Here is a 57,671-nt window from a genome sequence, read left to right as displayed (position 1 = left end):
GCCACATTTCTTTAAACAACAATTGATTCGTAATCACATCAGAAATTAAATGATGGCCAACTACCGTTATATCGTATATAGATTTAGACACTTTCATAATAATGACTCGTAATAACGGCCATTCTCCGATCTCAAATGTTTGAATGACTTCATCAATCAAATTTTTGAGAGATCGCTCTCGTTCATTCTCATCCATTTGTGTTCCGTCATATGTTTCTGCACTTATCGATATACCTTGCGGAAGTATACGTTGAACCCATCCACCATTCTCTTTCGTCACGACGCTTCGTAAAGCATCGTGACGGTTTACCAATATATTGAGTGCTTTGTTAAAAGTAGTAATATCAATATCTTGTTTATATAAAAACCTCGTATACCCCGTCCAGCGATACGGATGTTCAAAATAGTTCATCAACCACTGTTGTGCGGGACTTAACGGTATAACGTCATCTTTAGTAACAATTGCTGTTTCCGTCACAACAGAACTTACATCTTGTCGCATCTCCTTTTTCTTTGTTTGTAAGATACTTAACATCACTTTTCGGTCGAGTTTCCCATTATGATTTTTAGGCAAGCTTGATAAAAATTCTATACGATGAGGAATCATATAATAAGGGAGTTTTTGACCGATAAATCGTTTTAACTCTTGCTCCTCTAAACAATTTCCCACCACACAAGCAATGAGTTGTTTATGTTCCTCTGGACTATCCAGCGTCACCACTCCAACTTCTTTTACACTCGAATGACTGTGGATTACCGCTTCTATCTCTCCTAACTCTACTCGAAACCCTCTAACTTTCACTTGGTTATCAATGCGCCCATGATATTCTAAATTCCCATCAGGTCGCATTTTCACTAGGTCTCCAGTACGATATAAATAATCACCAGGAATTTCCGAAAACAAATTCATTTTAAATGCTTCTTTTGTTTTTGATGGGTTATTTAAATATCCTTTTGCCAATTGTATCCCACCAATCCAAAGTTCACCAATTATGCCTTTTGGAACTTCTCTCATATCCTCATCTAATATTTTGACGTGTACATTATTTAAAGGCTTTCCAATTAAAATACTATTTTCACTACCGTCCAAAATCTGATTGCCCTCAATAATATGGTATGTCACATCTATTGACGCTTCCGTTGGCCCATATAGATTCGCTAAGCCTGTACTTTCCCCGTATGTTTGCAGCCATTTTTTAATAACGGAAGCTGGTAATGCTTCACCGCTGAAAATGAGCCAGCGTAAATTAGGGAAATGATATGCTTTATCTTCAATAGAATGGATAAATTCTCCAAATAATGATGGTACAAAATGCATAACACTAATTCGCGTTTCTATAATCCATCTTGCCAAACGCCATGGATTTCTTACAACATCTTTATGAACAGGGCAAACTGTCCCACCAAACATAAGCGGCCAAAATAATTCCCAAATCGAAACATCAAAGCAGCATGATGTTTTTTGCGCAACTCTTTCCCCTAACTTCAACTTAAATATATCTTGATGCCAATTTAACCGATTCATGTAGCCACGATGTTGTAATACGACCCCTTTCGGATGACCTGTAGATCCCGAAGTATATAAAACTGTCATTATATCATCCGGATGATTGATACGCTCAATTTCTTGATGAGAATAACTCATCCATGTTTCTTTCTCTATTTGTTGTAAAGACATTTGTACATCTGTTTCCCAAGGATCTATATAAACAACTATATCCATCAACGTCTGTTTCTGTAGCAATTGAGAGATTTGTGTTTTGAAAGCTTGCTCACTTAACAAGATCTCGACCTTTGCATGGTTTAAAATATAATGGATGCGATTTAACGGATAAGATGGATCAAGCGGTACATATGCAGCACCAGATTTTAAAATCCCTAACATTCCAATTAACATATATGGACCAGGATTCGTCATGATTCCAATTAAGTCTCCCCGCTTGACTCCTTTCTCTCTTAAACAATGGGCCAAACGGTTCGATAGATGATCAAGCTCAGAATACGTAACTTTCTCGTCACCATACTCAATAGCAATAGCTTGTGGTGTTTGTTTACATTGTTCCATAATATGAAAATATGGAACTTCTACACTTTCTACAAGCTGACGCCCCTTTTTTTCACTAATGATTGAAACCATTTCACGTATCGTTCTGCATCCAAATATCTTTTCTTGATCACAATTTCCAAATTCTTTCTCTATCCGAGTGATGACACGAATTCGTTGTAAAGAATCCATTCCAAACACCACATCTAAATCTTTATCCATATCTCCTAACAAAATAGGTCTTGCACATACTTCTTCGACAATGTTACAAACTGCCCCCTTCACCTCAGCATCTTCATTTATAATGATCGGTTGCCGTATATTTTGATGAATGGATTGCGCATATGCAACAAGATCCTTTATGTTATAAATAAAAGCATCTATATATTCTCTTATAAATGATTCATTAAAAAAATCACCGTCGTAATTAGAAGTAATCATAATTTTCCCATGGAATAATTCCATTACATTATCAATTGCCCTGTAATTTGTACATGTATAAGCCTCATAATCATATACTTCCAAACCGCCATAGTTTTTCTTGAGATTCGTATTTCCTATAAAAGAAAAGTAAAGATTTGATTTCAACGTTGAACGAACAAACTGAGCCACTGTATCAGATAACTTTCCGTCCTGCAATTGAATATATTCCTTCGCTTCTTTGGCAGCTTTATGCGTTTGTGCTCGATCAATTCCCGATGTAACGTTTCGTTTCATTTCTGTATCTATTTTGTTGACAAATGTTTTCCAATCTGTATGTGTATAATCAAATGTCAATGCTAAATTTTGTGCAAATGCTCCTAGTACTCCCGTCGCATCAACGTTCGGGTATACTTTTCCACTTGTAGGTATATTCAAAATCAAATTCTTATTTTCCACGTCATATTGCTTAACCGTTTTTATATACGCGCTCAGCAATAAGGTAAACAGCGATGTTTCTAGCAATTTTGCACAAGTCATTAAAGAAGTTGTTAACTCTTCATCTAACCAAAATTTTTGCGTTTTCGTTGTTACTCCAGCAAACGGTTTTGTCATTGCTTCTTTACCAACTTGATACGGATTGAAAAAGTATTGCTCTCTCCCTTGATGGTTCAAAAATTGTTCAAGACGTTTTTGCTCTATTTCATCTACCCACTCATTCATTTGCGATACGATACGATTGTATTCAGATGCCGAAATAGATTCTGTTAAGCCACTAGGCGTGTGATGCACTTTAGCGCTATATAATTCTAATAGTTCTCTTATTATTTGTTGGTTTCCTATTCCATCTGAGATTGTATGATTGATTGAGAGGACTATTTCATATTCTTCATCTCTTGTTCGAATCACTTCAACGAAATGTAATGGCCATTGAAAAATATTAATCTTTTTATTTAGTGAGGTTTCAAAATGATGTTTGATTGCTTTCTTTTGCATGTCAACAGCAAGATGTCTGAGGTCTAATACTGGGATTTCAGGAAGTTCGATTTCTTTCACAATGTTTAAACAGTACTCTTTAAAACTTTCTGCACCTTGTTGTACCTGAAATACAGATTGCAATATTGGATGACGCCCTACTAATTCCTGCCAAGCTTGCTTTAAAAGATTTGTATCCAAGCTTCCTTTGACCTTTACCCCTGAAGAAATGGTAATCGTTGAGACAGCAAAGTAAGATATTAAAAATGGGTATTGCGCATGTATCATTTCAAGTGTGTCCACCTTTTCCGAGTTAGTATACCCAGAATTATGATTCAAAGGAACAGAAGTTGATAACTCACCTTTCCATTTGGTAAAAATACATGCGATATCGCCAATTGTTTGTAAATTCATAAGGAATTGTACCGGATGTTTCTCTGTGAAATCTTGTAGTTGTCCTTGTGGAATCAATTTCATCAATTCATTCATTAACGTAATCATTTTAATAGAATCTATTCCTAAATCACTTTCAAGATATAAACCCACATCTAGGTCAGCAACATTGTGTCCTGTTACATTCGATATAACCGAGAAAATAGAAGCAATCGTTTGCTCATCATATATGTTCGGTTCATCTATTTTTTTATGTTTATCATCGCTATCATTTATTTCTATTACAGAACTTATACTGCTGGACAAACCATTCGTTGCATGCTGTTCTGCTTTCCACTTCACCATAATATCTATAATGTCATGAATGGTTTGTAACGACATTAGCACTTGAATTGGATTTTTAGACATAAAATCCTCTACTTGTTCTTGTGGAATCAACTTAATTAGCTCATTCATTAATGTAATCATTTTAATAGAATCTAATCCTAAATCGCTTTCAAGATACATATCGGTATCTAAATCTTCTACACGATGCCCTGTTACATTTGCTATTAATTTATAAACCGACATTTTATCTTTCTCACTCAATCGATATACAGTCATATAAAACTCCTCCAGTTCTTCTATTTATGAATCTTTTCATATCTATACGAGTTGAAACAAATGTAGCAAATATAATATTTATATCAAAGCAAAACAACGTGCATTTTTCTTCTATCTCCTCCTTTCAAAGCCTTAGAAAATCTATGGATTTTTCTAAACAAAACGTGAAATTTCTTCATTCTTCACAAATGACACCTTTTATCATTTTATATATTTATAACGTTATATAAAATTATCGATATATTCACAAAATTATATGAACAATGCTTGTACTTATCATTTCGCCTCTCCCTCACCAATCCCGATTTATACGAGTAATATCTCCTTCGTCTTAAAATTTATGAACTCTTTACAATCTTAAGACGAAGGGAGTCTTACTATGCGTACACATAGTACATACTATTTATCATTCTTAAACGGCCACCAGTTCGCCTCTCCAAATACTTTCACCATAACAGGAACAAATAACGGCAAAAACAATAATGCATATAACATTAAGCCAGTTAAAACAATCGTTGCAATCTGTAATAAAGATAGTACACCTGATGGAATCATCGCTGCAAATGTTCCACCTAAAATAATCGCTGCTGAAACAATTACGGTTCCCATCTTTTTCATCGCAAGTACAATTGCCTCTTCAGGTTTCATATCTCGATGTTCATTAAAACGAGACATAAGGAAGATACTATAATCCACTCCTAATGCAACTAATATAACAAATGAAAAAAATGGAACAACCCAGTTAATTCCGCTATAACCTAGAAGATGAACAAACACAACTTCCGAAACGGCCATAGACGTATAATACGTAATCACAAGTGATAAAATGAGATATAATGGCATAATAATCGAACGAAGTAAGATTAGAAGAATAAATCCAACTCCCGCTAACATAAGCAAGACTGTTCGATTATAATCTTCATTTGATATATTTCTAAGATCAGCTTGCGAACTCGATACGCCACCAATTCCTAATTTCGCATTCTCAAGGGGGGAGTCTTTTACAGCTCTCTTAACAGCTGATTCGATTTCTACAATTTGATTCATCGCATCTAATGAGTATGGATTGTATTTAAATATGACATCGAACGTTACAGTTTTTTTATCGGGTGACATATATGTTTCAAATACTTCTTGAAAATCGTTACTCTTTAACACTTCATTCGGTATAAACCATCCTGCCATCTGGTTATCTGGTGCTTGTGAAAGTGCCGTAAAATATTCCCCTGCATTTTGTATCCCGCCAGAAACTTGATTTAATCCATTTACCCCCTCTTTTAAACCAGAGGATAAATCTTGTAATTGCCCAGAGAAACTCGAAAAACCAGATTGGATCTGTTTCTGACCATCTTTTAATTTTTCAAGCCCTGTACTAAATTGTGGTAATTGTTGTATTATTTTTTTCTGGCCATCTGTCACTTGATTCATCCCACGTTCAAGCTCACCTAAACTAGAAATAACCTTTTCGAGTCCATTCGTAAGTTGCTGTTGTCCTTCCTTTACTTTTCCTAATGCCGCATTTGCCTCTTTCACTCCTGCTGTTGCTTTATTAAGTTCCTTATTTAAAACTTGCATGCCTGCTGTCAGTTGCCCAACACCTTTATTCGATTCTTGAATCATCTTTCTTGCGATTTGGAACTGTTGATCTTGAGATAGTTGTGAATATCTACTTTCAACCTCAGCAAATTTTTGATCCGCACCTTGTAACGTTCCTGAAAATTTACCAAACTGCGCTCCTACCTCTTCATACTTACTAGCGAGAATCGATAAGCCCTCCTCAACTCGTTTATAATTTTCATGCAACAGTTGGCTTCCTTCCAATAACTTCTCTACATTTTTCTTTATTTCAACAACCCCATTCTTTACATCACCGGTTCCTTTTACTCCTTTTGTCATTCCCTGTTCCAACAGATTTAAATTGGTACTTAATTCACCGATACCACCTTTTAATTTCTCTGTTCCATTAATAAGGTCTGTAACCCCGCTTGCTGCCTCTTCCACTTTCGGTTTCGAATTCAAAATAGATGTACTCGCATCCTTCAATCCACCAGCAACTTTTTGAATACCTTCATTTCCTTTTTGGAGCCCTTCATCTACTATCTTCACTTGATTTTTCACATATAATTCTGAAATTTCTTCCCCGACCGGTCGAGTCGCACTACGCAAATAATCTACCCCACTCACTTTACTCACTTCTCGACTTACCTTTTCAAACAACGGAAGATACTTTTCATTATCCATCGGTTCATCATTTTTTAGTACAATTGTCGAGGAAAGCACTTTCCCTGGGCTAAAGCTATCAGAGATTACTTGAAATCCTTTTACGGAATCGTACTTTTCACCAATTTCATCCATATCATTAAATGATAACTTTCCATCGTAGAAAAAAAGAAATGGCGCGATACAAACACTTAAAAATACAATCGTTAAAAATGGACGCTTTAAGGACACTCTGCCAAAAAATTCCCACATTTTACTTTCCTTATGTTCTAGAGAGCCTTTCTGTGGCCAAAATAATTTTTGATTTAATACCGCCATAAAGAACGGCACAATGGTAAACAAAGCGATTAATAAAATAGCTACCCCAACTGCGACAGCAAGAGCAGATTGATATAACTTAAATTGAGAAAAACCGATTGTTGCAAAACCAATCATAACCGCTATACCACTATATAAAACGGTCTTTCCAGCTGTTTTATATGTCTTTACAATAGCATCTGCTACATGATCTGAAGTTGTAAGTTCCTCTTTATAACGACTTAACAGTAAAATACAATAATCCGTTCCAATTCCGAATAAAACGACAACTAAAAAGATTTGCGTAAATGTCGATAAAGGAAAGTCAATCCAGTCAATTAAAAATGCAACAATCGATTGCGATCCTAAATAGCTTAAACCAACGGTAATAAGCGGAATAAATGGGGCAACGATTGAACGAAAGACAAGGATTAAAACAACAAGAATAAATATAACCGTAATCCCTTCTGTCTTCTTTAACCCTTCTTCAGAACTCTTCAATACGTCGTCAGTGATGACCCAAGCTCCTGTATAATAATACTTCACCTTCACCCCCTGTAAAGCTTTATCTAATCCCTTTTTCACAGCATCCACAGATAACCCCTTATCCCGAAACGAAAGGGACACTAATACAGTCTTCTCATCCTTGGATAGCATTTCACTTTTCAGCTTACTATTATCAAAATAATGTAATATTTTAGAGATCCCCAACTCTTCTTTTTTCTTTTCTATGTTCGCAACAGCCTTCCGCATACTATCTTCATCTTCACCCGTTATTTTCTTATTCTTATAAAAAACGAGTGCAATTTGATGGTTTTCATCTTTACTTTTTTGCAAAGACAAATCTGCTGCTGTCTTCGATAAAGAACCATCTGGAAGTTTGAACTGTCCTTTTTCTCGTACAAGATCCATCATATTAGGAGCAGTAGAAAGTAACACCGCGAGCGCAATGATCCATCCGATTAGGATGAACCATTTCCCTTTTATAATCGCTTGCACACTCTTCCCTCCATTCAAAAATTGTTTATTCACTACTACCTCGATTCATATTTGAAATGGGTCGTGTAAAAGCATGATTACCGTGAGATGACAACTTCTGAAACAGGACGACGCGGACTCGGTAATCCTTGTAACGTCGGATAACCTAAACGAAATTGAATCACACTTTGCCAATTTGGGTCATTTATAATCCCATTTAATTTCTTACCGATTTTAGTTTCTATCCCTAAAGAAATTTCCCTATCACGGCGCTCTGACAATTGATTTAATACTTGCAACGCAAGACCTTTTGCCGTACCAAAAAGGTGGATTCTTTGCCATAATTGTCCCGCTTTAATTACTTGCTCATAATTGTTCAAATCGCGCACTGCAATAAAGCCAAAAGCTGCTGCTGTAGGAAGCTGTTTCTCCTTCACTGTTTTTAACCAAAATGCATTATTCTGTTCTACTGAAAGAGGAGGCAACATTTTGGCAACTACCCTCATAAATGGAGATAATCCTTGTGCATCTAAAGTGATACCATCTTTATGTGCTTCAATCGCATCCCAAGTTTGTCTCATCCACTTCGCATCATCATTTACTTGATCTTGATCTGCAATAAAAGCTTCTGTAGCCTCAAACATCGCTTCACTAATCATTTTCTTATCTGACGACAAATCAAATAAAAATAGTTTCACTTCTTCTTTTTCCTCGTTTAATTTGTGTAAAGATTGTAGCATATGTTTCGATACAGTTCGCTCCGTGTCATACGGAGCCCGATTCATATGCCTTTTCGGAATGGCATCATATAGTTCTGAACGAACAGTTTTTCCTTCTGAAAGATTGACCTTTGCTATATGATTTTTCTGTGAGGAATCAGGGAAATATTCAATTTCAGAAGAATACCCTTTGGCTGCGGCAGCGATAACTAAATTTTCAAGAGAACATCCTAAACTAGCATGCATTTCTCTCAAAAATGGATCGGCTGTACCGATATTTCTAGCTTTATCCGCAAAAATATGAATATATGTATCTCCAATATCAAAGCACCATGGCTGTGTATTATGTGAATTTGCAGCTAACGTTGCCGCACGCACAATTTCTTCCATCCCTTGAGCACTTGTATTCCAAGCTGAATAAGCGAGGCCTTCCCCCGAATTAAAAACCCCTGCATCAATTGCTCTCCAAAACCCACCAGCTGCTAAAAGCCCTCCTACGACAGCAGATCCCTTTAAAAAATTCCGTCTGCTAACCAACTTTATCGCCTCCATTTCATCACCTCAATCGTTATGATTTGCAATGGATTGTTCAAGAAAATAAAACATCTCCGCAATAAACTCCTTCGCTTCGACCCCATGTTCAAGCAGATAACTTTCCTTACTTAAGGCTAAATTGGACATCCCAATAATATTCGCATAGAGAACAAACGCTGTTTTCGTCACATCAATATCCGCTCGAACACTGGAATCCTTGATACCTTCTTGAAGAAGATTTACTAAATAATGAAATGTTTTTTCACCCTCTAAATCGCTCATAACTTTAAATTCATCATCCGCAGGTAACTCACTCATCGCTCCGTTATACAACACAATCATCTCAAAGTACTTCGGATGAAGTTGGATAAAACGCACATATGCCTTTCCTAATAACTTAAGCTTCATAATTCCATTTAAATCTTCCCGTTCATCTAAAGTATCACTAACAATTCTATTTAAAGCTTGATACGCTCTATAAATGATTCCATGAAGCAATTGCTCCTTACTTTGAAAATACGAATATAGAGTTCTTTTACTGTACTCCGCTACGTTTGCAATTTCATCCATCGTTGCACCTTCATAGCCTTTGGCAAAAAAAACCGCCTCTGCCGCTTTCAGAATATCCTCCCTACGAATCTTTTTTTCCCTCTCTTTTCTTTCTATAATTCCCATGTATCCTCCTTACGTAAAACTTTAAGTTATTTAAAGTACACTATTAGTTTATTTACCAAAATCATACAAAAATACAAATTATTTTTCAAGTATTTTCCATAATAATTGCATATTTTTAACTTTTAAGCATTTAAATTGTATTCTAATTACATTTAGATCGTAAAATATATACAAAATATTTATCCTTTTAAAATAACTTTATTATTTTAGATTTATTGAAATATGTGTTAGGAAAACTTTTGCATTTATGGTAGAGTAGAAAACTTGAACAAATTTCTTTAGGCTATCCAAAACATCAGTGAAACCTATTTTTTGGGGACACAACCCTTCATGGTAGTTCTCTACATGAGTTACAAAATCGACATTCTTTTCTTGACCATTCTCGGCTTAAGTGATGTAGGTTCTGTAATCAAACCGAAAGATTATGATAAAGTCGATGCTGATGATTATGTGATGCATGAGGATGGAGAAAAAACTTATTTTCTTATCAAATCAAAATCAGATGAATATTGCTTTACAAACAAAGGATGAATTCATTTAGATAGGACGAATGCTACAAGTAAAAAGCGTACGTTAAAACGATTTAGTTACAGCAAATATCCAATTAAAAACGTAATGCTTGAAACTGCTGGTACAATCGATTTAGATGTAGAAATTAAATTTCATATGGGGGATGAATATTACTCCATTGATGTTCATAAAAAACATATTTATTAATTAAAATGTTCATATAAAACATTTCTCAAAATGACGTTACCTTACAATACGCTCATAACGGTTTAAATATGGCTTCTCATACGTTTAGTCGTATTACAAACGCACAATTAAATTTAGCAGAACAATTTAAAAAAAATAAATCAAATTGCATTCAATTGGCTTGTCGATACAAAAAAAACAATACAACATAAAAGACTATGGCTTTATCTTTGAAAAATTTATCAATAATTAATCTACAAACAAAAAACCTTGTTATCAATGATAACAAGGTTTTTTATAGCGTCCCAGGAGAGATTCGAACTCCCGACCGACGGCTTAGAAGGCCGTTGCTCTATCCAGCTGAGCTACTGGGACATGGAGCGGGTGAAGAGAATCGAACTCTCGACCAGAGCTTGGAAGGCTCTTGTTTTACCACTAAACTACACCCGCATATTTTATTTTTTTGCTGACGTCTTATCGACAATGTTTATTATATTTGTACGTAAAGATAAAGTCAATACTTTTTTTCAAAGAGGATAAGAATTTTTTATCCTCTTTGAAACGTTACTTGTTCAACAACTTGTCCTTCTAAAGTTTTAAACTGAACTTCTATCTCTTGTTCATTTATTTGCAGCAACGCAAATGTTTTTTCTTTACGAGTCCGCGGCAGTAAAATGCTACCCGGATTAATAAATAACATATCCTTATAAATTTCTGCCCCTAAAACGTGCGAATGTCCAAAGCAAATAACGTTAGCTGCTACTTCTTCTGCATAGTAGGCCAATGTTTGTAATGTCATTTTCACATTATGACGATGACCATGCACAATTAAAAAGCGAACGCCTTTCACATCCATAACAATCTCATTCTCAAAATCATTATGAAAATCGCAATTTCCTTTTACAATTTGAAATCCTTGAATATCTTGATGCTCTGAAGTTAATTCAGAGTCACCGCAATGAATCATCACATCAACTTTTCCTTCATACATTTCTTTTAGTTGCTGTAATTCTTTTACTGAACCATGACTATCACTTACAATTAAAGCCTTCATCAGTCTCTCTCCCTTACTCCTCTAAAAACCATTCCGGGATTTTTTCTTCTAGCTTGCGAAGTGCACGTCCGCGATGACTAATGGTGTTTTTCTCATCTGAATTGAGCTCAGCCATCGCCTTTTTATATTCCTCTACATAAAAAATGGGATCGTATCCGAAGCCATTGTGACCACGGCGCTGTTCTAAAATTTTCCCTTCGCACGTTCCATTTACAATGACCGGTTCTTTATCGTCTTCAGGGAAAGCAACCGCTAATGCACAGTAAAAACGTGCTGTGCGCTTTTCAAGCGAAACGCCTTCTAATTCGCTTAATACTTTATCAATATTCGCTTGATCATCTTTTGGTTCACCTGCATAGCGTGCAGAGCGTACGCCAGGCTTTCCATGTAAAGCATCCACAATTAAACCGGAATCATCCGCAATGACAATTGAGTTTAATTGCTTACAAAGACTATCCGCTTTTAAAATTGCATTTTCTTCAAACGTTTCACCAGTTTCCTCTACTTCTTCAATATGAGGGAAATCATGAAGAGATTTTACTTCTAAATCAAATCTCTCAAATAGCTCAGCAAATTCGCGCACTTTCCCCATATTTTTCGTTGCAATTACAACCTGTTTCATACTTCCACCCCTATTCAATATGAGATACGATATCACCTAATGCTTCTTTTTGTTTCTCAATAAGCTGTAAAATTCCATGTTCTGCAGCATCAAGTAATTCATTTAATTGAGCGCGGCTAAATGTCGCTTCTTCGCCAGTCCCTTGCACTTCAACAAAATGTCCTTTTCCTGTCATAATTACATTCATATCAACATCTGCTTTCGAATCTTCTGCGTAATTCAAATCCAGAACAACGCCTTGTTCTTCCAAAATTCCAACTGATGTCGCAGCTAAATAATCTTTCACTGGAATTTTCGTCACTTTTTCTGCTTGTAATAACTTTTCAAATGCCAATACCATTGCGACATATGCGCCCGTAATTGATGCTGTTCGCGTTCCACCATCTGCTTGAATCACATCACAATCAATCCACACTGTTCTTTCTCCAAGCACTTCTAAATCAACAACCGCTCGCAGCGCGCGTCCAATAAGACGTTGAATTTCCATTGTACGGCCTGTTACTTTCCCTTTACTAGACTCACGAATGGTACGCTGTTCCGTTGCACGTGGAATCATCGCATATTCCGCTGTTACCCAGCCTTTTCCTTCACCGCGCATAAATGGAGGTACTCGTTCTTCAACCGTCGCCGAACAAATCACCTTCGTATCTCCAACTTCAATTAACACAGAACCTTCTGGATGTTTTAAATAATTTGTATGAATATGTACATGGCGTAATTCTCTTACTTCTCTACCATCTACTCGCATAAAATAACCCCCTCATAACTACTATTTGTTAGTATAGCCAAATTTAAATGTAGGATATGTATAACAATAGAAGAAGGGGAATTCAAAAAAGACATTCCCCTTTCTTACATAAGTATATCAAATTATTGATGATTAAAAACTACCAGTATTCACGTTTTGTGGTCGTTGAACAGGTTTTATTAATTTTTCTCCTTCTTCATTCATAAGATTGGCTTTCCCATTTACTTCAACAGATACATTCTTTACCCCTTGCTTTTCCGTTAAAGATAAAACGAGAGACTGCAACACATAGTTCGAAATCATATTTTTATCTTTATTTGCATATATATTTTCGTTAAAGTTTAACGTCACCTTTCCATCTTGTATTTTCGGTTCACTAACGAGTTTTACCCCAGGATTAAAGTCATTTAACAAGGAAGAATGCGATGGTCCTTTCACAAGTTCATTGATTATCGTTTCCACTTCATTTTCTTTCTCTTCCGCAACGCGGCGCGTTACTGGTACATAGTACTGCCTTTTATTATTTTGCGCCATAAAATAAAGTGTCACAGGCTTTGTATTCGTTACATCTGTTATTTGTTCATCATCAAAATTAATACCGTCAGCACGGCTCACACTCTCACCAAGCGGGGTTCCTCCAACAGGCATCTTTGTTAATTTCTCTCCGTTCATTTGAAACTTCACCTGTTTAATATCTTTAAATTGCGTCAACGTCCATGCAACGGATTCAACGATTTGACGTTCTTCTTCTTTTTTATAGTTTTGCATTTCCTTTGAAAAATCAATAACCGCTGTCCCATCTTTTTTCAAATCAACTGTCATAGTTGTGTCTGCTGGTAAAACTGCTCGAAATCCATTTGGTAATATATTTTCTACTGGACCATCCTTCACAAGATATTCTAACGTTTGTTTCACAACTTCACTTTGTTTTGGAATAGGCAACGCTAAAGTTTGTGGTACGACATAACCATTTTTATCAACAAGGTACAATTCTCTTTGTATAGTTTGTCCTTGCTTTTCTTTCATTGTTACTTCTTTCTTTCCTCCGTCTGTGTAGGAAACTTTCTTTGGCGGATCAATCTGTTCTATTTCGTTCTCCTTATTTAGCAAACCACACCCAGATAACAATGCTGTGCTTACCGTAACACAAGCAAGCCATTTGAAAGTGGATTTTGGCATACTAATTCCCCCTAAAATCTAAGTTTGTACTATATGTATACAAGCCTGTTATCTTTTAGAACACGCAATCACAACTTCTCTTATCATTATCGATCCAATATAAAAACTCCTGAACAAAATCAGGAGTTTTTATACGAACCTATTTATTATTTTGTTTCCAACTCAATATGTTTCACATTCTCAATCGGTTGTCCAAACCATTTAGATGCAATCTCTTTAAATAAATCTATTTTACCTGTCGTTAAAAATAGGTGGTCACTTTGTTCTTCACCCTCATTTAACATCTTACTATGATATAAAATGGTACTCACTTCACGCGCTGTTTCGTCTCCGGAACTAATTAACTGTACTTTCTCACCCATTACCCGCTTAATAACCGGACCTAAAATTGGATAATGTGTACATCCTAAAATTAATGTATCAATTTCAGTATGCTTTAATGGTTGTAATGTTTCTCTTACAACCTCATATGCCATTTCACTTTCAAAATTCCCGCTTTCTACAAGTTCGACAAACGGCGGGCAAGCTAAACTCTCTACCATCACCCGATTATTAATAGATTTTAATGCGTCTTCATACGCACCGCTTTTTACCGTTCCAATCGTGCCGATCACCCCAACATGGCACGTATTCGTCACTTTTAAAGCTGTACGTGATCCCGGATGAATTACACCAACAACTGGAATTGGTAATTGTTTTTGCATTTCTTCCAGCACAACTGCTGTAGCTGTATTACATGCAATCACTAACATTTTAATATTTAATGCTAGCAAATATTCCGTCATTTCCCATGTAAATTGACGCACTTCCTCACGCGAGCGCGGGCCATACGGACATCTCGCTGTGTCTCCTAAATATATAATACGCTCTTTCGGCAGCTGACGAATTAACTCCTTCGCTACTGTTAATCCACCAACTCCTGAATCAATGACACCAATCGCTCTATTCAACATAATCACCTATTTCTTATTCATCATCTGTTTCTCTATTTATATATTCTATATACTTTACGATTTCATTTCACAAAGTACCTCTGTTCACAATTTTTCATATGTACCTGTATAGACCAGGACCTTTTTTATTTTGCTCCTTTTTTTCGCAATTTGCAAGACAGAAAAAATAGCCGACCTTTAAAAAAGATCGGCTTCACCTATTACAACTCGAGTTCTCCCATACGAAGAAGCTCAACAACCGCTTGCGAGCGTCCTTTAACCCCTAGCTTTTGCATTGCATTTGTGATGCGTAGTGTTTGCAAAATCAAGTGGCTCCTTCTTTCTAAAAAACAAACCTTTCTAAATTGAATTATTACTTTATATTTGTTATCCACTTTCAAAAACTAAAAAGAAGACACATCCGATACTTTCATATTAAAATATTCAAAGATGAACCTTATAAATATTGCGATTATTTGATAGAATTTACATAAAAAAGTACGAAATGGTGATTTCAATGACTAAAGATACAATGTATCAGTTTTTAGGAACCAAGTTTAAAGAATACATACACTTAAACATGTTTAAGGCAGAGTGTTGAAAAACAACTCTGTCAATACGATTTTCTTCCCAAGTAAACCCATTCCGTTCCAACCAATTTCGACAGATATCTATTTGGTTTTCTACAGATGAAACTTGTTCATCCCTATCAGTTGATACCCGAACATAAATTGCATAAGACTCCATCCATAACACCTACTTTTTTTACAAATCAACATGTAGTATTAATACTTATGCAAATGTAGTGTTAATTAAAATACATTTCACATAAATAAAGACTAGCTGTAGTCAATTTAGCTTGTCCTTATTGTGACTATGGTCTTTTTGCTTATTCACTTTAGTAAATTTAATTTATATTTATGAATAAGAACTTTAAAAACCATTGTATAACTTCTAGATTCCAACTAGAAAAAGCCATGACATTAAATCATGACTTTTAGTGATGGTATAAAAAAATTAAGTTACACTCCTAAATACTCAGTTCTAATCCTTCTAGAGTATACTTCCCCTACTTCTTTAAAAATCTGTATTAACTCATCATATGTATTTTCACAATCACCAATCTTATTCCACATAGCTGCACCAATTAACACACTTGGATCCTCATCCATATTAAACAGTTTATACGGCATTTTATGTGCTTGACTATATAGGTTCCCTTCTCCTGCTGGATTAAATGGTAATGCAAAGTATGGCTCACAATCTGGATTTCCCGATTTTAAATATAACATGTCGCGTTTGGCAGTTTCTGTTTGATCCAAGTTAGGCTTAACAGTTTTAAAACTATAATATTCTTCTCTTCCATCTTGTCTTCTTATGTATAAATCACTTTTTACCGTTACTTCTTCAAAACGTTGATTTTCTAGTGCTAATATTTCTTTTACTTCTTCATCCCAATTTGGGCTTTTTTGATTCTTGCCTTTTCCACGCTGAGATTTTAAGATTTCTTCAATCTTTTCTATTCTCCATGTATTGATAGTCATAACTGTATCATACTGATTAATTGCTGTAGCACCTGTTCCTTCTGCAATTATTTTTCCTAATTGCTCTAGAATTCCTTGTCCTAAACTTGTTACAAATGAACGTTCAAATTTAGCACCTTTCCATACTTCAATTGGGACTAAGTAGTAACCAAATGGGTTATTTCTTTCAATATCAGTTTCTAAAAATGGTTCGTCAACTGTTCTTTTCTGTATGAGACGTTCCATAACTGTAGATAAATGTTCGCGTATCCGTTGCTTTGTCTGTTCATTCATTTTCTTTCTCTCCCTTTACATCCACAAATTGCATAATCCCATTATTTCATAAGATAAAATAAAAAAATAGACAAAAAAATAAAAAGCCATAATAAATTTATGACTTTTTACGTTTCTAGTGTCTCTCGAATTGCACTCCCTAAAATCTCAGCTAACCGAACAGGCACCGCATTTCCAATTTGTGTATATTGCTTCATCAATGTACCTGCTACATAATAATCTTCAGGAAATTCTTGAATAGCTAAGTACTCTTCAATGCTAAGTGGACGATCTTCAAATGGATGCCCTAAGTTGGTACTCTTTTGAGCTGGTGATGTTAACAACGTTGGAGATGGCTTATCTATATTTAATCGGCGGAAGAATCCTACTTTTCCTCCTCCACTTGTATAGGCTCCTCCCATAGCATCTTTTACTACTTCTTCTGGAAGATCACGCCAATTCCCACCACCTGTTGGAATCATCTTCATATATTTTAACCGCTCTGGAGAATATGCCTGATAGTGATGTTCCTTTATTTCAATTTCTTTTAACACTTCTCCCACTGTAACCCACGGCTTTTTTCCATCCGTTCCTTTTTCATTATGTGTCGGTTCAGGAAATACAAACGTTTTACCTAAATCTTGACGAATCCCTACAACAAATACACGCTCACGTTTTTGAGGAACTCCATAATCCGCTGCATTTAGTAGGGTAGGTTCTTGAATATTATACCCCTCAAATTGTTGTAATAAATATGCTAAAGCACTTCCTGGCTGCTCTTCCTCCGTAAGTGGTAAAGCATCTTTTCCCCTCTCACTTAATGGTCGATGCTTTAAAGCTGCAGATAATAATCCTCGCACATTCTCAATCATAAAAGCTTTCGGTCGAATATCACGAACAAGTTCAGCAAATTTCAACATTGCTTGTCCACGAGGATCGGCAAATGCTTGACGCTTTCCTGCTGTACTAAAAGACTGACATGGACTGCCACCGATCATCAAGTCCACTTCACCATCGTGTAAATTTGCTTGTGCCAATACTTGTTCTTTTGTGTATGTCATAATATCACCCTCTACTACATTCCAATCAGGGTGATTTGTTCGCAATGTTTCACAGTATATAGATTCGATTTCCACAGAAACTCGCACATCAAAACCAGCTTTGTGAATCCCCATATCTAGTCCGCCTGCACCTGCAAAAAAGCTAATACAGTTCATATGTCTTACCTCCGACTCTAAAATCCTAGAGGTAGTATAACACAGAACATAGAATCGGTCCAGTAGCAAAACTTGTAAGGTTACAGAAATAATCGTTCAAAGTTCCTAATGATTCTTCTTATTTCAGCCTACATAATTAAGTTATTTTATAAGTTTCTTCATATTACAAACGTTATAAAACACATGTGTTATTTATTTCTGTAGATTTACACGGAATAGTTTTATTTATTACCAAGAAGATTTAAATACTATCCCAGAAGATACCCAATTCGATTTATACTTTTCGGAAACAAAAGGATTCATTAAAAAACCGTCATACTTTTCCAATCCCATGCAATTTATATTACTCTTTAGAAATCGATCATTGGGATTTTTATATTGCTAAGCAATTTGTTTGGGTACATAAAATATAACATGCGGTTTCGCTCCATACCTAAAAGCCTCCTAGTTAATCAGGAGGCTCTTGATCTTTCAATCTTGTAAAATACACCTCTAAAGCTCGTAAGAATACTTTTTCGATTTTTAGTGTTCCGTATGTTTCGTTTCCAAGTTTGAGTGGGGATGCTTTTTTAGCCATTTGACCTCACCTCATCCACACTATATGCAAAAGAAAATCCTATGGACAACCCTATATTTATCTACTTCTTTTAAATCCCATTATAGCCATTGAGCTTTAGCTATTAATATGAATTGTTACTTTAAGATAATGTTTTGTTTAAATATTCTTGCCAATAATTTTCTTCATCACCTTCTATTTCATGCAGCCAACAGTACATCATCAAAATTTCAAATTCTTGCTTCTTTCCCTTAATAAATGATTTCTTTGGCATTCTTTTATAAAGATTATCCAGATTAAATAAATTGTTCTTCTGTCGTATATCGTATTCATACTCCCTATAATCACTTCGACTTTTTCGTTTATGCTTTGCTTGCCACATATCTGGATTACCATAAAAACGATGTACCCAATCAAAAGCAAATGCTACTACATTAACTTGATGTTTTGTCCACGTCTTTTCAATCCATTCGTTTATTTCTTCTGTAATGAAAATTTTATTATGTTCCATAAAACTCTGACTTTGAATTTGATGATGGTTCTTAATAAATAAAAACAACATTTCAGTTTGATCTCGTAAAAACGGGCACTTCTTCTTTAAATAAGCATAGCACTCATACGAAATACTTCTAAATTCGCTATCTGTACTACATAAGAGAAACAACTCTTCTTTTTTCAAAAGATGGCTGATGGAGCGATTGATTTGTTTATCATACTCTTCATAAAGATTAACCAGCCATTCTTGTACTTCTGGTTCATATTGGTTCAGCTGCCTTCTGTACTTTTCAAGTCTTTCATTATTTAGGCTTGTCCGTTCTTCCATCTTGGTAATATCCAAGTAATTATTAAAATACTCGAATACATAACCTACACACTTTTGCAAGTTTTCCATTCGTACTTCTTTATCAAATTCATTTATTTGATCTTCTCGTTTTCGTCGAATAATATATTCCTCTAATGTCAGCACGTTTCTTTCCCTCCAACATTTGCTGATAAATCAGTTCTCTATTCATTGCACCAAAGTACAAGTAATTCTATTCACCTCTGTTTTGTCATTTTTCATGATTATTTCTTGAATACACAAGCGTTCAAAAATAATCATGAATCATATGGTAACAAAATTGCTTATTACCTAAATTTCGAAACCTTACGCTACATAATTTTCAAACTATATTAACCTTTTTGCTTTTCTTATTAACAACTTAGTACAGTTTCTATCAGAGAGCTTTTCACTTTAAAACACAGAAAAATAAAAGACACCCAAACTGAATTAGATGTCTTCACAAAATGATTTTACTTGTTCTTGTAAAACCTTTTAGTGTCCCTCCTAAATTAGCAATCGCACCAATTTTTTCTATACTTGCTTTTATCTTATATAAAGATAATTTTTTGGTCTTTTAAATTTACCTCGTCCTCATTTCATATGTATACTAACCATGAGCCACCTATTTTTGATAAAGTGAATTTGAACGGAAATTGTATCTTTGTACGCCAAATCGAGTTTGAGCATGAAAAATATATGCATAAGGAGAATTATTTAAATCACTTCTTACTTCCGACCGCGCTTTTATATATTGATACCCTACCATCAATCCACCAGCTGCTAGTATACTACATAGCTGAGGCGTATTGTTTGTTAACAGGGTATATGCTGCTGCCCACACCAGCGGATTTCTTACTTCTAATAAAGATTTAAATCCCTCAAACATGAAACTAATACGTTTTTCCTTTAAAAGCCTTTGTATTTTAAGTGTTTCCTTTTCCATTTCTTCTTGAAAGCCCGTTACAAGCAACCTAAATTCATTTTCGTCATCACATTTACTTAAATCCTGTACGTTTTTTAATAACATCTGCCTAAAAGTCAATAACTCTTCTCTTCGCTCTCTTTTAAAAGCAATAATGTCTTCAAAAGGTGTTTGCCTTGAAGGGACAGGGAGACAATTTAACATCCTTATTTGCCCAGCCATTCTTTCTGCATATCTATCCCTTGTAGCATAAATTAAATTTTCATGCACCATTTTATCTGTTGTAGGTATATAGTCATGATATCTCCCCATATGCTTAGCTAATATTCCCATATAGCTATCAGCTACTTTTTTCGGAACCTTGTACCAATCCCCATCTTCAACAAACATTTTATGCCTTTGTAATAAGTCTGTCATTGCGTATGATAATTTGGACTGGTGGATATCAAAATACTGAGTTCTTTTTGATTTTGCGACAATATCTCGATACTCTTTAGAATTAAAATGTTCTACAACTTCATTTTCAAATTCTTCATTCCAAAGATATGGCTCAGGACTTAACATACTAAATTCTCCAAGACCCTGTAGTAGTTCAAAATCGGATCCTATCATATTTTGTAACTCGTAAGGGACAATTGAGGCTATTCCATCTGAATAAAGCAGAACTCTCTTTAACCAATCGTTGCTTGGAAAAGTCATCGTTGGATAATATAGATATCAAAAGCTCATATTATATCACTCATTTCATTTTAATAATTCAGTATATTATATATAATACAACCTTACGAATTCCCAGTACATGTATTTTTTGTAAAAACCATACATCATATTGATGTTGTAATTATATATACCTCTCTTCTTACCATACATAATAAAATACTCTTGCTTTAGCATTAGATTTAATGGCTTCTCCATAATTTCCAAATTGCATACCCTTAATTAGCAACAAACTTCATATACTCCATGTTTTACTTAACTATCCCAAACTGGATATACATGGTATAATAAATTGTATTCAATTCAAGATGAGCGGAGAAAATAAAATGCCAAATGCCTATATTATTAATACCAACCTTACTCATAATCCGAATTGTGAACAACAAATGCTTCAACAAGAAAAATGCGCAGCATACTATTCACCTTGGAAGCACTACATTAGCCTTATTCGCCCAAATGATTTAGTTTTTTTATACAGCAACGGAAAAGGAATTATCGCAAGAGGAGTTGCTACAGGCATAGTAGAAACAACAGATTATGAAAACAATATTGAAGAAGAACACTACATGGAACTAAGTTCATTTGTACAATTAGATACTCCTATGGAAGCTGCTGCTATTACACAAACTTTACAACAAATTGATCCGAAATTTTCAATCAAATTCAATCAAACTATGATTGCACTACCTGATTTATTTGCATCACATCTATGGCGTGTAATTACGAGAGAGTATATTTCTTCCCCTAGATTACCATCAGCTTCTTTATAAAAATGCATACTCTTATTTATCCATTATTACACTCCTTAGGAATAGCCATAATTATTCCTAAGGATTTTCTCTTAATAACCTTTTGCTCCTTTTTTTCGCAATTTGCAAGACAGAAAAAATAGCCGACCTTTAAAAAAGATCGGCTTCACCTATTACAACTCGAGTTCTCCCATACGAAGAAGCTCAACAACCGCTTGCGAGCGTCCTTTAACCCCTAGCTTTTGCATTGCATTTGATATATGGTTGCGTACGGTCTTTTCACTAATAAATAGTTCACTTGCAATTTCTTTTGTTGTTTTATCTTGAACTAATAATTCAAATACTTCTCTCTCTCTCTTTGTGAGTAACGGTTTAGATTGATACGCTTTATCCTTCAACTGGTATAACCCTCCTTGCTTAAGCCAGAGCTGTACATGTGTAAGTTGGGTGTTTTATTTAGTCAAGATATTGTATGAACAAAGCGCACGAGTGGTGAATGAAAATAGGCTACATTTTGTGTGCGAATACACATTTGTATGCAATTTATATTCTTCATGTAACACTATCAGTTCTCAATGCAACTTTTACATCTTTCTGATCTAACAATGGGATTGGAATGACATGCCTATAAATAGGAACTGTCAATGTAACATCCCTTCCAGTCGTATAATCAACTGAAAACGAAAACAATTTTACTTCATTTAGTATGAGATACATATATATCGCGTTTTTATTTCATATAATTGAATTGTCCCTCTATATTATATACAATAAAAGTACATAGAATCACCGATATATAAAAATAGGTGATTCACATACGAAAGGAGAGGAGCGTATAGTGGCAAAACAGTTACGTAAGTCTGAAACTGATAAAATGCTATTCGGTGTATGTGGGGGCTTAGGTGAATATTTTGATATAAGCTCTAGTATGATTCGTATCCTCTGGGTTATTGCGTTCTTATGCTTTGGAACAGGATTTTTAGCTTATCTTATCTGCTTATTACTCATGCCACGCTCTTATTAGCACCGATATTCGGTGTTAATTCCTATCATTTAACAGATACGCCAGTTAACCCGGCTCATAATATTGCATCAGCTTTATTCGCTGGTGGAGAGGCTGTATCTCAATTATGAGTGTTTATTGTTACCCTAATTATTAGTGGTATCGTTGCTGTTATTGTTGGGAGATTTGTATTAAATACTGAAAATAATATGATAAATAAACAAGCGAGCCTTATGTAGAAAGGCTCGCTTGTTTATTTTTGTATTTTCGATTGTAAGCTTGTCACAAGCTGCTGTACTGTTACATTCGCAAGTACATGCTCCATTGCTTCTTGTGCTTGTATTAAAATAATTTCTAATACCGATTGAATATTCGCTCCGACTGGACATTCGACATTTGGATTTTCATGGAAGGAAAATAAATGACCTTCTTCTACTACTTCCACCGCTTTATATACATCAAGTAATGTAATTTCATCTAAATCACGAGCAAGTGATGTACCACCTTTTCCAGCTTGAACATCAACAAGACCTGCTCTTTTCAACATTCCTGTAATTCGGCGAATCACAACTGGATTTGTATTTACACTACCAGCAATCCATTCAGAGGTACAGCGAGAGTTTCGATCGATCGCAAGTAACGTTAACATATGAACACCTACTGTAAAACGGCTACTAATTCCCATCTGCACACCCTCCTTTACGTTCATTCTATCAAAAAACATACATACTATTATATACCATTTCTTCTTTATACATAAAGAAAAAGCATGATTCTCCTTAGAAAATCATGCTTTTATCCTTATTGACGCTTCATAAACTTAGCTAAATCTTTAAATTTCACTTTATCAGAGTAGTTCATAACACCATTGACATAAATGCGACTTGCAATCCAATTAATGATTACAATCGTTAGGAATAAAATCGCTAATGTAGTACTAATCTCTATAGCCCCTGCCTCACCAGCAACAATACGAGAGAATGTAACCATCGGCGTAAAGAATGGGATATAAGAACTAATTACAACAAGTGTACTATTTGGATCTGTTAATGCTTTAATACTAATGAAAAGTGCGCCCATTGCTAAAAATATAATTGGCGTTGCAACAGTTTGCAAATCTTCCGTTTTAGATACAACTGCTCCCATAGCTGCATATAGCATTGCATACAATAAATATCCTGTCACAAAGTAGATTAAGAACATACTAATGACAAATGAATTTAACGCCTCAAAATTTAGAAACAGTCCGAACATCCCGGAATTGTCAAAATCAACCCAACCAATTGCATATGGAATGAAAAATCCACAAGCTGCAATTAATAGCTGGGATAAGGCCGTTGCAATTGTTGCTATAACCTTTGCATACATCAATATGATTGGTTTTACTTTCGGAATCATAACTTCCATAACGCGAGAAGCCTTTTCGGATGCAATACTCGTTCCAATCGCATTCCCATACATGAGAATAAACATGTATAGTATAAATGTAAAGAAATACCCGATACCAAATATGCTCGCACGATCTTTTATCGCTTCTTCTTTTAGTGGAATTTCCACCTGTAATTTCTGTGCTACATCCGGTGAAATATTATTCGTAGTAATCGTTATTTGTGTATATTGTTGTTTGAAATACTTTGTTATAACCGCAGATTCTGCTTCGTTCGGAAATCCACTATATATATATTTCACTTCTGGGATTCCATTCTTTTCTGTTATATGAAACAACCCATCTAAATCGCCTTCTTCAACTTGCTTATGTAACTTATCATACTCTTCTTTCGTACCCAATTTCACCTTCGCATCTGGTAACAATTTATTCAATTCATCTTCTTGTACTTTATAAGTAGAAGTTTCTACTACAATTGCAATCTTATCTTTATCCTTACTTTTATCTCCACCAGATGCAAAGTGATTAAAAGCAAAGACACCAAATATAAGTAAAAATAAAATACCGCTCGTAATTAATGTCTTTTTAGAAAGAAATGATTCCCTAAAATAAAATGAGAATACATGAGAAAATTTACGCATCACTATTTCGCCCTTTCTACAAATATTTCGTTTAGCGTCGGCTCTAACATTTTAAATTGTCTTAAGCTTATATCTTGTTCCTGCAATTTTTTTAAAATCATTAAAGCTTCTGCATCATCATGGACTTTCACATATAGCAATCCTTGTTGTTTTTCGTACGAAATATGTAAGGCTTGCAATGCCTGTTCATTTTCTATCACATCTTCAATTGTTAAGTTACGAAAACCGTATTCTTTTTTTATGTCGCTTAGTTTCCCTTCTACAACCGCTTCCCCTTTCTTTAAAATACAGACGTGTTGACAAAACGCTTCCACTTGTTCCATACGATGGCTTGATAAAATAATTGTTTTTCCCTTTTGTATTTGCTCTTCAATTATATTTGCGAGCATACTAGCATTAACTGGATCAAGCCCGCTAAATGGCTCATCTAAAATAAGAAGCTCTGGATCGTGAAGAAGTGCAGCAATTAATTGTATTTTTTGTTGATTTCCTTTTGAAAGCTCTCCTGCCATTTTATATTTATATTCTGGAATCGCGAGTTTTTCTAACCAGCGATCAATCGCGCGGTCTACTTCTTTTTTCGTCATTCCTTCTAATCTACCAAAATAGCGAAGTTGATCCACTACTCTACTTTTTGTATACAATCCTCTTTCTTCCGGAAGATACCCAATCGTTACACCACTTTCAGAAATGGCTTTCCCATCCCATGTAATGGATCCTTCATTCGGCGTTAATAAACCGAGAAGCATTTTGATCGTCGTTGTTTTTCCTGCACCGTTTCGGCCAAGTAATCCTAATACTTCTCCCTTCGGTAATGAAATATGTAATTGATTAACTGCTTTTGATTCGCCAAATATTTTTGTTAACTTTTGTATTTGTAAACTCAAATGATAACTCCTCCCCTTCTCTATCATGATATTTTATTCTCATATACCTAATTTATCCATCATTCATTTAAAATTGCAAATCGAAAACTACCTATTATCAATTATAATCACACAAATATATAACGTTTTATATAAATATTGTATTTTACTATATAATATAAAATCAATTATTTGCAACTTCAAAAAAACCAATACAGAGAAAGATAAAATTCGTCGAAACAGCTTACAATCATTTGATGAAAAATAAGAAAAGGATGGCTTTCACCATCCTTTTCTTTTATCTACCATATTTTAAACTGAAGACATTCTCCTACTTTATCGTTCCTTGTAAAGGTAAGATAAACACTTCTACACGTCGATTCTTTGCTTTCCCTTCCGATGTATCGTTTGAAGTAGCCGGACGATATTCCCCATATCCAGTGGCACTAAATTTCGCTGGGTCTAACTGTTTATTTTGAAGCAACACTTGCATGAAATTTACAGCTCGCTGTGTACTTAATTCCCAGTTTGACGAAAATTGAGAATTGGTTATCGGTACATTATCTGTATGACCTGATACCGTAATTTCACGTGGAGCAGCTGAAAGTAACAAATGAGACATCTCGTTCGCAATATTTAGCGATTCTGGTTTCACATCCGCTTTGCCCGAATCAAATAATACATTCTCTAATATCGTTATCATCAAGCCTTGTTCCGTTAGCTTTGTTTTAAAAGAAGATGATAATTGTCTTTCCTCAATATATTGATCAATACTTTTTTGTACAGCTTTTAATTCGTTCATTTCTCGCTGTTTTACTTCTGCTTCAGCTTTTTCTGTTGCTTGTTTTTTTATATTTTCAGCTTCCAAACTGTCTGTTGATAACTCTTCTTTCTTTTTTGGTTTCTGGTCACTTAAAAACTCTTTATTCCCAGTTCCCCCTGCTAGTTCACTTCGGAAAGAAAGAGCCATCTGTTTAAATTTCGCTGCATCAATGCTACTCATAGCAAATAAAACAATAAAAAGGGCAAATAACAACGTTAACATATCAGAATATGGAATAAGCCATGTTTCATCAATATGTTCCTCATGTTTTTTCTTTTTCCCTTTTCTACTCTTTTTACTCCTCATTTTGTTCCGCTCCTTTTTCTAGCTTTTTACGCTCAGAAGCAGAAAGTGCGCCTAAAATACGATTTTTCATAATAAATGGATATGTACCTTCTTGTAACATTAATAAACAATCGATAATTAATCGTTTCTTTTCTAATTCTGCTGCAGATTTTTGCTTTAACTTATTGGCAAATGGATGCCATAATACATACCCTGAAAAAATACCAAAAATGGTTGCGATAAATGCCCCTGAAATCGCATGCCCTAGCTTCTCAATATCGGTTAAATTACCTAGAGCAGCTACAAGGCCAATTACAGCTCCTAAAACCCCAAGCGTCGGTGCATATGTACCAGCTTGCGAAAATATAGCCGCACCTTTTGCATGACGTTCCTCCATTGCCTCCAATTCAGCTTCTAAAATTCGCTCTAAATCTTCAGCCGACACACCATCAATAACAAATTTCATACCACGTAATAGAAATTCATCTTGAATGCCATCTAATTGTTGTTCTAAAGATAAAATACCGTACTTCCGACTTTCGGATGTCCATTGAACAAATGACTCTAACAATTGTTCATAGCTTAAATCCTTTTTATTTGAACCAAAAAGAACTTTAAATAACTTCGGAACTCCTTTCAATTGATTCATTGGAAATGCAATACATACCGCTGCTATTGTTCCAACAAAAATAATAAGTGCTGCAGCAGGGTTTAATAAAGCTGCTACCTCAGCTCCCTTAAAGAACATCCCTACTATTACTGCAACCAAACCTAATATAATTCCAATAATTGTTGCAAAATCCATTCCCTTTCACTCCTAGCTTATCCAAGAAGTTATCCACTCTCAATAATCGTTACATCTTCTTATGTATATATATTACATAAAAAATCAATTTCACGAAAGATTTTAGAAATATTATTCTAAAAAAAACTACATATTCAAACATTTTCTGACATTTTCTTTGCAATTCTATTACGTTACGACTCTTATATTTCTTTTTCTACAAACTAGATTTATAATAAAAACAATATAAGTTTAAGAAGAAAGGACTGAGAATAAGCATCTTTATGAAAAAAATAGTTTTTATTTCTACCGCTACCGCTATAATCGGCATCACATCCTTCGCTTATTTCAGCTCTCACTCATTCATGCGAAATGAAGTGAAAGCAGTCGATGATCAAAAGCATGTGAAACATTCAAATGAAGAAATTCCTTCCTTTCCAAAAGCAGCTCATACAGCTCAAAAAATAGATGATACTTTTTCTCTCGTTACAAACCCAGATTCACCACTTGTCTTAGTGAATAAACATCGCAAATTACCAGATGGCCATATACCGAAAGATTTAATAAAACCAAATGTTCCCTTTACCTCTCCTAAAGATAAAGAAAAAACATTACTTCGTAAAAATGCTGCCATCGCCCTTGAGAACATGTTCCAAGCTGCAAAAGAAGATGGATTAGAACTAATAGCTGTTTCAGGATATCGCTCTTATAAACGGCAACAATCTTTACATAACACATATATTAAACGCCAAGGAAAGGCTGAAGCTGAAGCTGTTAGCGCAATTCCTGGAACAAGCGAACATCAGACTGGGCTTGCAATGGATATTAGTTCTAAATCAGCAAAATACCAATTAGAACCTATTTTCGGAGATACAAAAGAAGGGAAATGGGTTGCAGCACACGCTCATAAATTCGGCTTTGTCATTCGATACTTAGAAGATAAAACAGATATAACCGGATACGCATATGAGCCATGGCATCTACGCTATGTTGGGAATCCGTATGCTACATACTTATATAAACACCACTTAACATTAGAAGAAGCAATGGATGATAAAAAATAAAGAGAGCGAAATCGCTCTCTTTATTTTTGCAATAATTTTTGCTTCCATTCCTTAAACCATGATTCTCCTTTTCCTGTTTTCTTAGACACTTGTACCATTGCTCCACGGCCCACTAAACAAATTTCTCCAGACTCATTTTTCACCATATAGTGTAAGTCCAATGATGAATTTCCCACTGCTCCAGCTTTTACATATACTTTTAAGTGTTCATCAAAGAAAATTTGCTTCAAAAAATTACACTGAAGATCCGCAACTACAATCATTGTTTCAGATGACTTATGCGTCCACTCTTGCATAAAACCAAGCTCTTTAAAAAATTCAATCCGAGCTTCTTCAAAATACGTAAACGCTACACTGTTATTCATATGGCCAAACATATCGGTTTCACCAAAACGAACTTTCACAGGAATATAAAATGAAAAACCACATTCCCATTTCTCAAAATCTTCGATATACGAAATTTGCTTCATAATCAACTCTCCTTTTTGAATAAACAGAAAATTTTAAAGTCAGTTCAAAAAAGCATCTATATAAATATTGCCTCTTCAAATCGAAGAGGCAATATTTATTAATAGTTATTATCGCTACCAAAGAAATCCTTAAATGATTGAATTGTTGTATCACGGTTTAAAGCTGCAATGGATGTTGTCAACGGAATCCCTTTTGGACATGACTGTACACAATTTTGCGAGTTACCACAGTTAGCAAGTCCACCATCACCCATAATGGCACGTAAGCGATCTGCCTTATGCATTTCACCAGTTGGATGTGCATTGAACAAACGCACTTGTGACAATGGTGCAGGCCCGATAAAATCAGATTTGCTATTTACATTCGGACATGATTCTAAGCAAACTCCACAAGTCATACATTTTGAAAGTTCGTATGCCCATTGGCGTTTTTTCTCTGGCATTCTTGGTCCCGCTCCCAAATCATATGTACCATCAATTGGAATCCAAGCTTTTACCCGTTTTAACGCATGAAACATGCGACTACGATCAACTTGTAAGTCACGTACAACAGGGAATGTCTTCATCGGTTGTAAGCGAACTGGTTGCTCTAATTTATCAATAAGCGCTGTACATGATTGTCGTGGTCTACCATTAATCACCATAGAACAAGCGCCGCACACTTCTTCTAAACAGTTCATATCCCATGCAACTGGAGTCGTGTGATTTCCTTTTGCATCAACTGGGTTACGACGAATTTCCATAAGCGCTGAAATAATGTTCATATTAGGACGATATGGAATTTCAAATTCTTGATCATATGGCTGTGAATTCGGTCCGTCTTGTCGTGTAATGATGAGGCGGATTGTTTTCTCAGGCATGTTGTTTATCCCCCTTCTCTTCACCCTTAGAAGCTACTTCATGTTTTGAAGTGTAATCACGCTTACGCGGTTTGATTAATGAAATATCAACATCTTCATAATGGAATGCTGGTGCATTTCCTTCGCCATCAAATTTCGCCATTGTTGTTTTCAAGAAGTTCACGTCATCACGCTCTGGGAATTCTGGTTTATAATGTGCTCCCCGACTTTCATTACGGTTATATGCCCCAATTGTAATAACACGTGCTAATTGAAGCATATTTGCAAGTTGACGTGTAAATGAAGCACCTTGGTTACTCCATTTTGCTGTATCGTTAATGTTAATGCGTTTATAACGCTCCATTAACTCTTGAATTTTATCATCTGTTTCTAGTAGTTTTTTATTTTCACGAACTACCGTTACATTATCCGTCATCCATTCTCCAAGTTCTTTATGAAGAATGTAAGCATTTTCATTACCATCTAATGATAAAATATTGTTAAATTTCTCTGTTTCGATCAATTCATTTTGTTCATAGACAGCTGATGAAACAGTATCCGATGCTTTTGTTAGACCTTTTATATATTCAATTGCACTTGGACCGGCTACCATACCACCATAAATTGCAGATAGTAAAGAGTTTGCTCCAAGTCGGTTTGCTCCGTGCATAGAATAATCACACTCACCTGCTGCAAACAAACCTGGAATATTGGTCATTTGCTTATAATCTACCCATAATCCACCCATTGAGTAATGAACAGCTGGGAAGATTTTCATCGGTAGTTTACGAGGGTCATCACCTGTAAACTTCTCATAAATTTCAATAATTCCACCAAGTTTAATATCTAGTTCTTTCGGGTCTTTATGAGAAAGATCTAGATATACCATATTTTCACCATTAATACCTAGTTTTTGTTCCACACATACGTCAAAGATTTCACGTGTTGCGATATCACGAGGTACAAGGTTTCCATATGCAGGATATTTCTCTTCTAAGAAATACCACGGTTTACCGTCTTTATATGTCCAAACACGGCCACCTTCACCACGTGCAGATTCACTCATTAAGCGTAATTTATCATCACCAGGAATTGCTGTTGGATGAATTTGAATGAACTCACCATTTGCATAATATGCACCTTGTTGATAAATAACTGATGCTGCTGTACCTGTATTAATAATAGAGTTTGTAGATTTTCCGAAGATGATACCAGGGCCCCCTGTTGCCATAATCACGGCATCAGCTCGGAAACTTTTAATCTCCATAGATTGTAAATCTTGTGCAACGATTCCTCGGCATACACCTTCATCATCAATAACAGCTCGTAAGAAATCCCAACCTTCATATTTCGTTACAAGTCCTGCTACTTCATGACGACGCACTTGTTCATCTAATGCGTACAATAACTGTTGACCAGTCGTTGCACCAGCGAATGCTGTACGATGATGTTGCGTTCCACCGAAACGGCGGAAATCAAGAAGTCCCTCTTCTGTACGGTTGAACATAACACCCATGCGATCCATTAAATGAATAATACCAGGTGCTGCTTCACACATTGCTTTAACTGGTGGTTGATTCGCTAAAAAGTCCCCACCATAAATTGTATCGTCAAAGTGGATCCATGGAGAATCCCCTTCACCTTTCGTATTTACGGCACCGTTAATACCACCTTGGGCACATACAGAATGCGAACGTTTTACTGGTACTAAAGAAAACAATTCCACGTTTACTCCTGCTTCTGCCGCTTTAATCGTTGCCATTAAGCCAGCCAAGCCACCGCCGACTACTATAAGTTTCCCTTTCATGATCTCCCACTCCTTACTGATTTGCTAGCTGCGGATCAACAAACGCTAATAATGCACTCACACCTACATAAGATAAACCTAAGAAAATTGCTAAAGTTACATAAGTAGAGATACGTTGCGAACGTGGTGATACTGTAATTCCCCAGCTAATGCAGAATGTCCATAGCCCATTTGCAAAGTGGAAAATTGTTGATACAACCCCAACTAAATAGAAACCAAACATAACAGGATTTCCTAAAATATTCGCCATCATATCATAGTTCACTTGCTGTCCCATCGCAGCTTGAATACGAGTTTCCCAAACATGCCAGGAGATAAAGATAAGAGTGATAACACCTGAGATTCTTTGGAAAACGAACATCCAGTTGCGGAAATAGCTGTATGATATTGCATTATTCTTAGCTGTAAAAGCAATATATAATCCATATATTGCATGGTACAGTATCGGTAAAAAGATGACAAAAATCTCTAGCGCATACCGGAATGGAAGGAGCTCCATAAAATGAGCAGCTTTGTTAAAAGCCTCTGCTCCTCTTGTTGCAAAATTATTTACTACTAAGTGTTGCGTCAAAAAGACACCAACCGGGATGACTCCCATTAATGAGTGCCACTTACGAAACGTATACTCGCGGCCTTTCATGTCCCCATTACCCCCCTTGAATGTTTGACTGCTGCTTTCAGAATAGTTTATAACAATAATGTTTTTTCACTACTGCTATAAGAAAAACTGAAAAAATTATTCGAAATATTTCAGCATAATTTGATACCAAGTTCATTTTACTCCTATTTTTGTCGAAGCGTCAAGAAAACGTATACATAATTTGCATATAATTTGCCAATTCTTTTTTTCTTCCTATATATTCATATTTTCCCGTAGAAAGTGCTGTTTTTTATAAGCGAGAAATGTTATATAATAATCCCTATAGAAAGAGGGGAATATTGTGAGCAAAAATAAAGTCGATATAGAATCTTTACAGGATATTTCTTTGAACGCATTCGCTTATGAGCTACTTCGCGAGGAATTATTATCTGATTTAATTGGTAAAGAATTAAATGAAATTTTATACTGGGCTGGTAGAAACTTAGCTAGAAAATACCCACTAGAAACAATTGAAGAAATGATTCATTTTTTTGAAAAAGCTGGCTGGGGTACTTTAAGTATCATCGAGCATAAACGACGAGAAATGCATTTTCAGCTAACTGGCCCACTTATCATAGAACGTGAAAAACAAAAACGCCATTCTTCTTATCAATTAGAAGCTGGCTTTATTGCTGAACAAATTCAAAGGCAACGAAATGTTGTTGCCGAATCCTATGAAGAGCAAAAGAAGCGTTCGGATTCTATCACATTCCTTGTAAAATGGGATGTAAAAGACATCATTGAAGTATAATCTCTCTACTAACAGTCAGCTAGACACATATGTTTAGTTGACTGTTTTATATCTTACACGTTATTCACATATTTTAGAATATTGCGTGATTATAACAAAAAACAGAAGACATTGTAAACTACAATGTCTTGTTGTTCGTTAAATAAGAATAAATGGTTTCTGCTACATGTTGCGGTATTCCCGCTTCAACAAATTCCCCTACAGAAGCTTCCTTCATTTTTTTCAAGGAACCAAAATGCTTTAACAATACTTTTTTTCTCTTTTCTCCCACTCCTGGAATTCCATCTAAAGCAGATTGAATAACTGACTTTCCATGCAGCTGCCGATGGAATGTAATCGCAAATCGATGTACCTCATCTTGAATTCGTTGTAATAAATAAAATTCTTGACTATTTCTTTCTAGTATAACAGGATCTGGTGGATCTCCGATGATTAAATGAGATGTTCGGTGCTTCTCATCTTTTACAAGTCCAGCTATCGGAATATATAATCCAAGCTCATTTTCTAAAACATCACTTGCCGCCGCAAGATGCCCTTTCCCGCCATCAATAACAATTAAATCAGGAAGCGGTAATCCTTCTTTTAATGCTCTTGTATAGCGGCGACGCACAACTTCTCGCATCGATTCATAATCATCAGGGCCTTGAACCGTTTTGATTTTATATTTACGATATTCCTTTTTCGCAGGCTTTCCATCAATAAATACAATCATTGCCGATACAGGATTTACTCCTTGAATATTTGAGTTATCAAAGGCCTCAATCCGATACGGTGTGTCAATTCCTAACCGTTCTCCTAAATTTTCAATTGCTTTTACTGTACGCTCTTCATCACGTTCAATTAAATAAAACTTCTCTTCTAAAGCAATTTTCGCATTTTTATTTGCCAGTTCAACAAGTTCTTTTTTCTTCCCACGCTTTGGTTGCGTTACATCCACTTCTAAAAAACGCTCTACTAATTCAGGATCAATACTTCCTGGCACGGCGATTTCTTTCGGTTTAAAATGATTGTTTTGCTCATAAAATTGGCCAATAAATGTTAGGAACCCTTCCTCTGGTTCATCATAAATCGGAAACATAGAAACGTCGCGCTCAATCAACTTCCCTTTTCGAATGAAGAAGACTTGCACGCACATCCACCCTTTATCTACTGCATATCCAAATACATCACGATCTACAATATCATTCATAATCATCTTTTGCTTTTCCATAATTGCATCCATATGAGCAATTTGATCGCGCAGTTCTTTCGCCCGTTCAAATTCCAATTTCTCAGATGCCTCATACATTTTCGCTTCTAATTCTGAACGAATTTCTTTATGCCCACCATTTAAAAATTTTGTAATTTTATCAACGATTTCTTTATTTTGTTCATCTGTTACTTCGTTTACACAAGGCGCTAGACATTGCCCCATATGATAATATAAGCATACTTTGTCCGGCATTTTTGTACATTTACGAAGCGGATACATACGATCTAGTAATTTTTTCGTTTCATGTGCAGACTGTGAGTTTGGATAAGGACCAAAATACTTTCCTTTGTCTTTTTTCACCTTTCGCGTAATTAGCAAACGCGGCTGCTTCTCTCCAGTAATTTTAATAAACGGATATGTTTTATCATCTTTTAATTTCATATTATAGCGCGGATCATACTTTTTAATTAAATTTAATTCTAAAATAAGTGCTTCTAAATTGGAAGAAGTCACAATGTATTCAAAGTCAGCAATCTCTCCAACAAGACGAAGTGTCTTCCCATCATGTGAACCGGTAAAATACGAGCGCACACGATTTTTTAATACTTTCGCCTTTCCGACATATATGACCGTTCCCTGCTTATCCTTCATCAAATAACAACCTGGTTGGTCTGGTAAAATTGCTAACTTCTCTTTTAAATGTTCGTGCACTCTCATACCTCCATTCTCCATATGTATCATCGCTATTTATAAAGAGGAACATCTCTGTCACTCCCCAACATACGTTCTTTCATTGTAACGGAAAATAAGAAAAAAGGAAAATCTCTTCTATTTATAATGTTACATGCAAATGATGCTGAATTTTCCTTCTGCTTGACACACAATGGATTTAAAAAATAATTCACATATAAAGAAAAACTTTAGTGAGTGGATCTTTCTTCCTCCTCCGCTCATTATTAGATGAAGCAATTGAGCTGTAAGGCTTCTCTTTATCTTTACTTCTCTCTAAATCTTGAGATGAGAGTCTTACTGCCCTAAAATAGCGAGATAAAGTAATGAGTATATCAGAAAAAGAAAAAGAAGAAGAAGGAGAATGAAAATAAAAATGGAAAAATAGTTCATGAATGCTCACTATTTTTCCTCTCATAATAGAACTTACTTAGAAAAGGATTGCATATGTGGCTATTTTTATTGTTTAAAAAATTTCCACCCAATAGAAATTGTGGATAACAACAATACAGCTATTTGTCCTCATTGTGGCATGGACTCTATTATAGGAGAAGGGTTTGGTTTTCAAATGACCGAACTTTTTAAAACAAATGAATGGAAAATAGTTTTAATGAAAAGAAAAAAACGCTGCCAACAGGGCAACGCTTTTCTTTTTAGAAGTGTTTAGAAACTAATTCTACTAACGCTTCTTTTGGTTTGTAACCTAATGCTTGATCAACCACTTTACCATCTTTTAAGACGAAAAGAGCTGGAATGCTCATTACTTCGAATTGACGAGCAGTTTCTTGGTTTTCATCAACATCCACTTTTACTACTTTTACTTTATCGCCTAATTCTGCATCAATTTCTTCTAATACAGGAGCGATCATTTTACAAGGTCCACACCATGGTGCCCAAAAATCTAATAATACAACACCTTCGCTTATTTCGGCTGCGAAGCTTTGGTCAGTTGCGTTTACAATTGCCATTTCATTTCCTCCTTCAAGTGTATTCTACCAAGAGTATATCATTATCTTATATACGTGGCGAATATTATGTATCGTTATGTATTGTAACAAAAAAATGTGCCTTTATACTATACAAAAATATAGAAATACATATAAAAAAGTGAGAGACAAGAAATCTCCCACATTTCCTTATATATAAGGGTCATTCACTTGAAACGCAAAGATCATCGAATTAAGAATGTACTTTTAACTTTTTAAACTCCTCTGTTAAAAGTGGTACAACTTCAAATAAGTCACCAACAATGCCATAGTCAGCTACTTTAAAAATACTTGCTTCTGGATCTTTATTAATTGCAACGATTACTTTTGAGTTAGACATACCAGCTAAATGTTGAATCGCACCGGAAATACCACATGCAATGTATAAATCTGGTGTAACAACTTTACCTGTTTGCCCAATTTGCAATGAATAGTCACAATATTCTGCGTCACAAGCTCCACGAGATGCTCCAACAGCCCCTCCTAAAACATCAGCTAATTCTTGTAACGGTTTAAAACCATCTTCACTTTTCACTCCACGTCCACCGGCAACGATTACTTTCGCTTCTGAAAGATCTACACCTGTTGCTGTTTTACGAACAACATCTTGAATAATCGTACGCAAATCTTTTACATCAACTGTAATAGATGATACATCTCCCGTACGCGACTCATCTTTTTCAAGCGGCGTAATATTGTTTGGGCGCACCGTTGCAAACAATATACCATCTGTTACAATTTTCTTCTCAAATGCTTTACCAGAATAAATTGGACGAGTGAATACAACATTACCGCCAGCAATTTCTAAAGCAGTTACATCAGACACAAGTCCTGCTTCTAGTTTTGCAGCTAATTTCGGCGATAAGTCTTTTCCAAGTGCTGTATGTCCAAATACAATCCCCTCTGGTTTTTCTTCATCATGTACAGCTAAAAATGCTTGTGCATAACCATCGGATGTATATGATTTTAATGTATCACTTTCAACTGTCACAACGCGATCTGCACCGTAATGAATCAATTCGCTTGCCAAACTAGCAACACTTTCTCCAATAAGAAGGCCAACTACTTCACCACCTTCTGCAATTGTTTTTGCTGCTGCGATTGCCTCAAATGAAACGTTACGTAGTGATCCATCACGAACCTCACCCATTACTAATACTTTACGAGCCATAGATTTTCCCTCCTGTATATATAATTTCGTATTTTATTAGATTACTTTTGCTTCTGTATGGAGCAATGATACAAGTTCTTTTACTTGATCTTGCAGCTCGCCTTGTAACACTTTACCTGCATCTTTCTTAGGAGGTAAGTAGATTTCAATTGTTTTTGTTTTTGCCTCCACATCTTCTTCTTCTAAATCTAGATCATCTAATTCTATGTCTTCAAGCGGTTTCTTCTTCGCTTTCATAATACCTGGCAGTGATGGATAACGAGGTTCATTCAAACCTTGCTGCGCAGTTACTAAAAGCGGTAACGATGTTTCAATCACTTCAGTATCTCCCTCAACATCGCGCTCAATCTTCACTTTTGTACCATCAATTTCAAGCTTTGTAATTGTCGTTACATATGGCATATTTAGCGCTTCCGCTACACGAGGACCAACTTGTCCAGATGCACCATCAATCGCTACGTTTCCACCTAAAATCAAATCTGCTTCTTTATCTTTTAAATACTCCGCAAGTATTTTTGCTGTTGTAAATTGATCGCCATTTTCCACATCATCTTCAATATTAATTAATACCGCTTTGTCGCAACCCATTGCTAGCGCAGTGCGAAGTTCTTTTTCGCTCTCTTCACCACCAACTGTTACAACTGTAATTTCACCGCCATGTGCATCTCTTACTTGAATGGCTTCTTCAATCGCATATTCATCGTAAGGGTTGATGATGAATTCTGCTTCGCCATCATAAATTGCACCATTCTTAATTACAATTTTCTCTTCTGTATCAAATGTTCGTTTCATGAGTACGTAGATGTTCATTCCATTTACCCCCTTATTTTTTAGAAAGATTTCATCAATTTAAATATTCTGTTAATTTATATTAAAAAAATAATGTACTACCTACCGCTAAATGAAGGCTTGCGTTTTTCTAAAAATGCCGCTACACCTTCTCTTCCATCCTCGCTTGTAAATACTTCTCCAAAGATTTGCGCTTCGTGTTGCACACCCTCATAATATTGAGGTGATTTCGTCGTTTGCAATAACTCTAGCACAGCACGAACTGTTGCAGGACTTTTCCCTGCAATTTGTTTTGCAATTTTCATCGTCTCTTCTAACAAGGATTCTTCAGAAAACACTCCATTTACAAGACCCCATTCTAATGCTTGTGCGCCAGTAATCGGCGTGCTTGTTAACATCATTTCACAAGCTTTTGCTTTTCCAACATAACGAGGTAATCGCTGTGTTCCTGCAAATCCAGGGATTAATCCTAATGTTAACTCAGGTAAACCAAGCTTGGCACTTTCAGTTGCAAAACGCATATGACAAGACATAGCAAATTCAAGACCACCGCCAAGTGCCGCTCCATGAATTGCTGCAATAACTGGTTTTGAACACTTTTCTACGCGCTCAAATGTAACTTGTCCAAGCTGCGCCAGCTCTGTCGCTTGCTTTGCGTCCTCAACAGAAGTAAATTCCTTAATATCTGCCCCTGCAGAAAAGAAGCGACCTTCCCCATGAAGAACAACAACCCGAATATTGTCGTCTTTTTCAACTTGATCAATTAATTCAGTTACGTCATGCATGACTTGCGAAGACATTGCATTAGCTGGTGGATGATTGAACGTTACCACTGCAATATGGTCTTCAACTGTTACAGATAGGAATTTCAACTTGATCCCTCCCATTATTGACGATAGCCACAAGCTAAAACAAGTAGCTCATGTACCGTTTTTGAAAGTGCGACCAAATCATATTTATGATCGCTCATTACCCAATTGGTCACAACCTCATCTACTGTTCCAAAAATCATTTGCCTTGCTACACGAACATTCAAATTCGCTCTAAATTCTCCTTGTCCTATACCTGTTTCTAAAATTTCATCTATGACTTGTAAGTATCCTTTTAGTACTTCATTTATTTTAAGGCGTAGTTCTTGGTTGGATTGTCTAAGCTCTAGTTGTGTAACAATAGCAAGAGAATCATTTTGTGATAACAGCAAGAAGTGCATTTCTACCAACATAAATAACTTCTCTACAGCGCTTTCAATTCCTGCTGTTTTTTGACGAATTGTTTCGATAAATTCTCCCATCTTTTCTTGGAATAGGGAAATTAATATATCTTCTTTGTTTTTAAAATATAAATAAATTGTTCCATCAGCTACGCCAGCTTGCTTTGCAATTTTAGAAACTTGCGCTTGATGGTATCCATTTTCTGCAATCACAATTACTGCAGCATCAATAATTTGATTATATTTTGGTCTATTCTTTTTCACTTTACTGTCCCCTTCAAGAAGATGACTGAATGAGTAGTCATTCATATTTTAATATTACTGACTATTTGAAACATTGTCAATCCTATATTTTCAAAAAGAAAGGGCCTTAGCCCGTTTGTTCATCCTCTTTCTTTTTTTGCTCTTCTTCAATAAGAGCTCGTCGTAAAATCTTACCAACTGTTGTCTTTGGTAATTCACTTCGAAACTCATATACTTTTGGAACCTTATAAGCAGCTAAATATTTACGAGCAAATCGATCCAATTCTTCTTCGGAGCAAACTTCATCTTCTTTTAAGACAATATAAGCCTTTACAGTTTCACCGCGATATGGATCAGGAATTCCGATTACAACCGCTTCTTGTACTTTATCATGTTCATATAATACTTCTTCTACCTCGCGTGGGTACACATTAAAACCACTGGCAACGATCATATCTTTTTTACGATCTTTCACATAAAAAAAACCTTCTTCATCCATATAACCAACATCACCCGTATGCAACCAGCCATCTTGCAACACTGCTGCTGTCTCTTCAGGTTTATTCCAATACCCTTGCATAATTTGAGGCCCTTTGACCACAATCTCACCAATTTCACCTGGTGGCAATACTTCTCCTGTTTCAAGCGATACAATACGGGCATCTGTATCTGGCCACGGAACACCGATACTTCCTGGCACACGTTTTTCCCATAGAAAATTACTATGAGTAACTGGTGATGATTCTGTCAGTCCATATCCTTCTACTAATTTACCACCAGTAATCCTTTCGAACTTCTCCTGTACTTCTACAGGTAATGGAGCAGAACCACTAATACAAGCACGAATAGAAGATATATCATATTCTTTTAGAAGCGGACTATTTAAAAGGGCAATATAAATGGTCGGAGCTCCTGGAAATAGTGTAACTTTATGCTTCTTTATTGCTTCAAAAACCATTTTCATATCAAACTTTGGAATGAGTACCATTTTATACCCTTGCATAATACTTAAATTCATCACAGCAGTCATTCCGTATACATGGAAAAACGGCAGCACACCAAGAACAACTTCCTCCCCCTCTACACAATTATATAACCAATGAATTCCCATTAAAGTGTTCGATACAAGATTTTTATGCGTTAACATAACTCCTTTTGGAAATCCTGTCGTCCCCCCCGTATATTGTAAAAGGGCTAAATCATTTTCAGGATCACAAAGCATATCTACCGCTGTATCACGCTCTTTTTCGACTGAATTCCATAGGTGAATCATATGACTTTCTTCAACTTTTACGATGAGATTTGTTCGCTTTCTTTGAATGAATGGATAAATAAGGTTTTTAGGAAATGGTAAGAAATCAGCAATGCGAGTTACAATAATATGTTCAAGTTTTGTAGTGGATTGAACGCTTGCAACCTTTGGAAATACGAAATCCATACAAAGAATTACTTTCGCTCCAGAATCGTGTAATTGATACTCTAGCTCCCGTTCTGTATAAAGAGGGTTCGTTTGTACAACTATCCCCCCTGCAAGTAGCGTTCCATAATATCCAATGACAGCTTGCGGGCAATTGGGTAACATAATCGCTACTCGATCACCTTTTTTCACTCCCAGTTTCTGAATAAAGTTTGCAAACTGCCTCACCTTGCTATTTAATTCTGAAAAAGTAATATCCTTCCCTAAAAAATGAAGCGCTTTCCTTTCTGGGTATCTTGAAGACATCTGCTCTAAATATACATGAAGAGGCTGCGTATCATAAGCAATTGTATGTGGAATTTCCTCTGGGTAATTCTTTAACCAAGGCTTTTCCATTCCTACTCCTCCTTTCATTTTCGTAACTATAAAATGAATGCCCATTCACGATGATTGTTTTCATTATATTATAGCCATAACTCCGTTACAATCATAATATTCTGACTTTTATGCAACTATTCAATACTTTTCCTCTATGTACTTGTTCCCCTATTCATTTATTACAATAGAGGGAACTTCATTACCTAATATTTCTAATTTCAAATCAACTCAATCTAATAATCGTCAAAACGGCTCCAGGGGTAGTAGTTGATAAAGTTGCAACAGCCAATATTCCAAATAGCTGCAAACTAATCGCGTCACCAGCCGCAAGCGTTGTAATAATTGTCGCGCTAAATGAAGTCGTTGCCACTAGTGGGGAATTAATGGTTCCCGCAAGCGGTGAGCCATTAACAGTAATTCGAGAACTTACTAATAACGAAGCTGTTATATTAATTGTATATGAAATATAGTAGTTCCCTGCACTTGCAACAGTAAATACGGTATTCCCACCAGAAACAGTAATACCTGGACCAATATTTTGATTATTTGGAAGCGGTACATTCGTTCCGCCAAGAAGAACAGATATAGCCCCACCAGATGTATTATTGGCAAAAGCGTACGTTGCCGTTACACTAACACCCGTTGGACCAGTTGGGCCAGTTGCTCCTGTTGCTCCCGTTGAACCGGTCGGGCCGGTTGCTCCTGTTATTCCCGTTGGACCGGTTGCTCCTGTTATTCCCATTGGACCGGTTGCTCCTGTTATTCCCGTTGGACCGGTTGCTCCTGTTATTCCCGTTGGACCGGTTGCTCCTGTTATTCCCGTTGGACCGGTTGGACCAATTTTAGGAACCGTCCCATCGCAGCTAAAACAGCACGAATGAATATATGTTGTTTTATTACAACCACAATTTGTATGAAAATGATTGTACCATTGAGACATGGTGATTCCTTCCTTCATTTTTTATCTTTAACATACACTTTCGTAACCGAATAAAACATTAACTGATTCGGTCTACAACCAATCTTTGATACGCAACACTTTATTCCCCATATCCTAATAGTTATTACATGCAGCAAATTTTATTTTGCTTGTACTTTTGTCTTTTTTTAACGAATTCACTCTTCTTCAACATTGCTTCCTAAATGTATGTACACACTGTAGCAAAGTGACATAAAGTGAACCTTTAATTCGTGGGTTTTTTCTTCATTCCCCACTGATTATGAGCCCTCACCAATCGGGCTTTTACAGGATAAAATAAAAAGAAGGAAAAACGTCTTCTCTCGTGAATTTATCATTTAAATAACCATAGGGGGGGATAACATGTTTCAAACAATTGAGGGCTTTTTAAAAACATGGAAATATGAGGCTGATTCTACACAAAAAGTATTAGAGACATTAACTGATGAATCGTTAACACAAGAAATTACGCCTGATCATTGGACTTTAGGTAGAGTTGCTTGGCATATCGTTACGGCCGTTCCGGTCATTCTATCAGGAACAGGTTTACAGTTTGAAGGGGAGACGAAAGATTATCCTGTACCAACTTCAGCAAAAGCAATTGCGGAGAATTATCGTAAAGTAAATGCATCATTTGTTGAAGCGATTCAAACACAATGGACTGATAAAGATTTAGCTACAATAAATGACTTCTTTGGGCGTCCAATGCCTAATTCTATCTTTTTAATGACTTTAATCAACCACCAAAATCATCATCGTGGTCAAATGACTGTACTTATGCGCCAAGCCGATTTGAAAGTTCCTGGTATTTACGGCCCTGCAAAGGAAGAATGGGCAGCTGCAGGAATGGAAGCTCCCAAAATGTAATAACGGAAAAAGACAAGGGATTGAGAAGAGGGCACTGAAAAACTCCACTTCATAAGAAAGAGGATCCCACCACCTACTATATAAAGGTTATGGGATCCTTTTTAATTTCAACATATTGATAAAATGCGTGTTATTTTCTCAAAGTAACCACTTTTTCAGTGGCCTCGATTGAGAACCTTGTCTTTTTCTGTAACTTGTTTCATGTGAAACTTTACAGCGCATCTTCATTCTCAATATTTCTAATTCCATAATAAGCAATCATAATGCCAATAGCCGCAAGTGCGAATTGAAGCGGAAAAAAGGTTGCTAATGAGAACTCTGGTTGACTTTGACATGCAATCATTACAACAATTAAGGAAGACACAATCGTTGCTGGAACAGAATATTTACGCATACCAAAATACAATGGAATTAAACCTGTTCCTGCAGCTGCAATGGCAAAAGGAATCACTTTTATCCCTTCTTGCATCAACTCCGCTACCGTTATTGTATTCGGAATAACTAGCATATAACGATTCAAAATAAAGAAGACACCTATTACAAAAATATTGGATAATAAAACTGTTACAAACGTTAGCGTTGCCGTGATTAATAGCTTACTAGCAATGATTTTCTTTCGATTAATTGGATACGAAAACATAAGTAATATTGTTTTGTTTTTATATTCTTCAATTACTAGTTTTGCAATTAATACTCCTGCAAAGACAATAAATGTTCCTCGCACCATTGCACTAGCCATTGAAAGCATCATTTGAGAATTTCTTAGTTCTACATCTCCTTCAATTTGTGACACATAGCTTGCAAGAAACAACATCGCAACCATCACTATATTTGCGATGATCGCCCCCTTCACATACCACCCAAGCTTACATTTCTTCATTTCTAGCTTCATAAGTTGCAACATTTTCTTCCCTCCCTGCTTCTATTTTAAAAGCATTCTCATTACAGTTATAATGATATCTACTCCCCCTATCGCCATTAAAAGTAAAAAAGCTTTCTGCTCAGGGCGTCTGTAATATAAAATTCCTCCGATTAAAAGGGCTATAATCCCGCCTATTAGATTAAGTACCAACAAATCCATAATCAGCCCCCTTGCTTCAATTTATTATTCTGAACACATCTCCTATTCCTAGCAAAACAATACTTAAAGTAAACCACTGATTTTCTCATACACTTCTTTTATTTATACAAATCTACTTGTTCAATTTTCCTTATCGCTCTATACGCAATCCTACACAAGCTAGCGCAAGAGGAATCGCGATAATATGAAACAAAGAATATTCACCGTTTATACTTGACGTTACAAGACACATAATGATGATTGCTGATATAAACGTTGTACGAACTGAATAATTCTTCATCCCGAAGTAAACGGGAATTAAGCTAATTCCCGTTACTGCTACTGCGTTTACAAATAGCATAATGGCGTTTTTACTAACAATTGCTGGCGTGAGTGATTCTGTAATAACTGGTTTATATAAATTCAATATATAAAAAAAGGCAAAAAACAATCCCTTCAGAAATGAGAATAAGAAGCAAGGTAACGATCATAATAATACATATTTTAGCCATCCGCATTTTCTTTCGATTAATTGGGTACATAAACATAACCGGCATTGTTTTCGTTTGAAACTCTTGAATAAATTTTGCAATTAAACTCGCGCCAAATATGATATAGATTCCTCTCATAAAAATATCAATGAATCTAAATACTTCATCATAATGTGTAAACTCACCATCAAACATAAGTAATATTACAAGTAGAGAAAAAACACATATCGCAATAAACGCCCCTCTTATAATCGGCCATAACTTAAATTTTATAAGTTCAAATCTCATTAAATGAAGCACGAATCCCCTCTTCATTCACAATATTTAAAAAATATTCTTCTAATGAACTATGTTTTTTGTTTATACTTTCAATTTCCACATCATTCATAATTAACGTTTTAGAAATTTCTTGCTGCATCACGGTCATTTCATACACACGAATCACATTTCCACTCATTATTTTGTAATTCGTTATGTAAAGTTTATTTTCTAACATGTAAGCTGCACGCTTCACATCTGGAACCGAAATTTCAATATACTCCGTTTGTTTTCCATTAATACTCTTCATTGAAACTTCTTTTAGCAATTTTCCATTTTGAATGACCCCAATTGTATCTGCCATTTGCTCCATTTCTCCTAAAATATGACTAGAGACTAATAAAGTAATTCCATATTCTTTACAAAGCATTTTTAATAAGTCGCGTAATTCTCTAATCCCGACTGGATCTAAACCATTGATTGGTTCATCTAAAATTAGTAACTCCGGCTTCGTTAAAATGGCTCTTGCAATTCCTAATCTTTGTTTCATCCCTAATGAAAAGTCTTTTACTTTCTTATTCTCCACGTTTTGTAAATTGACAAGATGTAACGCCTGCTGTATTCCATTCTTATCATAGTAACCCATATATTCACAATGAAGATATAAATTTTCTTGAGCTGTTAATTTTTCATAAAAAATAGGGTACTCGATCATCATTCCCATACGTTTTAACACTTCATATGATGTACCTGTTAACTTCTCGCCAAAAATTTCAATCTCTCCGCTCGTTGGTTTCATTAAATTTGCAATCATTTTCATAATCATTGTTTTACCGGCACCATTTGGTCCTAAAAACCCGTAAATTTCCCCTTTTTTCACATGCATATTTACGTCCGAAATTACTTCTTTTCCTTGAAACACCTTTGTTAACTGATTCGTTCTTAATATATATGTCATTTCATTTTCTCCTTTCTCCTTTATATCTCTAGCATAGACAATGAAGGTCTCTTTTTTCTTACCCCTTCCTTACAAATTCCTTACGCTTAAAAAAGCTTGTAGAATCCTATTTCTACAAGCTAAAAATCGATTTTTCTCAGCATAATCGTAAATACTGTTTTTTCATATGGCTTACTAAAAAGATGAATTTCTCCCCCTAAAGCTTCTACCAGTCGTTTTGTAATTGTGAGTCCAAGACCACTACCTTGATATAGTCGATTCCTTGAATCCTCTAACGTATACATACGCTCAAATACTTTATCAATATGTGATTCATTAATTCCTTTACCGCGATCCCATACATCAACATATACATATCGTTCATCATCGCTTAACGTAATACCAAGTATTTTTCCATCATATCCATACGTAAGGGCATTGGATATTAAATTATTTAACACACGACCTAATACTTCTGTATTCCCAAATGCATACATATTTTTCTCTGGTATATCAATATGTACCTCAAACCCTTTAGTCGTTATCAAATCATAAAACGTTAAAATTTTTTCTCGGCACACTTCATTCATATTCACCTTTGTTATTTCAATTGCTTTATCTCCAGATTCTAATCTCGCCAAATCAAAGAATTTATGAATAAGTTCCATTACTTCTAACGTTTTTACATGTACCTTTTCTAACAGTATGTGTTGTTCTTCTTTATTCATCGTTTTATCTTTATTTAACATTTCCGTATATCCAAGAATAACAGTGAGCGGCGTTTTCAAATCATGAGAAATGTTAGAAAGCATCTTTCTCATCGAAATTTCAACCTTCGCATGATTCGCATTCGTTTTTTGTTTCGCATCTAATAAATGATTAATTGCTACTAATAATTGTTGTAGTTCTTTATCATCCGTTACAACTAATAATTTCTCACCGGTTTGTTGTTTTATAATATTCTCTAATTTTTCATACGTATAACGTATATTCGCACTCTTGCTTTTCCCTATTCTATATTGAAAATAAATGACACCTAATAATATAAAAATAACAATCATGAGCAGAGAAAACATGCTACATCACTTCCAACTTATAGCCAATTCCCCATAATGTTTTAATATATTCTGGATTGGATGGATCTGTTTCAATTTTCTCACGTAATCTTCTCATATGAACGTTAATAACATTATCATCGCCATAGTATTCTTCATTCCAAATGAGATTATATATTTGCGCTTTTGTAAATACACGATTTTGATTCCTTGCGAACAATTTCAAAATTTCGAATTCTTTTAAAGTAAGTTTTAACTGTTTTTCTTTTTTATACACAGTGAAGTTAATCGGATCTATTTTCAAATCACCAATCTCAATCATTTCTTCTTTTTGCTCCGTAGCTGAATACTTTGTAAATCTTCGAATACTTGCCTTTGCTCTCGCTGCCAATTCAATCATAGAGAATGGTTTGCAAATGTAATCATCTGCACCAAGTCCTAGCCCCACCGCCTTATCGATATCTGTATCTTTTGCGGACATCATTAAAATCGGTACAGCGCTTTTTTCGCGAATAATTCTCACAACTTCTAAACCATCTAGCTTTGGCATCATAATATCAAGAATAATCAAGTCAAATGATCCATGAAAAAATTTCGCAACGCCTTCTTCTCCATCAGAAGCAAATGTAACTTGAAATCCTTCTTTTGATAAATATTTCTCGACCATTTCTTGAATCGAAATGTCATCTTCTATTAATAAAATATGACGTGACATGCTCCTATCCCCTTTTTACAAATATTAACAATTTCATTGTATCGTAACTGTTATAAAGTGGAAAGAATTATATGAATGTGCAAACCAACTTCCTTTCCTTCTGTAACAATGATATGATGAAATTTACAGCTCATGTTTGTAATGTACTTTATATAAAGGAGACTCACTATGTCAGAGAATAAAAAAGTAAGCTTGGCGGATTTAATGCGCGGGCAACTTGCGAAGAAAAAGCAAGAAAACAAAGGTGGAGAAAATCTGAAAAATAAAGACCTAGCAACAAAGAAGTTACAAAGTCAACAAACAAAAAAGCCAAATAATCAACGTAGACGTACAGGTGTATAAATGAACGGACAAAAACGAGCGAATATTTCACCTGATCTAGAAGTAGATATTGTTTTAAAGAAAAATCAACGGACTGGTACTCTCACTCGAGGGATTGTAAAAGATATTTTAACAAACGCACCATCTCATCCACACGGGATTAAAGTTCGATTGAAAGACGGACAAGTTGGCCGCGTGCAGCATATTGTGCAATAAAAAAGAAGCTCAATTGTAAATGAGCTTCTTTTTTATTATTATCCTTTAAACTTTTTAATAAAGACTACTTTTAAATAGTTACCTTCTTTAAATTGATCGATTGTACGGAAATCTTCTGGCAAGGAATGTTCTTCTAAAACTTTATACTTACCATTCATCTCTTTAAAAGCTGTATCGATAAAACCTTTAAATTTTTTCATATCAAATGTACTACAGTTTGTAGAAGCAACGATAATCCCGTTGTTTTCTGTAATGGCAATTGTTTCTTTTAATAAGTTTTTATAGTCTTTTGCTGCGCTAAATGTATATTTTTTCGAACGTGCAAAGCTTGGCGGATCTAGTACAACCATATCAAACTTCATCTGCTTCTTTGCTGCGTATTTAAAGTAATGGAATACGTCCTCAACGATAATATCTTGTGTTTCATAGTCAATGTCATTTACGCTAAATTGTTCAATTGTTTTACTTAAACTGCGATTTGCTAAATCGACACTTGTTGTTTTGATTGCTCCTCCAAGGGCCGCGAATACGGAGAAAGCACCTGTATAAGAGAACATATTTAAAACAGTTCTGCCCTTTGCATACGTATCACGAATTTGTTTTCGAACGTTACGCTGATCTAAAAATACGCCTACCATTGCACCATCGTTTAAATACACCGCAAAGTTTACACCGTTCTCTTTGACGAGAAGGGGGAATTCACCACGCTCTCCTACTACAAAGTCGTCTTCTTCAATATATTTTCCTTTTGTATCAAAGCGCTTCTTCTGATAGATTCCTTTGACATTTGCTACCTTTTGAAGAGCTCCAATGATTTCATTTTTAAAGGAATATATCCCTTCGCTATACCAGCTAATCACATAAAACCCAGCATAATAATCAATGATTACACCGCCAAGACCATCACCTTCACCATTTACAACACGGAATGCTGTCGTATCATTTGATTTATAAAAACCTTTTCTCTTATGCAACGCTGATTTTATTTTTCGTTCAAAGAAAGCTTGGTCAATGCGTTCTTTCTCTTTTCTCGTTAAAATCCAACCATACCCTTTATTTTGCTTACCGTAATATCCTTTTCCAAGAAATTGATTTTTCTCATCTAATATATTAAGAATCGTTCCTTCTTCCTGTATGTCATTTACATTTTGAATTGCCTCTTTTAGAATAAGTGGATAGCCACTTTTCAATTGTTTTGTAAATTTTGGTTTTATTTTCACAGCTACTTCAGATCTCATATAATGACTTCCTTTCTACTTAAATGCTTTCTAATGGATTAGGAAGCACGAAAAACGAGGCTGAAAAAAAGCCTCGTTTCACTATACCATATTATCACTTTGTAAGTACAACGAGCTCCTTTTTCAGAATACTCTCGTCGCTTACTCCTCTATCACAACTGCCCTCTTTTGAAACATAGACACAACATATCCGACAAACATACCAATGATTCCTGGAATTAGCCAGCCCATTCCAACGCTATAAAGTGGTATTTTTTCTAAAATAGGTGCAAGTGTTGCAATCTCAATATTCGCATTGTGCAAACCATCGAACAGACTAATTGCAAACGCTCCTATCATCCCTCCTACGTACATCGCTAATGGAATCCGAATATAATTTTCCACAAGAGATAAGATAATCAACACAATCCCAATTGGATACAATGTAATTAAAATTGGTAATGCTAATGCAATGAGCTGTGTTAACCCAAGATTTGCCACCATAAATGCTAATGCACAGAAAATAAAAACGACTGTTTGATAAGGAAATTTTGGTAATAGTTTTGAAAAGAACTCTCCGCACGCTGCAACGATTCCAACAGATGTTGTTAAACATGCTGCTGTGATTGCTACACCTAGTAATAAAGTTCCATATTCACCAAATAAATGATGAACAATATTCGTTAAAATAACACCACCGTTCTCCCCCATTCCAAGAGAAACACTAGACGCTCCTAAATAAGCAAGCGCTAAGTAAATAAGAAATAAGGCAAGCGCAGCAACAATCCCTGCAATAATTGTCACTCGTGCAATCCTTTTCTTATCTGTAACACCTTTTCCTTTTAACGTATTCACAACGACATTTCCAAAAACAAGCGCCGCTAATCCATCTAATGTTAAATATCCATCAATAAATCCTTTGAAAAGTGGGTCTTTATAAGTTTCAGTTGGTGCACGAAACTCTCCAATTGGAGAAATCAATGCTTTCACAACAATAATCACAATAATTGCTAATAAAATTGGTGTTAATACTTTTCCGATGCGTCCCACTAGTTTTGATGGATTCAATGCTAAATAAAATGTAACGGCAAAGAAAATAAATGTAAATATAACAAGTGGATACTGTGCACCAGCTACTTCAGTTGGCAAAAATGGAGCAACTGCCATTTCATAAGCAACTGTGCCTGTACGTGGTACACTTACAAATACACCTAAACATAAATAAATCGCAACAATGAAAACAAGTGCAAATAAAGGATGTACACGACCGGCCAGTTTATTAATATCTCCCTTTAAGGCGATTGCGATGACTCCTAATAACGGAAGTCCCACACCTGTAATGACAAACCCAAATAACGCAATCCATACATTTGTTCCAGCCCCTTGTCCTAATGCTGGTGGAAAAATCATATTTCCTGCACCAAAGAAAAGTGCAAATAACATTAAACTAATTGCAAATATTTCAGATACCTTTAAAGATGACTTCACTTTCATTTACCTCCCTAAATAAACAGAATATTCAGAAACAAAATTCATTACATCCCCTTTTCCATATCGTACTTTCTTTACAAAAGAACGCAAAAAACACCCGTCCCTAACAAAGGGACGAGTGTTGAAATCGTGGTTCCACCCTTATTCTAATAAAATGAATGTATAATAAAAAAATCCATTTTATAGCTCGTGTAAATTGATAACGGTTTTATCCGCCAAGAATTACAATGCACATGCAGTTCACTCTTGAAGTTTAGAGGTGGTAAGTTTATCTTTTCGTATTAGGAAGCTCACAGCCTAAGACCTCCCTCTCTGAGAATCGTAAAAAATAACTCATGTCCTCATCATTACTTTTACAAAATATATTGTCGAAACTTGTTGTTTTTTATTATATGGGGTATTTTAAAAAAAAGCAACAGTTTTATTGTTTCTGACAAAAAACATACGGAGCAAACAACTCTCCCTATAATGCTCCTCGTAACTCTTGTAACTCTTCATCGGTAAGATAGCGCCACTTTCCAACCTCAAGCTCACCTAATTTTATATTCATAATTCGAACGCGCTTTAGTTTTGTTACTGTATAACCAAAAGCACGGCTCATTCTCCGAATTTGTCGATTCATTCCTTGTGTTAAAACGATGCGAAATGTAGAGTCATCTACTCGCGTTACTTTACAAGGCTTTGTCATTCCATCTTTAATTTTCACACCGCAACTCATGCCATGAATAAACCCATCCGTAAACGACTTATCAACAGTTACGACATATTCTTTCTCATGTCCATGATCTCCATGTAAAATTTGATTGGCAATCTTCCCATCGTTTGTTAGTAAAATTAATCCTTCTGATGCTTTATCTAAACGGCCAACTGGAAAGATTCTTTCGGGATAGTTGATATAAGCAATAATATTCCCTTCGATATGTTTCGCAGCTGTGCAAGTGATGCCAACTGGTTTATGGAAAGCTATATATACTTTTTCTTTTTCTTCTTTTTCAATAACTTTCCCATCAACCGTGACAACATCATCGGGTTTTACAAGTACACCATGCGTACAAACTTTATCATTCATTGCAACGCGCCCAGCTTTAATAAGACGATCTGTTTCTCGCCTTGAACAAGAGAGGGCTTCACTTATAAATTGATTAATTTTCATTGTCTATTCCTTTTTCTTATAGATTGTCCAAAAAGAAAAAGCATCAATCTCAAAGCATAGTATGATGCCGAGATTGACACTTCTTTACTTTGCAAAAACCATTAAATAAATAACCCCAATCACCAAAAATATGCCGCAACATGCTAACAATACTTTTGCAAGTTTGTCCATAAACATAACGGTTTACCCCTTTATTTGGCTTTTTGCTATTTTAATTCGACAACTGTAACGCCAAGGCCTCCCTCGCCCATATCACCGTAGCGGAAACTTTTCACACCGCGATGGTTCTTCAAGTAGTCTTGTACACCTTGTCGAAGCGCTCCTGTTCCTTTACCGTGAATGATTGATACACGTGGATAGTTAGCGAGCTGTGCATCATCTAAGTACTTTTCAACACGCATCATCGCATTTTCAAAACGTTCACCGCGAAGATCCAGTTCTAAAGAAACATGGTAGTCCCGTCCTTTTACTGTTGCAACTGCTTTTTTCTCAAGCTGCTTTGGTGTATTAATATATTCCATATCAGATTCTTTTACTTTCATCTTCAGAATCCCAATTTGAACGTTCCACTCACTATCACTTACTTTTTTTAGAAGTTGACCTTTTTGGCCAAACGTTAATACTTTTACTTCATCGCCTGGTCTTAACTGTTGTTTTGGCGCTGTATTTTTCACTTTTACTTTTTGCTTTTTCACAAGCTCAGGCGCTGCCCCTTCTAGGCGACTTTTCGCTTCAATCAATTCATGATCTTTCACATTGGCAAGCTGCGCTTTACGCAATTGACGAAGTTCACGAATAATCGCTTCTGCTTCTTTCTTCGCAGCTTCGACCTTTTCTTCCCCTTCTTTTTGCGCTTTTAATAATCGTTCATCACGTTCTTCGTTAAATTCAATAATTTGACGTTGCAATTCGCGATGAAGCTTTTCAGACTGCTTACGAAGCTCTTCTGCTTCTTTCCAATCACGTTCTGCATTCTTTTGGCTTTCTTCTAATTTCGCAATCATATTTTCAATCTTATTTGTATCTGTACTAATATGATTGCGAGCACGATTAATTACGCGTTCAGATAATCCAAGGCGCTTCGAAATTTCAAAAGCATTACTACGTCCTGGTACACCAATTAATAATTTGTAAGTTGGACTCAATGTATTCACATCAAATTCCACACTTGCGTTAATCACTTGATTACGATTATATCCATATGCTTTCAATTCTGGATAGTGCGTTGTTGCAACAACGCGTGCACCGCGATTATGTACTTCATCTAAGATAGAAATGGCAAGAGCTGCCCCTTCTTGCGGGTCTGTTCCAGCACCTAATTCATCAAATAGCACTAAGCTTTCAAAGTCAGCTTTCTCTAAAATATCGACAATATTAACCATATGGGAAGAGAATGTACTTAAACTTTGTTCAATGGATTGCTCGTCACCGATATCAGCAAAAATATTTTTAAATACGCATATTTCCGATTCCTCTTGTACGGGAATATGAAGACCAGACTGTGCCATTAATACGCATATTCCAACCGTCTTTAACGTAACGGTTTTCCCCCCTGTGTTCGGACCTGTAATGACAATTGTTGTAAAGTCTTTACCAAGCACAATATCGTTTGGCACAATCACTTTTGGATCGATAAGCGGATGACGTGCTTGGCGTAACTCCATATAACGCTCATTATTGACAATCGGTTTTGTCGCTTTCATTCGTTTCGCATACAAAGCTTTCGCAAAGATAAAATCAAGATTCGCAATCACTTCGACATTTGCTAGTACGATATCAGCTTCTGCTGCTACTTCTTCCGTAAGCATCATTAAAATACGTTCTACTTCTTGTTTCTCTTTCACACGTGCTTCTTGCAGGGCGTTATTCAGTTCCACGATGACTTGCGGTTCAATAAATAACGTTTGTCCTGATGCAGATTGGTCATGAACAATGCCACCATATACGCCACGATATTCCTGCTTAACCGGAATTACATAGCGATCGTTACGAATCGTTACAATGGCATCTGATAACATCTTTTGCGCATTTGAAGAGCGCGTCATATTTTCGAGCTTCTCACGAATGCGACTTTCCGCTGTACGAATTTGATTGCGAATACCACGCAATTTATCGCTGGCGCTATCGAGTACTTCGCCGCCATCTCCAATACAGCCTGTAATTTTCTTTTCTAAATCATATAAAGAGACAATTTGCGCAACATGAGTTTCTAAAATCGGAAGCTGAGCGCCATTATCAACTATATCTTCAATGAATCGTTTCATTTGACGGCTGCCATACATCGTACTTGCGATATCCAGTAATTCATGCGGGCTCAGCATACTTCCTATTTTTGCACGCTTTACATTCGATCGAATGTCAAAAATCCCGCCGAGTGGTGCATGTCCTTTTAAACGGATCACTTTCGCCGCCTCATCAGTTGTATCTTGCATTTCCACAATTTCTTCAAAATCTGTGCTTGGCATAAGGCGCTTTACTTTATCTCGGCCAAGCGAAGAAGCTGTATGCTCAAGTAACTGTTCTTTTACTTTGTCATATTCTAATACACGCAACGTTCGTTCTAACATAAGTTGCCTGTCCCCCTTGTGTTACTTATTACGTTTAATAAAATCTAATAAACGTTCAATATCCCATGTGTTAATCACAGTATCTTTTTGAATCCAACCTTTGCGCGCTACCGCTACACCTGTTTCCATATCCTCTAACATCTCAAGTGTATGAGCATCTGTATTAATTGCGATTTTCACACCAGCATCTTGTGCCTGTTTTAATAATTTCGCACTTAAATCTAGACGGTTCGGATTTGCATTTAATTCTAAAACAGTATTTGTTTCTTTTGCGAGCTCAATTAATAAATCTGTATCTACATCATAGCCCTCACGGCGTCCAAGAAGACGTCCTGTTGGATGAGCAATCATTGTTACATGCTTATTTTCAATTGCGGTGCGCAAACGTTTCATAATTGTTTCACGATCTTGTGAGAAACTGGAATGAATCGCACCAATTACATAATCAAGCTCCGCTAATACCTCATCATCAAAATCTAATGTCGCATCTGGCAGTATGTCCATTTCAATCCCACGTAAAATTGTGATATCTGGGTATTTCGCATTGATGCGCTCAATTTCTTTTGCTTGTTCACGAAGTCGCTCTTTCGTTAAGCCATTCGCTACTTTCAAATATTGAGAGTGATCCGTAATTGCCATAAATTTATACCCACGCGCGCGGCATGCTTGTACCATCTCTTCAATGGAAAAAGCACCATCACTCCATGTTGTATGCATATGGAGATCACCTTGTATATCAGAGAACTGAATTAAGTTTGGATATTCCTTAATGAGTTCAATCTCTTTTCCATCCTCGCGCACTTCTGGCGGAATAAACGGAAGGTTGAAATGAGCAAAAAACTCTTCTTCTGTTTCGAATGTTTTCACTTCACCTGTCTCCAAATTTTCCACACCATACTCACTGATCTTTTCACCGTTATCTTTTGCAATCTGACGCATTCTTACGTTATGATCTTTTGAACCTGTAAAATGATGAAGCGTTGTAATAAATTCCTCAGGTTTCACAAGGCGAAAATCAATTGAAATATCATATTCATATTGCAGGCGAACAGATACTTTTGTATCACCGCTTGCAATCACTTCAATCATATTATCAAATTGCAGCAAATGTTCACGTACTGCTGCTGGTTCTGTCGTTGCAATAATGAAGTCTAAATCTTTCACAGTCTCCCGAACGCGGCGCAAACTACCCGCGCGCGAAAAACGAATGACTTCTGCAATGTTCGACAATTTTTCTTCTATTTCCCCGGCAATAGGAAGTACCATTGCAATCGGTAAACGTTCAGGACGAGAACCAGCTTGCGCAATTGCTTCTAATATTTTCTCTTCCGTCTTCTTCCCAAACCCAGCAAGCTCCTGTACTTTCTTTTCTTCACAAGCTTGCTTTAATGTTTCCATGTCAACAACGCCCAGTTCTTTGTAAAGTTTCGCCACTTTCTTACCACCGAGTCCTGGAAGTTTTAATAATGGCAATAAGCTACTAGGCACTTCTTTTTCAAGCTCCTGCAATACTTCGGACGTTCCAGCTTCCATATATTCTTGAATAACTGCTGCAGTTCCTTTTCCGATGCCTGGAATCTTTGTGAAATCTTCAATTTCAGAAAGGCTGCGATCATCACTTTCTAATGCTGCTGCCGCTTTACGAAATGCGGATATTTTAAATGGATTCTCGCCTTTTAATTCCATAAAAAGGGCGATTGTTTCTAATAATTTAATCACTTGTTTTTTATTTACTTTCATACGTTCCCCGCCTTTCCTTCATAGAAAAAAACTTCTCTTTCCGAAAAAGAGAAGTTATACTCTGCTACCTGTCTGCCATAGTTCCTTCACCTTTTCAGAAAGAATCGGTGTATCGTCTACAATTATTTTGCTAATTGATGATTTTTGTAATGGTGTTTGCACTTGTTCAATCGGAAGAATCGTGCCAATAATAATTAAAACAAACAAAATAATGTATACTTCTAAAAAACCAAGAATTGCTCCAGCAAATGCATTAATTTGCTTTAACACTGGTATTTCCGCAAACATATTTAACAAATTACCAAGTAAGGAAAGTGCAATCTTTGTAACAATGAACAGTATAATAAACGCAATTGCTTGATAAAATACTGCCTCAATATTGTTTGCATCAATCCATTCTGGAACGGATACATTTTTATCAAACGGATACGGAATCATTTTCGCCAACGCTGGCGCTAAATCTTTACAGTACCAGTATGCAACAAGGTATGCGATAATAAAGCTTGTTAACTTTACAAGTTGTAGAATAAATCCTCTTCTTAAACCGAGGAAAAATCCCATAACAAGCAATAAAATGATAATGATATCAATCATGTTATTCCATTCCTTTTTGTCTCATACTTTCTTTCAGTTTTTCATGTTCTTCTTTTAATTTTATGTAATCGTGTATGACGTTTACCGCCGTCAATACCGCTAGTCTACTCGTATCAAGCGAAGGATTCTTGGCATTGAGTTCGCGCATTTTATCATCCACAATCGCTGCTACCATGCGGATATGACTTGTACTTTCATCGCCAACAACTGAGTACTGTTGACCATAGATTTCTACATTAATTCGACTTTTCTTTCCCTTTTGTTGTGACAACTCACCGGCCTCCAATCACGTACAGAATCCTAAAGTTTATCATACCATGAACTTTCCCAATATGGAAACAGAAAGAATAATCCGATATGATAAAAATAACACTATTGAAAAAGGAGCGACCATTTTGTCAAATTCTATCGTATTACAAACAAGTTCTACAGTCATTGAAGAGATGAAAAACCAATACAAACAAGCAATCAGTCCAACAGTTCCGCAAGGCGGTATCTTTATCGCGAAAGTACCATCTTGTACAATTACTGCTTATAAATCAGGAAAAGTTATGTTTCAAGGTGGACGTGCTATGGAAGAAGCAGCACGCTGGAAAAATCTTGTCCAATTACCAGCATCTCCTGCAAAAAAAACAGTACACGCACATCGATTCGCTCCGCCCGCTTTAATTGGAACAATGTCGATTA

56 protein-coding genes, 2 tRNA genes, 4 pseudogenes and 1 other annotated feature (2 of these 63 running past the window's edge) are annotated in these 57,671 nt (G+C 35.8%); of the genes and pseudogenes, 11 read left to right on the top strand and 51 right to left on the bottom strand.

What is annotated here, in order from left to right:
- The 4 genes from MR059_RS03575 to MR059_RS03560 form a co-directional block, all read right to left on the bottom strand.
- Nucleotides 1-4,435, bottom strand: the 5' portion of a protein-coding gene (locus tag MR059_RS03575) for a non-ribosomal peptide synthetase (protein ID WP_242161534.1). Its footprint begins 1,661 nt before the window's first position; 4,435 of the gene's 6,096 nt are visible here — the first part of the coding sequence; its start codon is at nt 4,433-4,435; its stop codon lies off the left edge, out of view.
- A gap of 399 nt (nt 4,436-4,834) precedes the next feature.
- Complete coding sequence (locus tag MR059_RS03570; protein WP_048724130.1) at nt 4,835-7,951, bottom strand: MMPL family transporter; 3,117 nt, start codon at nt 7,949-7,951, stop codon at nt 4,835-4,837.
- A gap of 77 nt (nt 7,952-8,028) precedes the next feature.
- On the bottom strand, nt 8,029-9,201 hold the full coding sequence (locus MR059_RS03565; RefSeq protein WP_087099259.1) for an Acg family FMN-binding oxidoreductase: 1,173 nt from the start codon (nt 9,199-9,201) through the stop codon (nt 8,029-8,031).
- A gap of 9 nt (nt 9,202-9,210) precedes the next feature.
- Nucleotides 9,211-9,858, bottom strand: coding sequence for a TetR/AcrR family transcriptional regulator (locus MR059_RS03560; RefSeq protein WP_012095660.1), 648 nt, complete (start codon nt 9,856-9,858; stop codon nt 9,211-9,213).
- Between the two features lie 345 nt (nt 9,859-10,203).
- Here MR059_RS03560 and MR059_RS03555 point away from each other — a divergent pair.
- Nucleotides 10,204-10,807 (top strand): annotated as a pseudogene (locus MR059_RS03555) (PH domain-containing protein).
- A gap of 48 nt (nt 10,808-10,855) precedes the next feature.
- On the opposite strand, the gene MR059_RS03550 reads toward MR059_RS03555, so the two are convergent.
- The 14 genes and pseudogenes from MR059_RS03550 to MR059_RS03490 form a co-directional block, all read right to left on the bottom strand.
- Nucleotides 10,856-10,929 (bottom strand) — tRNA-Arg (locus tag MR059_RS03550).
- A gap of 1 nt (nt 10,930) precedes the next feature.
- A tRNA-Gly gene (locus MR059_RS03545) sits at nt 10,931-11,004 on the bottom strand.
- A 97-nt stretch (nt 11,005-11,101) separates the two neighbouring features.
- Nucleotides 11,102-11,608, bottom strand: a complete 507-nt coding sequence (locus MR059_RS03540; protein ID WP_012095661.1) for a metallophosphoesterase family protein — start codon at nt 11,606-11,608, stop codon at nt 11,102-11,104.
- 13 nt (nt 11,609-11,621) lie between these two features.
- The gene (locus tag MR059_RS03535) at nt 11,622-12,230 is read right to left on the bottom strand and encodes an XTP/dITP diphosphatase (protein WP_012095662.1); all 609 of its coding nucleotides are present in this window, start codon (nt 12,228-12,230) and stop codon (nt 11,622-11,624) included.
- A 10-nt stretch (nt 12,231-12,240) separates the two neighbouring features.
- Nucleotides 12,241-12,978, bottom strand: a complete 738-nt coding sequence (gene rph / locus MR059_RS03530) for a ribonuclease PH (protein ID WP_012095663.1) — start codon at nt 12,976-12,978, stop codon at nt 12,241-12,243.
- Between the two features lie 132 nt (nt 12,979-13,110).
- Nucleotides 13,111-14,157 (bottom strand): GerMN domain-containing protein, encoded by a 1,047-nt coding sequence (locus MR059_RS03525; RefSeq protein ID WP_012095664.1) that lies wholly within the window; start codon nt 14,155-14,157, stop codon nt 13,111-13,113.
- Between the two features lie 146 nt (nt 14,158-14,303).
- Entirely contained in the window at nt 14,304-15,110 is an 807-nt protein-coding gene (gene racE, locus MR059_RS03520; RefSeq protein WP_219339312.1) for a glutamate racemase, read from the bottom strand.
- 200 nt (nt 15,111-15,310) lie between these two features.
- Nucleotides 15,311-15,397, bottom strand: a pseudogene (gene gerE / locus MR059_RS03515) (spore germination transcription factor GerE); the annotation flags it as partial.
- A 307-nt stretch (nt 15,398-15,704) separates the two neighbouring features.
- Nucleotides 15,705-15,836: pseudogene (locus MR059_RS03510) on the bottom strand (recombinase family protein); the annotation flags it as partial.
- Between the two features lie 275 nt (nt 15,837-16,111).
- Nucleotides 16,112-16,906, bottom strand: coding sequence for a TdeIII family type II restriction endonuclease (locus MR059_RS03505; RefSeq protein ID WP_048724122.1), 795 nt, complete (start codon nt 16,904-16,906; stop codon nt 16,112-16,114).
- A 107-nt stretch (nt 16,907-17,013) separates the two neighbouring features.
- A complete protein-coding gene (locus tag MR059_RS03500) occupies nt 17,014-18,102 on the bottom strand; it encodes a DNA cytosine methyltransferase (protein WP_048724120.1) in 1,089 nt (362 codons plus the stop codon).
- Between the two features lie 448 nt (nt 18,103-18,550).
- Nucleotides 18,551-18,679 (bottom strand): hypothetical protein, encoded by a 129-nt coding sequence (locus MR059_RS21770; RefSeq protein ID WP_265183407.1) that lies wholly within the window; start codon nt 18,677-18,679, stop codon nt 18,551-18,553.
- A gap of 121 nt (nt 18,680-18,800) precedes the next feature.
- A complete protein-coding gene (locus MR059_RS03495; protein ID WP_048724119.1) occupies nt 18,801-19,625 on the bottom strand; it encodes a hypothetical protein in 825 nt (274 codons plus the stop codon).
- A gap of 478 nt (nt 19,626-20,103) precedes the next feature.
- Complete coding sequence (locus tag MR059_RS03490) at nt 20,104-20,967, bottom strand: DUF6236 family protein (RefSeq protein WP_242161531.1); 864 nt, start codon at nt 20,965-20,967, stop codon at nt 20,104-20,106.
- A 479-nt stretch (nt 20,968-21,446) separates the two neighbouring features.
- Here MR059_RS03490 and MR059_RS03485 point away from each other — a divergent pair, with 479 nt between their 5' ends.
- Nucleotides 21,447-21,890 carry an RNA-binding protein gene (locus tag MR059_RS03485; RefSeq protein ID WP_048724115.1) on the top strand — a complete coding sequence of 148 codons (444 nt, stop codon included), beginning with the start codon at nt 21,447-21,449 and terminating at the stop codon, nt 21,888-21,890.
- 152 nt (nt 21,891-22,042) lie between these two features.
- Here the strand turns inward: MR059_RS03485 and gerE (MR059_RS03480) are convergent, their stop codons facing one another.
- Nucleotides 22,043-22,267 carry a spore germination transcription factor GerE gene (gerE, locus tag MR059_RS03480; RefSeq protein ID WP_012095666.1) on the bottom strand — a complete coding sequence of 75 codons (225 nt, stop codon included), beginning with the start codon at nt 22,265-22,267 and terminating at the stop codon, nt 22,043-22,045.
- Nucleotides 22,268-22,707: 440 nt separating this feature from the next.
- Between gerE (MR059_RS03480) and MR059_RS03475 the strand changes: the two genes are divergently transcribed.
- Together MR059_RS03475 and MR059_RS03470 are read left to right on the top strand one after the other, a co-directional pair.
- Nucleotides 22,708-22,893 carry a PspC domain-containing protein gene (locus MR059_RS03475; protein ID WP_012095667.1) on the top strand — a complete coding sequence of 62 codons (186 nt, stop codon included), beginning with the start codon at nt 22,708-22,710 and terminating at the stop codon, nt 22,891-22,893.
- A pseudogene (locus MR059_RS03470) lies at nt 22,866-23,111 on the top strand (hypothetical protein); the annotation flags it as partial. The gene MR059_RS03475 and the pseudogene MR059_RS03470, both read left to right, overlap by 28 nt.
- Nucleotides 23,112-23,125: 14 nt before the next feature.
- On the opposite strand, the gene MR059_RS03465 reads toward MR059_RS03470, so the two are convergent.
- From MR059_RS03465 to motA, 5 genes are all read right to left on the bottom strand, one after another.
- Entirely contained in the window at nt 23,126-23,557 is a 432-nt protein-coding gene (locus MR059_RS03465; RefSeq protein WP_012095668.1) for an Rrf2 family transcriptional regulator, read from the bottom strand.
- Between the two features lie 116 nt (nt 23,558-23,673).
- Nucleotides 23,674-24,900, bottom strand: a complete 1,227-nt coding sequence (locus tag MR059_RS03460) for an ABC transporter permease (protein WP_012095669.1) — start codon at nt 24,898-24,900, stop codon at nt 23,674-23,676.
- Between the two features lie 2 nt (nt 24,901-24,902).
- Entirely contained in the window at nt 24,903-25,787 is an 885-nt protein-coding gene (locus tag MR059_RS03455) for an ABC transporter ATP-binding protein (protein WP_012095670.1), read from the bottom strand.
- A gap of 310 nt (nt 25,788-26,097) precedes the next feature.
- Nucleotides 26,098-26,895: a flagellar motor protein MotB gene (gene motB, locus MR059_RS03450; RefSeq protein WP_012095671.1), complete on the bottom strand. Its 798-nt coding sequence runs from the start codon at nt 26,893-26,895 to the stop codon at nt 26,098-26,100.
- Complete coding sequence (gene motA / locus MR059_RS03445) at nt 26,885-27,679, bottom strand: flagellar motor stator protein MotA (RefSeq protein ID WP_012095672.1); 795 nt, start codon at nt 27,677-27,679, stop codon at nt 26,885-26,887. Before motA ends, motB begins: the two co-directional genes overlap by 11 nt.
- Before the next feature lie 263 nt (nt 27,680-27,942).
- On the opposite strand from motA, the gene MR059_RS03440 reads away from it, so the two are divergent.
- On the top strand, nt 27,943-28,722 hold the full coding sequence (locus MR059_RS03440) for a M15 family metallopeptidase (RefSeq protein WP_012095673.1): 780 nt from the start codon (nt 27,943-27,945) through the stop codon (nt 28,720-28,722).
- A 20-nt stretch (nt 28,723-28,742) separates the two neighbouring features.
- Here MR059_RS03440 and MR059_RS03435 read toward each other — a convergent pair whose 3' ends face one another.
- From MR059_RS03435 to MR059_RS03420, 4 genes are all read right to left on the bottom strand, one after another.
- Complete coding sequence (locus MR059_RS03435) at nt 28,743-29,192, bottom strand: acyl-CoA thioesterase (protein ID WP_012095674.1); 450 nt, start codon at nt 29,190-29,192, stop codon at nt 28,743-28,745.
- A gap of 98 nt (nt 29,193-29,290) precedes the next feature.
- Nucleotides 29,291-30,052, bottom strand: a complete 762-nt coding sequence (gene sdhB / locus MR059_RS03430; RefSeq protein WP_012095675.1) for a succinate dehydrogenase iron-sulfur subunit — start codon at nt 30,050-30,052, stop codon at nt 29,291-29,293.
- Nucleotides 30,045-31,838: a succinate dehydrogenase flavoprotein subunit gene (sdhA, locus tag MR059_RS03425; protein ID WP_012095676.1), complete on the bottom strand. Its 1,794-nt coding sequence runs from the start codon at nt 31,836-31,838 to the stop codon at nt 30,045-30,047. The genes sdhB and sdhA overlap by 8 nt, the downstream gene beginning before the upstream one ends.
- Before the next feature lie 13 nt (nt 31,839-31,851).
- Nucleotides 31,852-32,478, bottom strand: coding sequence for a succinate dehydrogenase cytochrome b558 subunit (locus tag MR059_RS03420; RefSeq protein WP_012095677.1), 627 nt, complete (start codon nt 32,476-32,478; stop codon nt 31,852-31,854).
- Between the two features lie 301 nt (nt 32,479-32,779).
- Between MR059_RS03420 and MR059_RS03415 the strand changes: the two genes are divergently transcribed.
- A complete protein-coding gene (locus tag MR059_RS03415) occupies nt 32,780-33,229 on the top strand; it encodes a YslB family protein (RefSeq protein ID WP_012095678.1) in 450 nt (149 codons plus the stop codon).
- Nucleotides 33,230-33,347: 118 nt separating this feature from the next.
- On the opposite strand, the gene uvrC is transcribed toward MR059_RS03415, so the two are convergent.
- Nucleotides 33,348-35,132 (bottom strand): excinuclease ABC subunit UvrC, encoded by a 1,785-nt coding sequence (uvrC, locus tag MR059_RS03410; RefSeq protein WP_041810057.1) that lies wholly within the window; start codon nt 35,130-35,132, stop codon nt 33,348-33,350.
- A 190-nt stretch (nt 35,133-35,322) separates the two neighbouring features.
- Nucleotides 35,323-35,553, bottom strand: a complete 231-nt coding sequence (locus MR059_RS03405; RefSeq protein WP_140388439.1) for a hypothetical protein — start codon at nt 35,551-35,553, stop codon at nt 35,323-35,325.
- On the opposite strand from MR059_RS03405, the gene MR059_RS03400 reads away from it, so the two are divergent.
- On the top strand, nt 35,542-35,817 hold the full coding sequence (locus MR059_RS03400) for a hypothetical protein (RefSeq protein ID WP_235436503.1): 276 nt from the start codon (nt 35,542-35,544) through the stop codon (nt 35,815-35,817). The genes MR059_RS03405 and MR059_RS03400 overlap by 12 nt on opposite strands.
- Here the strand turns inward: MR059_RS03400 and trxA are convergent.
- The 7 genes from trxA to MR059_RS03365 all read right to left on the bottom strand — a co-directional run bounded on the left by trxA (nt 35,804) and on the right by MR059_RS03365 (nt 42,284).
- Entirely contained in the window at nt 35,804-36,118 is a 315-nt protein-coding gene (trxA, locus tag MR059_RS03395) for a thioredoxin (RefSeq protein WP_012095680.1), read from the bottom strand. The genes MR059_RS03400 and trxA overlap by 14 nt on opposite strands.
- A 211-nt stretch (nt 36,119-36,329) precedes the next feature.
- Nucleotides 36,330-37,307, bottom strand: coding sequence for an electron transfer flavoprotein subunit alpha/FixB family protein (locus MR059_RS03390; protein WP_012095681.1), 978 nt, complete (start codon nt 37,305-37,307; stop codon nt 36,330-36,332).
- Between the two features lie 36 nt (nt 37,308-37,343).
- Nucleotides 37,344-38,117, bottom strand: coding sequence for an electron transfer flavoprotein subunit beta (etfB, locus tag MR059_RS03385; protein ID WP_012095682.1), 774 nt, complete (start codon nt 38,115-38,117; stop codon nt 37,344-37,346).
- Nucleotides 38,118-38,194: 77 nt separating this feature from the next.
- Nucleotides 38,195-38,983, bottom strand: coding sequence for an enoyl-CoA hydratase (locus MR059_RS03380; RefSeq protein ID WP_081428404.1), 789 nt, complete (start codon nt 38,981-38,983; stop codon nt 38,195-38,197).
- Nucleotides 38,983-39,570 (bottom strand): TetR/AcrR family transcriptional regulator, encoded by a 588-nt coding sequence (locus MR059_RS03375; RefSeq protein WP_012095684.1) that lies wholly within the window; start codon nt 39,568-39,570, stop codon nt 38,983-38,985. The genes MR059_RS03380 and MR059_RS03375 overlap by 1 nt, the downstream gene beginning before the upstream one ends.
- A gap of 106 nt (nt 39,571-39,676) precedes the next feature.
- The gene (locus tag MR059_RS03370; protein ID WP_012095685.1) at nt 39,677-41,362 is read right to left on the bottom strand and encodes a long-chain-fatty-acid--CoA ligase; all 1,686 of its coding nucleotides are present in this window, start codon (nt 41,360-41,362) and stop codon (nt 39,677-39,679) included.
- A 205-nt stretch (nt 41,363-41,567) separates the two neighbouring features.
- Entirely contained in the window at nt 41,568-42,284 is a 717-nt protein-coding gene (locus tag MR059_RS03365) for a BclA C-terminal domain-containing protein (RefSeq protein ID WP_242161529.1), read from the bottom strand.
- A gap of 381 nt (nt 42,285-42,665) precedes the next feature.
- Between MR059_RS03365 and MR059_RS03360 the strand changes: the two genes are divergently transcribed.
- Nucleotides 42,666-43,169 carry a DinB family protein gene (locus tag MR059_RS03360; protein ID WP_012095687.1) on the top strand — a complete coding sequence of 168 codons (504 nt, stop codon included), beginning with the start codon at nt 42,666-42,668 and terminating at the stop codon, nt 43,167-43,169.
- A 211-nt stretch (nt 43,170-43,380) separates the two neighbouring features.
- Here MR059_RS03360 and MR059_RS03355 read toward each other — a convergent pair whose 3' ends face one another.
- From MR059_RS03355 to MR059_RS03325, 7 genes are all read right to left on the bottom strand, one after another.
- The gene (locus tag MR059_RS03355) at nt 43,381-44,073 is read right to left on the bottom strand and encodes an ABC transporter permease (RefSeq protein ID WP_012095688.1); all 693 of its coding nucleotides are present in this window, start codon (nt 44,071-44,073) and stop codon (nt 43,381-43,383) included.
- A gap of 18 nt (nt 44,074-44,091) precedes the next feature.
- Complete coding sequence (locus tag MR059_RS03350) at nt 44,092-44,250, bottom strand: hypothetical protein (RefSeq protein WP_094396565.1); 159 nt, start codon at nt 44,248-44,250, stop codon at nt 44,092-44,094.
- A gap of 130 nt (nt 44,251-44,380) precedes the next feature.
- Complete coding sequence (locus MR059_RS03345; RefSeq protein WP_235436500.1) at nt 44,381-44,680, bottom strand: hypothetical protein; 300 nt, start codon at nt 44,678-44,680, stop codon at nt 44,381-44,383.
- Nucleotides 44,643-45,008 carry an ABC transporter permease gene (locus MR059_RS03340; protein ID WP_237701337.1) on the bottom strand — a complete coding sequence of 122 codons (366 nt, stop codon included), beginning with the start codon at nt 45,006-45,008 and terminating at the stop codon, nt 44,643-44,645. The genes MR059_RS03345 and MR059_RS03340 overlap by 38 nt, the downstream gene beginning before the upstream one ends.
- Nucleotides 44,998-45,936, bottom strand: coding sequence for an ABC transporter ATP-binding protein (locus tag MR059_RS03335; protein ID WP_012095689.1), 939 nt, complete (start codon nt 45,934-45,936; stop codon nt 44,998-45,000). Before MR059_RS03335 ends, MR059_RS03340 begins: the two co-directional genes overlap by 11 nt.
- A 119-nt stretch (nt 45,937-46,055) precedes the next feature.
- Complete coding sequence (locus MR059_RS03330) at nt 46,056-46,991, bottom strand: HAMP domain-containing histidine kinase (RefSeq protein WP_012095690.1); 936 nt, start codon at nt 46,989-46,991, stop codon at nt 46,056-46,058.
- A 1-nt stretch (nt 46,992) separates the two neighbouring features.
- Complete coding sequence (locus MR059_RS03325) at nt 46,993-47,685, bottom strand: response regulator transcription factor (RefSeq protein WP_012095691.1); 693 nt, start codon at nt 47,683-47,685, stop codon at nt 46,993-46,995.
- Nucleotides 47,686-47,853: 168 nt separating this feature from the next.
- Here MR059_RS03325 and MR059_RS03320 point away from each other — a divergent pair, with 168 nt between their 5' ends.
- Together MR059_RS03320 and MR059_RS03315 are read left to right on the top strand one after the other, a co-directional pair.
- Nucleotides 47,854-48,027, top strand: coding sequence for a hypothetical protein (locus tag MR059_RS03320; protein WP_012095692.1), 174 nt, complete (start codon nt 47,854-47,856; stop codon nt 48,025-48,027).
- Nucleotides 48,028-48,222, top strand: coding sequence for a YwbE family protein (locus MR059_RS03315; RefSeq protein ID WP_012095693.1), 195 nt, complete (start codon nt 48,028-48,030; stop codon nt 48,220-48,222).
- A gap of 38 nt (nt 48,223-48,260) precedes the next feature.
- Here MR059_RS03315 and MR059_RS03310 read toward each other — a convergent pair whose 3' ends face one another.
- The 7 genes from MR059_RS03310 to zapA all read right to left on the bottom strand — a co-directional run bounded on the left by MR059_RS03310 (nt 48,261) and on the right by zapA (nt 57,255).
- Nucleotides 48,261-49,460 carry a class I SAM-dependent rRNA methyltransferase gene (locus MR059_RS03310; protein ID WP_012095694.1) on the bottom strand — a complete coding sequence of 400 codons (1,200 nt, stop codon included), beginning with the start codon at nt 49,458-49,460 and terminating at the stop codon, nt 48,261-48,263.
- Between the two features lie 141 nt (nt 49,461-49,601).
- Nucleotides 49,602-50,927: a branched-chain amino acid transport system II carrier protein BrnQ6 gene (brnQ6, locus tag MR059_RS03305; RefSeq protein ID WP_041810571.1), complete on the bottom strand. Its 1,326-nt coding sequence runs from the start codon at nt 50,925-50,927 to the stop codon at nt 49,602-49,604.
- A 110-nt stretch (nt 50,928-51,037) separates the two neighbouring features.
- Nucleotides 51,038-51,287, bottom strand: a binding site (T-box leader).
- Nucleotides 51,288-51,393: 106 nt separating this feature from the next.
- Nucleotides 51,394-52,083, bottom strand: a complete 690-nt coding sequence (locus MR059_RS03300) for a 23S rRNA pseudouridine(2604) synthase RluF (protein WP_012095696.1) — start codon at nt 52,081-52,083, stop codon at nt 51,394-51,396.
- Nucleotides 52,084-52,289: 206 nt separating this feature from the next.
- Entirely contained in the window at nt 52,290-54,650 is a 2,361-nt protein-coding gene (locus MR059_RS03295) for an endonuclease MutS2 (protein ID WP_012095698.1), read from the bottom strand.
- A 21-nt stretch (nt 54,651-54,671) separates the two neighbouring features.
- Entirely contained in the window at nt 54,672-56,390 is a 1,719-nt protein-coding gene (gene polX / locus MR059_RS03290) for a DNA polymerase/3'-5' exonuclease PolX (RefSeq protein ID WP_012095699.1), read from the bottom strand.
- Nucleotides 56,391-56,444: 54 nt separating this feature from the next.
- A complete protein-coding gene (locus MR059_RS03285; protein WP_012095700.1) occupies nt 56,445-56,984 on the bottom strand; it encodes a CvpA family protein in 540 nt (179 codons plus the stop codon).
- Between the two features lies 1 nt (nt 56,985).
- Nucleotides 56,986-57,255: a cell division protein ZapA gene (zapA, locus tag MR059_RS03280; RefSeq protein ID WP_041810059.1), complete on the bottom strand. Its 270-nt coding sequence runs from the start codon at nt 57,253-57,255 to the stop codon at nt 56,986-56,988.
- A gap of 124 nt (nt 57,256-57,379) precedes the next feature.
- On the opposite strand from zapA, the gene rnhC reads away from it, so the two are divergent.
- A protein-coding gene (gene rnhC / locus MR059_RS03275) for a ribonuclease HIII (RefSeq protein ID WP_041810062.1) crosses the window boundary here: on the top strand, nt 57,380-57,671 show its beginning. Its footprint extends 647 nt past the window's final position; the window shows 292 of its 939 coding nt (coding positions 1-292); its start codon is at nt 57,380-57,382; its stop codon lies off the right edge, out of view.

This window comes from Bacillus cereus group sp. BfR-BA-01522, assembly GCF_022662635.1.
GTDB lineage: Bacteria > Bacillota > Bacilli > Bacillales > Bacillaceae_G > Bacillus_A > Bacillus_A cytotoxicus.
The sequence above is the reverse complement of the archived record's forward strand: the minus strand, read 5'-3'. Positions and strand labels throughout refer to the sequence as shown.

Bases quoted from the DNA above. Each gene is read 5' to 3' on its own strand.
- motA (WP_012095672.1), bottom strand. From the start codon at position 27,679: ATGGATTTTGCAACAATTATTGGAATTATATTAGGTTTGGTTGCAGTA.
- MR059_RS03505 (WP_048724122.1), bottom strand. From the start codon at position 16,906: ATGAATGAACAGACAAAGCAACGGATACGCGAACATTTATCTACAGTT.
- MR059_RS03355 (WP_012095688.1), bottom strand. From the start codon at position 44,073: ATGTTGCAACTTATGAAGCTAGAAATGAAGAAATGTAAGCTTGGGTGG.
- MR059_RS03295 (WP_012095698.1), bottom strand. From the start codon at position 54,650: ATGTTAGAACGAACGTTGCGTGTATTAGAATATGACAAAGTAAAAGAA.
- MR059_RS03485 (WP_048724115.1), top strand. From the start codon at position 21,447: ATGCCAAATGCCTATATTATTAATACCAACCTTACTCATAATCCGAAT.
- MR059_RS03460 (WP_012095669.1), bottom strand. From the start codon at position 24,900: ATGCGTAAATTTTCTCATGTATTCTCATTTTATTTTAGGGAATCATTT.
- racE (WP_219339312.1), bottom strand. From the start codon at position 15,110: ATGTTGAATAGAGCGATTGGTGTCATTGATTCAGGAGTTGGTGGATTA.
- MR059_RS03465 (WP_012095668.1), bottom strand. From the start codon at position 23,557: ATGGGAATTAGTAGCCGTTTTACAGTAGGTGTTCATATGTTAACGTTA.
- MR059_RS03400 (WP_235436503.1), top strand. From the start codon at position 35,542: ATGAATGCTCACTATTTTTCCTCTCATAATAGAACTTACTTAGAAAAG.
- MR059_RS03390 (WP_012095681.1), bottom strand. From the start codon at position 37,307: ATGGCTCGTAAAGTATTAGTAATGGGTGAGGTTCGTGATGGATCACTA.
- MR059_RS03435 (WP_012095674.1), bottom strand. From the start codon at position 29,192: ATGAAGCAAATTTCGTATATCGAAGATTTTGAGAAATGGGAATGTGGT.
- sdhA (WP_012095676.1), bottom strand. From the start codon at position 31,838: ATGAAAGGGAAACTTATAGTAGTCGGCGGTGGCTTGGCTGGCTTAATG.
- MR059_RS03300 (WP_012095696.1), bottom strand. From the start codon at position 52,083: ATGAAAATTAATCAATTTATAAGTGAAGCCCTCTCTTGTTCAAGGCGA.
- MR059_RS03285 (WP_012095700.1), bottom strand. From the start codon at position 56,984: ATGATTGATATCATTATCATTTTATTGCTTGTTATGGGATTTTTCCTC.
- MR059_RS03315 (WP_012095693.1), top strand. From the start codon at position 48,028: ATGAACGGACAAAAACGAGCGAATATTTCACCTGATCTAGAAGTAGAT.
- sdhB (WP_012095675.1), bottom strand. From the start codon at position 30,052: ATGCCTGAGAAAACAATCCGCCTCATCATTACACGACAAGACGGACCG.
- MR059_RS03310 (WP_012095694.1), bottom strand. From the start codon at position 49,460: ATGAGATCTGAAGTAGCTGTGAAAATAAAACCAAAATTTACAAAACAA.
- polX (WP_012095699.1), bottom strand. From the start codon at position 56,390: ATGAAAGTAAATAAAAAACAAGTGATTAAATTATTAGAAACAATCGCC.
- MR059_RS03340 (WP_237701337.1), bottom strand. From the start codon at position 45,008: ATGAGATTTGAACTTATAAAATTTAAGTTATGGCCGATTATAAGAGGG.
- MR059_RS03320 (WP_012095692.1), top strand. From the start codon at position 47,854: ATGTCAGAGAATAAAAAAGTAAGCTTGGCGGATTTAATGCGCGGGCAA.
- MR059_RS03365 (WP_242161529.1), bottom strand. From the start codon at position 42,284: ATGTCTCAATGGTACAATCATTTTCATACAAATTGTGGTTGTAATAAA.
- MR059_RS03525 (WP_012095664.1), bottom strand. From the start codon at position 14,157: ATGCCAAAATCCACTTTCAAATGGCTTGCTTGTGTTACGGTAAGCACA.
- MR059_RS03500 (WP_048724120.1), bottom strand. From the start codon at position 18,102: ATGAACTGTATTAGCTTTTTTGCAGGTGCAGGCGGACTAGATATGGGG.
- rph (WP_012095663.1), bottom strand. From the start codon at position 12,978: ATGCGAGTAGATGGTAGAGAAGTAAGAGAATTACGCCATGTACATATT.
- MR059_RS03440 (WP_012095673.1), top strand. From the start codon at position 27,943: ATGAAAAAAATAGTTTTTATTTCTACCGCTACCGCTATAATCGGCATC.
- MR059_RS03535 (WP_012095662.1), bottom strand. From the start codon at position 12,230: ATGAAACAGGTTGTAATTGCAACGAAAAATATGGGGAAAGTGCGCGAA.
- MR059_RS03330 (WP_012095690.1), bottom strand. From the start codon at position 46,991: ATGTTTTCTCTGCTCATGATTGTTATTTTTATATTATTAGGTGTCATT.
- MR059_RS03560 (WP_012095660.1), bottom strand. From the start codon at position 9,858: ATGGGAATTATAGAAAGAAAAGAGAGGGAAAAAAAGATTCGTAGGGAG.
- MR059_RS03360 (WP_012095687.1), top strand. From the start codon at position 42,666: ATGTTTCAAACAATTGAGGGCTTTTTAAAAACATGGAAATATGAGGCT.
- etfB (WP_012095682.1), bottom strand. From the start codon at position 38,117: ATGAACATCTACGTACTCATGAAACGAACATTTGATACAGAAGAGAAA.
- MR059_RS03565 (WP_087099259.1), bottom strand. From the start codon at position 9,201: ATGGAGGCGATAAAGTTGGTTAGCAGACGGAATTTTTTAAAGGGATCT.
- MR059_RS03325 (WP_012095691.1), bottom strand. From the start codon at position 47,685: ATGTCACGTCATATTTTATTAATAGAAGATGACATTTCGATTCAAGAA.
- MR059_RS03540 (WP_012095661.1), bottom strand. From the start codon at position 11,608: ATGAAGGCTTTAATTGTAAGTGATAGTCATGGTTCAGTAAAAGAATTA.
- MR059_RS03420 (WP_012095677.1), bottom strand. From the start codon at position 32,478: ATGAAAGGCCGCGAGTATACGTTTCGTAAGTGGCACTCATTAATGGGA.
- trxA (WP_012095680.1), bottom strand. From the start codon at position 36,118: ATGGCAATTGTAAACGCAACTGACCAAAGCTTCGCAGCCGAAATAAGC.
- MR059_RS03370 (WP_012095685.1), bottom strand. From the start codon at position 41,362: ATGGAAAAGCCTTGGTTAAAGAATTACCCAGAGGAAATTCCACATACA.
- MR059_RS03490 (WP_242161531.1), bottom strand. From the start codon at position 20,967: ATGTTAAGTCCTGAGCCATATCTTTGGAATGAAGAATTTGAAAATGAA.
- MR059_RS03335 (WP_012095689.1), bottom strand. From the start codon at position 45,936: ATGACATATATATTAAGAACGAATCAGTTAACAAAGGTGTTTCAAGGA.
- MR059_RS03380 (WP_081428404.1), bottom strand. From the start codon at position 38,983: ATGGGAGGGATCAAGTTGAAATTCCTATCTGTAACAGTTGAAGACCAT.
- MR059_RS03350 (WP_094396565.1), bottom strand. From the start codon at position 44,250: ATGGATTTGTTGGTACTTAATCTAATAGGCGGGATTATAGCCCTTTTA.
- MR059_RS21770 (WP_265183407.1), bottom strand. From the start codon at position 18,679: ATGGCTAAAAAAGCATCCCCACTCAAACTTGGAAACGAAACATACGGA.
- motB (WP_012095671.1), bottom strand. From the start codon at position 26,895: ATGAGGAGTAAAAAGAGTAGAAAAGGGAAAAAGAAAAAACATGAGGAA.